Below are 57671 nucleotides of genomic sequence, written 5' to 3'. Positions count from 1 at the left end.
CATCAACTGCAAAACCTGGTCAGTGCGCTGCTGGTGCTGACTGTTGTCGTACAAACCCTCACCCTCCTGGCGCCCATGCCTGAAGTCGGGGGCCATCCGGCCATCCTGCTCAGCCTGGTGATCGCTGTGGTCGCCATCGTTCTTCACCTGGCCATCAGCTTCTACCGCTCGTCTCCAGCGGCCGCGTCGCAAAACTATGACATGACCAACCGGGATACCGGGACCGTCAAGTGGTTCAACACCTCCAAGGGCTTCGGCTTCATTTCCCGCGACTCGGGCGACGATATCTTCGTCCACTTCCGAGCCATTCGTGGCGAAGGCCATCGCGTCCTGGTCGAAGGCCAGCGCGTAGAGTTCTCGGTGATGAACCGTGACAAGGGCCTGCAAGCCGAAGATGTCATCGCTGCCCTGCCGCGTCGCTGATCCCAGCCCTCGCAGCAAAAAAAAACCGCGATCCAGCCTTGGCTGGGTCGCGGTTTTTTTATTGCTTGCGCACTCAATAGTGTGGCGGCGGCGCTTCCTCTTCGGATGACTCGAACTGCCCGCCCATTTCTTCCTGGCGCTTGAGCAATGCAGTCATTTGCAATTGCAGACGTTCGACGGCCCGCTGCTGGGTGACCAGGATGTCGTTGAGGGTCTCAATGGTGTCGTCCTGGAAGGCCAGGCGGCTTTCCAGGTCGGTGACGCGTTCTTGCAGGTCCATGGTTCAGTCCTGGGTAAAGATGAAGTCGGCAGGCAATAGCTCTCGCAATCGGCTGCGAGTCGCGGCCACCTGCTCTTCGGTGTAGGGCCGGGCCGGGTGCTTGCCCCACACCGGGGCTGGCCAGGCGGCGTCGTCGCGCTTGCGCACAATCACATGCACATGCAACTGGCTGACCACGTTACCCAGCGCGCCGATGTTCATCTTGTCGGCCGCCAGCCCGTCGTTAAGCAGCTGCGCCAGGGCCGTCGTTTCTTGCCACAAGGTTTGTTGATCTGCGACATCCAGTTGAAACACTTCGCTGATACCTTCGATGCGCGGCACCAGGATGAACCAGGGGTAATTGGCGTCATTGGACAGCAGCAGGCGACAGAGCGGGAAGTCCCCAATGGCCAAGGTATCTTGTTGCAGGCGTTGATCTAAGGCGAACACGTGGCACTCCGTTCGGCAGGTCGGTAACAGGTGCCCAGCATACCTTCGAATGCCCAAGGCTTCACGGGCAATGCTGGCGGCCTTGAGGCAACCAGGCAAAAAGATGCACCCTTTAGAGGCAACAGCCCAGGTGAGCAACGCTAGGCCGGGCCTCAACGGGATGCACCAAAATAACCCACCTGTGCCTCAAAGGGATCCGCCGATTACCCACTGATAAGGGTCAACCGGTAACGTTTTACCCAGGTACAGGATTCAGGTACCACCGAACCGGGGTAACACCCTGGCGTCAAGCCCAACCGAAATGGCGTAAAACCCCCGTGCTTATGCGGTTTTTACAGGTTCATCACACTTTTCACGAAAAAATGACATTCGGTAAGTGGTTTGAGCACGCTTGTTGCATTCACCCCCATATCGTCCGCAACGACACCCGTTTGGACGCAGGTGTTTCGCGATAAAAATAGTGGCGTTTCAATGTGTATCAGGGATGGGTTCAAACTTTGAAAGAAGTCTGAAAACAGCATTGAAGTTGTCAGCCTGGATACATTTCAGGCTGTGAATTTGCGACATGGATCTAGCGATTTACGACAGCCTCGTAAAGAAGCTGAAAGGATAATTGAGTAAGTATCGTCAATAGGGTCTGCGTGAGATAACTTTGCGCCGACACAAAAAGAAAGAGCCGCCCAGATAAAAATACAGGTGGGACGGCAGTACTCTTCCTAAAACCAAAGGAGCAAATCACGATGCGCGTGATGAAGTGGAGCATGATCGCCCTGGCTGTTTCAGCAGGCACCTCGCAGTTCGCAATGGCGTCCGCCCAGGACGATTCCAAGGGCTTTGTTGAAGACAGCACGTTCAGCATCAATACTCGCGCGCTGTACTTCAGCCGTGACTTCCGTAACAACCCGTCGGGCCCAGGCTCCAAGAGCCGTGCTGAAGAAACCGGCCTGGGCTTCAATGCCCTGTACGAATCGGGCTTCACCCAGGGCACCATTGGTGTCGGTGTCGACGTGATCGGCCTGATGGGCGTCAAGCTCGACAGCGGCAAGGGCCGCGCCGGCACCGGCCTGTTCCCAACCGGTTCCGACGGTCGCTCGCAAGATGACTATTCCAAAGGCGGCGGCGCGGTGAAGTTCCGCATCTCCAACACTGTGCTGAAAGTCGGTGACCAATACACCACAGCCCCAGTGTTTGCCTCCGACGACAGCCGCCTGCTGCCAGAGCTGCCGCAAGGTATCTCCATCACCAGCAACGAAATCAAGGGCCTGAAGCTTGAAGGCGGTCACTTCACTTCCAGCGTCGCGCAGAACCAGACCTACCACGACAGCCTGGGCCTGACCAAAACCGACTTCGTCGGCGGTGTGTATGCCTTCACTCCAGAAGTCACCGGCAGCCTGTACTACGCGAAAACCGAAGATTACTTCCGCAAGTACTACAGCAACCTGAACTGGACCCACGCCCTGAGCGATGATCAGTCGTTCGCCCTGGACTTCAACATCTACGACACCAAGAGCGACGGCGCCGGCCTGCAACGCGCAGAGAAAGATGGCGTGACCAAGCTCGACAACCGCGCCTTCAGCTTGCAGGGCGCGTACACCATCGGTGCTCACACCTTCACCCTGGCAGCCCAGAAAGTCACCGGTGACGGCGACTACGGTTACGGCGTAGACGGCGGCGGCACTGTGTTCCTGGCCAACTCCATCGCCCGTTCCGACTTCAACGCCGAAGGCGAAAAGTCCTACCAGGCGCGTTATGACATCAACATGGCAACCTTCGGCATTCCGGGCCTGAGCTTCATGACCCGTTATGTAACCGGTAGCGGCGCCAATACGGGCACCACCTCGAATGGCAAAGAGTGGGAACGCGACATCGAAGCCAAGTACGTGATCCAGAGCGGCCCGGCAAAAGACCTGAGCCTGCGCCTGCGTCAAGCGACTTACCGTTCCGGTGATGGCGTGTACTACGGTTCGCCGTCGATCGACGAGCTGCGTCTGATCGCCAACTACCCGCTGAACATCTTGTAATTGCCGGTTCAATTACAACGATGACTTGAGGCTTCGGCCTTAAACAAAAAGCCGCTCCTCTGTTTAAACAGGGAGCGGCTTTTTTATTGCAGTTTTATTTCAACCAACAAAACAACTAGCAAGCTAAGTAACTAGTTTTTCAAAGCTGACCTTTCGGCCAACTTCGATAGCATCACGCCAAGTTACTTCGGCGCACTTTCCTGCATCACCCGAATAACCCGTTGCGGAAACGGAATATCAATCCCGGCCGCTTTCAAACGGTCACGCGCCAGTTCATTGAACATAAACATCACGTCCCAATAATCCGGTGTGTTGGTCCAGCAACGCAGGGAGACGGTGATGGAACTGTCGCCCAAGGTCGACACCACCGCCACGGCGGCAGGGTCCTTCAGTACACGCGGGTCTTCAGCCAAAGCCAGCAGCACTTCACGGGCCTTCTGCAGGTCCGCCTCATAGTCCACACCCACGTCAAACACAACCTTGCGGGTCGGCTGGCGGTTGGTGTTGGTGATAAGGCCGTTGGACAGGCTGCCGTTGGGAATGATCACCGTCTTGTTGTCGCCGGTGCGCAGCACCGTGTGGAAGATCTGGATGCTGTCGACGGTACCCGAGGTACCCTGGGCTTCGATCCAGTCACCGATACGGAACGGGCGGAACAACAGAATCAACACGCCGCCGGCAAAGTTCGCCAGGCTGCCTTGCAAGGCCAGGCCGATTGCCAGGGTAGCGGCACCGATCGCCGCAACGAACGAGGTGGTGGCCACACCAATCATCGAGGCCACGTTGACCACCAGCATGACTTTGAGCGCGATGTTAGCAAGGCTGGTGATGAAGTGTTGCAGTGCCAAGTCAGCGTTACGCATGGCCAGCAGACGGCCCACGCGGTGAGTCAAGACGTTGATCAGCCACCAGCCGATGGCCAGGGTGACCAACGCCAGCAATACGCGGCTGCCATATTCCATGATCATGGGGAGCCAAGACTGGGAGGTCTTGATCAGGTGATCCATTTCAGCGTTCAAATCCATCTACTTTCTCCTGTTGTGCGGCGATAAGGCTGTATTGACTGCCTGAAAACGCAATTGAGCCCCGAAGGGCTCAATTGTAGGCACTGATGCTGGGGCGTGGGACGTCAAAAGTGCCCACAGGTTCCCCAAAGTGCCATCAGTCGCGGAAGTTATTGAACTGCAGCGGCATGTCGAAAGTCTTGGCGCGCAGAGCTGCGATAGCCTCTTGCAGGTCATCACGCTTCTTGCCGGTGACGCGAACCTGCTCGCCCTGGATGGCGGCCTGGACTTTGAGCTTGGCGTCCTTGATATGCGCCACGATCTTCTTGGCCAGCTCTTTGTCGATGCCTTCCTTGAGCACGGCTTCCTGCTTCATCAGTTTGCCTGAGGCGTAGGCGTCCTTGACTTCCAGGCACTGCACGTCGATCTTGCGCTTGACCAGGGCCAGCTTGAGGATCTCGATCATCGCTTCCAGCTGGAAATCGGCTTCAGCGGTCAGGTTGACGGTCAGTTCCTTTTCCTTGAATTCGAAGCTGCCCTTGCCTTTCAAGTCATAGCGACGGTCCAGTTCCTTGACGGCGTTCTCGACGGCGTTGGTGACTTCGTGTTTGTCCAGTTCAGATACCACGTCGAACGAAGGCATGTGATTTCTCCAATATAAGGGGCGGGCTCAGTAGAGATGGAGCGCGCCCGAGCTAAAATGCCGGGGCATTATAGCGGTTCTTTCGCGCCGTTCACCGCTGGCGACCTTATGGAGTACACACTGATGTCGACCCCGTGGCATATTCTTGGCGCCGGCAGCCTGGGCACCCTCTGGGCCACGCGGCTGGCACGTGCGGGGGTGCCCGTCAGGCTGATTCTGCGCAATGAGGCGCGCCTGGCCGACTATCGAGCCGGCCAAGGGCTGACCCTGGTCGAGCAGGGTGTGGAACAGACTTACCCGGTAGTCGGTGAAACGCCTGACAGCCCGGAGCCGATTCATCGCCTGCTGGTCGCGTGCAAAGCCTACGATGCTCAAAGCGCTATCGCCCAGTTGCACCCTAGACTTGCGCCCGACGCCGAACTGATCCTGCTGCAAAACGGCCTTGGCAGCCAGGACGCAGTGGCTGCACAAGTGCCGTTGGCCCGTTGCATCTATGCCTCAAGTACCGAAGGCGCGTTTCGCGAAGGCGACTGGCGGGTGGTATTTGCCGGCCATGGTTACACCTGGCTGGGGGATGCGAGCCACCCCACGCCACCGCTGTGGCTGAACGACCTGCAAGCGGCCGGCATTCCCCACGATTGGGCCAGTGATATCCTCACACGCCTGTGGCGCAAGCTGGCGCTCAATTGCGCCATCAACCCGCTGACCGTGCTTTACCAGTGCCGCAACGGCGGTTTGCAAGCCCACGCGTGTGAAGTGGCAACCTTGTGCGCTGAATTGGCCGAGCTGCTGGAATGCTGCGGCCAACCTGCTGCCGCACAGGACCTGCACAGCGAAGTGCAGCGGGTGATCCAGGCCACGGCGGCCAATTACTCGTCCATGCACCAGGACGTGGCCAACCACCGACGTACCGAGATCAGCTACCTGCTGGGCTATGCCTGCCAGGCGGCGGCCCGCCATCAATTGGTGTTGCCGCACCTGCAACAGTTGCAAGCGCGCCTGGTCGAATATCTGCGCACACGCGGATTGGCCAGCGACTGAGGCACGCGCTACCCTGCCTACCTGTCTATCACCTGGGAAACCCCTGATGCCATTGCGCCAGCGTCTTGAAAATCTACCGGTAGGGCAGAAACTGCTGGCGGCCCTGCTGGTGTTGTTGACCACCGTATTGCTGGTGGCCAACCTGACGTTTATCAGCGCCGCCTACTGGATCTCCCAGGAAAGCATGGCCCCCCAGGCCTTGCAGTCCATTGGTCGACTGGTGTCCAACCCCGCGCTTGCCGCCGAGGCCCTTGAGTCTCCGACCAAGGCCGAGGCGCTGCTCAATGAGCTGACCAGCTATTCACCGTTGCGCGCCGCCGCTTTGTACGATGGCGAAGGCAACCGCCTGGCGCAGATGCAGCACGGCGACCGCCTGCACCTGCCGGACCACTACCGGCATATCGAAGCGTGGCGCCTCACTGAATTTCGCAGCAACCAGGTCATCACCCTGCCCCGTGGCACTCAGCCTTCGGGGCATTTGTTGCTGGTGGCCAGCAGTGAGCTGCCGGTGGCGTTCTATACCGGCACGCTGACCGCCAGCCTGGGCATCCTGATTTTCAGTGTGTTGTTGTGGCTGGTCATCGCCCGGCAGATCAAACGCCTGATCACACGGCCGATTCATGAACTTGAAGAACTGTCCCGCCAGGTGACCCGCGAGGAGAACTACGCTTTACGCGCCGGGCGTGGCAACCGTGATGAAATCGGCAGCCTGGCCGAAGCGTTCAACACCATGTTGTCGCGCATCGAAGCCCGTGAGCAGCAGCTCAAACGCGCGCGCGACGACTCCCAGGCTGCGTATGACCAGGCTCAGGGCCTGGCCGAAGAAACCCGGCATACCAACCGCAAGCTGGAACTGGAAGTCCAGGTACGCAGCAAGATCGAGAAAAAGCTCACGGGCTTCCAGAACTACCTGAACAGCATTATCGACTCGATGCCCTCGGCGCTGATCGCCCTGGATGAACAACTCTACGTTACCCAGTGGAACCAAGAAGCCACCGCCCTATCCGGCACTCGCCTGGACGAAGCCCTGAACCAGCCGGTTTTCCTGGCCTTCCAGCCGCTCAAGCCGTACCTGCCACAGATCAAGGCCACCGTGGAGCAACACACGGTGGAGCGGATTGAGCGGGTCACCTGGATCAAGGACGACGAGCCCAAGCATTACGCGCTGACGTTCTACCCGTTGATGGGCGGCGCCGGGCGCGGAGTGGTAATCCGAATCGACGACATCACCCAGCGCCTGTCCCTGGAAGAAATGATGGTGCAATCGGAAAAAATGCTCTCCGTGGGCGGCCTGGCCGCAGGTATGGCCCATGAGATCAACAACCCGCTGGGCGCGATCCTGCATAACGTGCAGAACATTCGCCGGCGCCTGTCTCCCGAGCTGCCCAAGAACCTGGAACTTGCCGAACAGGTGGGTATCGAGCTGGAGACGGTCAACCGATACCTGCAAGGCCGCGAAGTCCCGCAATTGCTCGACGGCATTCAGCAGGCCGGGGCGCGTGCCGCGAAAATCGTTACCCATATGCTCAGTTTCAGCCGCCGCAGCAATCGCCAGATGGCGCCCTGCGATTTGCCGGCGCTGATCGACCAGGCCGTGGAAATCGCTGGCAACGACTTTGATCTGACCATTGGTTTCGACTTCAAGGGCCAGGCGATCATCCGACAGTTCGATCCGCAACTGGGCCCGGTACCCGGCACCGCCAACGAGCTGGAGCAAGTGCTGCTCAACCTGTTGAAGAACGCCGCCCAGGCCATTCATCTGCGTGAAGACGACAGCGAACCCGGGCGCATTATCCTGCGCACCCGTCTGAACCCGCCGTGGGCAGAAATCCAGGTAGAAGACAACGGCATCGGCATGAGCGAAAACGTGCGCAAGCGCACGTTCGAACCCTTCTTTACCACCAAGGAAATCGGCCAGGGCACCGGGCTAGGCCTGTCGGTGTCGTACTTCATCATCACCAACAACCACAAGGGCCAGATGGAGGTGCATTCCACCCTGGGCCAGGGCACCTGCTTTACCTTGCGCCTGCCTTTGGCCGGCAGCCAATTGCCCCCCACTGAACTTACCCAACTGGAGCACTGACCATGGGCTTTCGCCTGTCGAAGATTTACACCCGTACCGGCGACAAAGGCGAGACCGGCCTCGGCGACGGCCGCCGCGTGCCCAAGGACCATCCACGCGTGGAAGCGATTGGCGAGGTGGATACCCTGAACAGCCAACTGGGCCTGCTGCTGGCCAACCTTGAAGAACAAAGCGGCAAGCACCCGGCGTTGAAGGACGTGATTGAAGTGCTCACGCCTTGCCAGCACCGTCTGTTTGACTTGGGCGGTGAACTGGCGATGCCGGTATACAAGGCGCTGAATGCGGCGGAAGTGGATCGGCTGGAAGCAGCGATTGATCGCTGGAACGAGGAAGTCGGGCCGCTTGAGAATTTCATCCTGCCCGGCGGCTCAGCCCTGATTGCCCAGGCCCATGTGTGCCGCAGCCTGGCGCGCAGCGCCGAGCGCCGCTGTCAGCACTTGAATGCGGTGGAGCCACTGGAGGGTGTGGGGTTGGCGTACATCAATCGGTTGTCGGATTTGCTGTTTGTGGCGGCCAGGGTGATTGCCAAGCGCCAAGGCGTTGCGGAAGTGTTGTGGCAGGCGGCGGCCAAGCCACACTGACCTGATCGCTCCCACGCTCTGCGTGGGAATGTATCAAGGGACGCTCCGCGTCCAAAACATGACGCAGAGCGTCACAGGAGGCATTCCCACGCAGAGCGTGGGAATGATCATCACACCTGCGGCCAGAACGCTCGAATACCTGCCACACCTTGCGCACCAGCCTCCCAGGCCTGCTCCCGCTGCGCCGGCCCAACCCCGCCCAACAGAAACACCGGCTTGCTGAACCCGGCGATCAACTGCTGCGCCTGCTCCCACCCCAACGGCTGGGCATCCGGATGGGTCTGGGTCGGCTGCACCGGCGACAGGGTGACGAAATCCACGTCCATCATTTCTGCCAGGGCCAGCTCTTCCGCGTTGTGGCACGAAGCCGCCAGCCAACGGTCTTTGGGCAGTGGGCGGCCCTTACTGGCGTATTTGCGCAACTGCGCCGAGGTCATGTGCCAGCCGGCAGCTGGGAAATCCCCCAGCCACTCGAACGGCCCCTTGAGCATCAATTGCGCCTTGCCGGCACACAGGCCCACCGCATCTACCGCCAGGTCACGGTATTTGGGGTCATAGCCGTTGGGCGCACGCAGTTGAACCAGCTTGATGCCACCAGCAATAGCCTTTTGGATACCGCGCAACAGCGTCGGGGTCTCCAGCTCGCCAGGGGTGATCAGGTACTCGGCGGGCAAGCGTGCCGCGGCGACAATCGGCGCATTCGCCGCCGGAAATTCATAGTTGACCAGGTCCCGCGGTGCCACCCACGCCAACGGCTGCCCTTCAGCGCCATGGGGCTCGCCGGTAAAAGCCGAGACTTCCCAGACATCCAGCAATACCTGCTTGTCCGGATAGTCATGTTGCACCTTGATCAGCGGCCGCGCCGTAGTGACCTGGATGCCCAGCTCTTCCTGCAATTCACGGGACAAAGCCGTGGCAACCGACTCATCAGCCTCCACCTTGCCGCCGGGAAACTCCCAGAGCCCGCCTTGATGCTGAGTATCGGCACGGCGCGCCAGCAGGATCCTGCCATCGACACCGCGGATCACCGCTGCTGCTACATGTACTCGTTTCACCGCCAGTTTCCTCTTGGTATCAGGTACGGTATTCCGCGTTGATCTTCACGTACTCGTGGGACAGGTCGGTGGTCCAGATGGTTTCGCTGCAGTCACCACGACCCAGTTCGATACGGATGGTGATTTCTTCCTGCTGCATCACCGCCGAGCCCTGGGCTTCGGTGTAGGTTTCGGCGCGGGCGCCACGGCTGGCGATGCACACGTCACCCAGGAACACGTCGATCTTGCTCACGTCCAGGTCCGGCACGCCAGCACGGCCGACAGCCGCGAGGATACGGCCCCAGTTCGGGTCCGAAGCAAACAGCGCGGTCTTGATCAGCGGCGAGTGCGCCACGGTGTAGCCCACATCCAGGCATTCCTGATGGTTGCCGCCACCGTTGACTTCAACCGTGACGAACTTGGTCGCGCCCTCGCCGTCACGCACGATGGCCTGGGCCACGTCCATGCACACTTCAAACACTGCCTGTTTCAACGCCGCGAACAATGGACCTTCGGTGGAAGTGATTTCCGGCAGGTTGGCCTGGCCGGTGGCGATCAGCATGCAGCAGTCGTTGGTGGAGGTGTCACCGTCGATGGTGATGCGGTTGAACGACTTGTTGGCGCCGTCCAGCATCAGGCGTTGCAGCACATCACGGGAAACTTTGGCGTCGGTGGCGATATAGCCGAGCATGGTGGCCATGTTCGGACGGATCATGCCTGCGCCTTTGCTGATACCGGTGACGGTGATAGTCACGCCCTCATGCACGAACTGACGGCTCGCGCCTTTTGGCAAGGTATCGGTGGTCATGATGCCGGTAGCGGCAGCCGCCCAGTTATCCACAGACAGGTCATCGAGCGCGGCTTGCAGGGCACCTTCGATTTTTTCCACCGGCAGCGGCTCACCGATCACACCGGTGGAGTAAGGCAGCACCTGGCTGGCGTCCACGCCGGTCAGTTGCGCCAGCTTGGCGCAGGTGCGCGCCGCCGCGACAAGGCCCGGCTCGCCGGTGCCGGCGTTGGCATTGCCGGTATTGGTCAGCAGGTAGCGAATCGACCCGGCCACCCGTTGCTTGGCCAGAATCACCGGCGCAGCGCAGAAGGCATTGAGGGTGAACACGCCCGCCACGGTCGAGCCTTCCGCACAACGCATCACCACCACATCCTTGCGCCCCGGGCGCTTGATGCCCGCCGAAGCGATACCGAGTTCAAAACCGGCAACCGGGTGCAACGTGGGCAAAGGACCAAGACCAACAGCCATGAATGCGCTCCTTAAAAATAGGTGATGTCTGTGCCGTCGCTATCGACGGTGGGAATTAATGGCAAAACGCCGCGACGGCAAAGGCCGGTCGCGGCGCGGGGTGTTGCAGCGTCAGGCGAAAATCTTATTCGATCTGGCCGTGGCAGTGTTTGAATTTCTTGCCCGAACCGCAGTAGCACAGCTCGTTGCGGCCCAGCTTCTGGTCATTGCGAACCGGGGTCTGGGCCAGGGCCACATCGACCTCTTCACCCAGTGCTTCAGGCTCATCCAGGCCCGGCGCTTCGTCGTGCTGGAACTGCATGCGCGCCGCCAGTGCTTCGGCTTCCTGACGCAGGCGTGCTTCTTCCTCGATCGGGTCTTCGCGACGCACCTGAACGTGGGACAGCACGCGGATCGAATCGCGCTTGATCGAATCCAGTAATTCGGAGAACAGCGTGAACGACTCGCGCTTGTACTCCTGCTTCGGGTTCTTCTGGGCGTAGCCACGCAGGTGGATACCGTGGCGCAGGTGGTCCATGGTCGACAGGTGGTCTTTCCACAGGTCATCCAGCACGCGCAATACGATCTGTTTCTCGAAGGTGCGCAGAGCTTCGGCACTCGCCTGCTCTTCTTTCTCGTTGTACGCCGCCAGCAACTCGGCCATCAGTTTTTCGCGCAGGGTTTCTTCATACAGGTGGTCGTCTTCGTCCAGCCATTGCTGAACCGGCAAGTCCACACCGAAGTCGCTCTTCAATGCCGCTTCCAGGCCGGCAACATCCCACTGCTCAGGCAGCGACTGTGGCGGAATATGGGCGCTGACAGTGGCGTTGAGCACGTCCTGACGGAAATCAGCGATGGTCTCGCCAATGTTGTCGGCGGCCAGCAACGTGTTACGCATGTGATAGATCACTTTACGCTGTTCGTTGTTGACGTCGTCGAACTCGAGCAGTTGCTTGCGAATATCGAAGTTGCGGCCTTCTACTTTGCGCTGGGCCTTCTCGATGGCGTTGGTCACCATGCGGTGCTCGATCGCTTCACCGGACTGCATGCCCAGGGCTTTCATGAAGTTCTTCACCCGGTCCGATGCGAAGATACGCATCAGGCTGTCTTCCAACGACAGGTAGAAACGGCTGGAACCGGCATCACCCTGGCGGCCAGCACGGCCACGCAGCTGGTTGTCGATACGACGCGATTCGTGACGCTCGGACGCGATCACCTGCAAGCCACCGGATTCCAGCACAGCCTGGTGACGCTTCTGCCAGTCGGCCTTGATCTGGGCGATCTGCTCAGGCGTCGGGTTGTCGAGCGAGGCCACTTCCACTTCCCAGTTGCCGCCCAACAGGATGTCGGTACCACGACCGGCCATGTTGGTGGCGATGGTCAGTGCGCCTGGGCGACCGGCCTGGGCAATGATCTCGGCTTCTTTTTCGTGGAACTTGGCGTTCAGTACCTTGTGCTCGATGCCTTCCTTGTTGAGCAGGTTGGACACGTGCTCGGAGGTCTCGATGGTGGCGGTACCCACCAGGATCGGACGGCCCTTGGCCATACCGTCCTTGATGTCGTTGATGATCGCCGCGTATTTCTCTTCGGCGGTCAGGAACACCAGGTCGTTGTAGTCTTTACGCGCCAACGGTTTGTTCGGCGGAATGACCATCACGGCCAGGTTGTAGATCTGGTGGAATTCGAACGCTTCGGTGTCGGCCGTACCGGTCATGCCGGACAGCTTGTTGTACAGACGGAAGTAGTTCTGGAAAGTGGTGGACGCCAACGTCTGGCTTTCGGCCTGGATGTTGAGGTGTTCCTTGGCTTCGATGGCCTGGTGCAGGCCTTCGGACAGACGACGACCGGGCATGGTACGACCGGTGTGCTCGTCAACCAGTACCACCTGGCCGTCCTGCACGATGTATTCGACGTTGCGGTGGAACAGCTTGTGGGCGCGCAGGCCAGCGTACACGTGGGTCAACAGGCCCAGGTTGTGCGCCGAGTACAGGCTTTCGCCTTCGGCCAGTTCGCCGATCTGGGTCAGCATTTCTTCGACAAACTGGTGACCGGCTTCGTTGAGTTCGACCTGGCGGGTCTTCTCGTCGATGGTGAAGTGACCTTCTTTGGTCACCACGCCTTCCACTTCCTCGATGTGCTGCTCAAGACGCGGGATCAACTTGTTGATCTCGGTGTACAGGCGCGAGCTGTCTTCGGCCTGGCCGGAGATGATCAGCGGGGTACGGGCTTCGTCGATGAGGATGGAGTCGACTTCGTCGATCACGGCAAAGTTGAGTTCACGCTGGAATTTTTCATCCATGCTGAACGCCATGTTGTCGCGCAGGTAATCGAAACCGAATTCGTTGTTGGTACCGTAGGTGATGTCGCAGGCGTACGCGGCGCGCTTCTCTTCCGGCGGCTGGAACGGCGTTACCACGCCGACGGTCAGGCCGAGGAATTCATACAACGGGCGCATCCAGTTGGCGTCCCGGCGAGCCAGGTAGTCGTTCACCGTCACAACGTGCACGCCCTTGCCGGACAGTGCGTTGAGGTAAACGCCCAGGGTTGCCACCAGGGTCTTGCCTTCACCGGTGCGCATTTCGGCAATCATGCCTTCATGCAAGGTCATGCCGCCGATCAACTGGACGTCGAAGTGGCGCATGCCCATGACGCGCTTACCGGCTTCACGGGCAACCGCGAAGGCTTCGGGCAGCAGCTTGTCGAGGGTTTCACCTTTGGCTATGCGGGCCTTGAACTCTTGGGTCTTGGCGCGCAATTGCTCGTCCGACAGAGCAACCATCTGCTCTTCGAAAGCATTGACCAGCTGCACCGTCTTGAGCATGCGTTTGACTTCGCGCTCATTCTTGCTTCCAAAAAGTTTCTTTAACAAAGGCGCAAACATATCGGCAGGTTCTTCCACACATAGGGATGGAGGGCGCACCGTGAGTGGCCCGAGCAGCCCTCACGGCCGCATTGCGAACGCGCATTCTACCCGGAATCGTGGGTGAGGAAAGTGGCGTTGTTCCCTGAGACAGGCACGGCATAGTGAGAGGGCATGTTTAAAATAAGGGCTTTTGCTGGAACTTCAACCCACCAGGCGCAGAAGTTACTTATTGATTTGACGGAGAAAGCCCTGCCGACGCAGAGCCTCAGGGCATACAGGCGCTTTCTGCTAAGATAGCCGCTCTGTTACCTAAGGTGTCTAAACATGGCATTTCGCCCTCTCACAGCCCGCGCGCCCGGCGCGTTGCTCCGCGAAGCCAAACCGCTGAAAGCTATCTTCGGCCAGGCGCAACGCTTGGGCCATCTGCAACGCCTGCTGGAAAGCCAACTGCAGCCGGCCGCCCGGGAACATTGTCACGTCGCCTCCTGGCGTGAAGGCAACCTGCTATTAATTGTCACCGATGGGCATTGGGCGACCCGCTTGCGCTACCAACAGAAGCGCTTGCAGCGCCAGTTGATGGCGTTCGACGAATTTGCCAATTTGACGCGCATTCAGTTCAAGGTACAGCCACCCACCGTGCCGCAAGGCGCAGTGGGGCATACCATGGACCTGTCGGAAACGGCCGCCGAAACCCTTCAGGCCACCGCTGAAGGGATCAACGACCCGGGGTTGCGCGCTGCCCTGGAACGGCTGGCCGCCCATGCCCGGCCCAAAGTCTGAAGCGCTATTTGCGTTTGCTGCCGCCCAGCAACGAACCCAGCAACCCCCGCACCAACTGGCGCCCCATCTGATTGGCGGCCTGCTGCATGGCTGATTTCAACGCCTTGCCCGCCGTGGTCCCCAGGAATGCACCCGCCTTGTCGGTGAAGCTCGGCTCTTCGGCGGCCGGAGCAGCCTGCTCGGCAGGCCCAAGCTCCTTGCGGGCCATCAGCACCTCATAGGCAGACTCACGATCCACTGGTTTGTCATAGCGCCCCAACAGCGGCGAACTGGCAACCAACGCTTTACGTTCGGCTTCGGTGAGCGGCCCGATCCGCGATTGCGGGGGAGCAACCAGTACGCGCTGGACGACTTCCGGCGTGCCCTTTTCCTGCAAGGTTCCCACCAATGCCTCACCGGTGCCCAATTCTGTAAGCACCGACAAAGTATCGAACGTCGGGTTGGGCCGAAAACCGTCCGCCACCGCTCGCAGGGATTTCTGCTCTTTGGCGGTGAATGCGCGCAAACCGTGCTGGATGCGCAGGCCCAGTTGCGCCAGTACCGTATCCGGCAGGTCGCCCGGCGACTGGGTGACGAAGTACACGCCAACCCCTTTGGAACGGATCAGGCGCACCACTTGCTCCAGACGCTCCTGCAAGGCTTTTGGCGTATCGGCGAACAACAAGTGCGCTTCATCGAAAAACAACGCCAGCAACGGTTTGTCGGCATCGCCGCGTTCCGGCAATTGTTCGAACAACTCTGCCAGCAGCCATAACAGGAAGGTCGCGTAGACCTTCGGCGCTTCATGCACCAGGCGGCTGGCGTCCAGCAGGTGGATGCGACCACGCCCATCACTGGCGGGCTGCAAAATATCCTCCAGTTGCAGGGCCGGCTCGCCAAACAAGGCTTCGGCGCCCTGCTGCTCCAGCACCGCCAGGCGTCGCAACAAGGCCTGGCTGGAACCGGTGGTCATCAAGGCGGCGTCTTCGCCCAGCAGTTCCGGGTGATAGCGCAGGTGATTGAGCAGTGCCTTGAGGTCCTTGAGGTCCAGCAGCAACAGGCCTTCGCGGTCGGCCACTTTGAACGCCGCATAGAGCGCCGACTGCTGGCTGTCGGTGAGTTCCAACAGGCTGCCGAGCAAGAGCGGGCCCATTTCACTGATGGTGGTGCGCAACGGATGACCGGATTGGCCGTGGATATCCCACAGGGTGACCGGGTACGCCTGGGCCGTGTAATCAAGGAAGGGCATACCGGCGATGCGCTCGGCCACTTTGCCCTGGGGGTTGGCGGCGGCGCCCAGGCCGCAGAGGTCGCCTTTGATGTCGGCAGCGAACACCGCCACGCCCGCATCACTGAAGGCTTCCGCCAGGCGCTGCAAGGTGACGGTCTTGCCGGTGCCGGTGGCGCCGGCGATCAACCCATGACGGTTGGCCAGGCGCATGGACTGGGCGATGGGCTGGCCGTCAGGGCCTGCACCGATAAGCAGTTGTGTGGAGTCAGGCATTTCGTCACCTATGGTTAATCTTTAGTGCCGCGAGGTCGATATAGACGGATGTAAGCCCGACAAAGACTAAAAAACGGTCAGATAATTCCGATACGGACCAACGGAGCTATCACCAGAAATACCACACCTTTTTTAACGCTGCCATTTCGCGCCTCCCGCATTGGATGCGCCTCGGATATTAAGACCTTAGCGGACCCTTCAAGCCATGAACAAAAATCTGCGCTTCAGCCACAAGATCCTGCTTGCAGCCTCCCTTATCGTCATCGCCGCCTTTGCGTTGTTTACCCTCTACAACGACTATCTGCAGCGCAACGCGATTCGCGACGACCTCAACAACTATCTGCACGAGATGGGCGACGTTACCGCCAGCAACATCCAGACCTGGCTCACCGGACGTATCGCCCTGGTGGAAAACGCTGCACAGAACATCGCCATCAACCCTGAAAAAACCGTCGTCGCCAGCCTGCTGGAGCAGAAAGCGCTGACTTCGTCATTCATGGCGACCTACGTCGGTGACAGCCAGGGCACGTTCACCATCCGCCCTGACACCAAGATGCCCGACGGCTTCGACCCGCGTGTTCGCCCCTGGTACAAGGGCGCCCAGGCCAGTAATGGCTCGACCCTGACCGAACCCTATATCGACGCGGCGACCGGGCAACTGATCATCTCCGTTGCCACGCCCAGTACCAAGGGCGGCCAGAGCATCGGCGTAGTCGGCGGCGACCTGAGCCTGCAGACCCTGGTGGACAACATCGGCGCGCTGGATTTTGGCGGCATGGGCTATGCGTTCTTGGTCAGCGCCGACGGCAAAGTGCTGGTGCACCCCGATAAAGCCCTGGTGATGAAGTCTCTGTCGGACGTTTATCCAAAAGACACGCCGAAGATCAGCGGCGACTTCAGCGAAGTGCAAGCCAATGGCAAGACCAATATCGTGACGTTCACACCGATCAAGGGCCTGCCATCGGTGAACTGGTACCTGGGCGTTTCGGTGGACAAGGACAAGTCTTTCGCCATGCTCAGTGAGTTCCGCACCTCGGCGGTGATCGCCACGATCATCGCGGTGGTGATCATCATCGCCCTGCTCGGCATGCTGATCCGCGTCTTGCTGCAACCTTTGCACCTGATGACCCGCGCCATGCAAGACATTGCCGACGGTGAAGGCGACCTGACCCGCCGCCTGACCATCCAGAACAATGATGAATTCGGCACCCTGGGCAATGCTTTCAACCGCTTCGTCGAGCGCATTCATACCTCGATTCGCGAAGTGTCTTCAGCCACCGAGCACGTCAATGAAGTAGCCCTGCGGGTGGTCAGCGCCTCCAACTCGTCGATGGTCAACTCTGACGAACAGGCCAACCGCACCAACAGTGTCGCTGCCGCCATCAATCAACTGGGGGCCGCAGCCCAGGAGATCGCACGCAACGCCGCCCAAGCCTCCAGTCAGGCCAGCGACGCCAGGCACTTGGCCGAAGACGGCCAGCAGGTGGTTGAACGCAATATCAAGGCGATGACGCAGTTATCCAGCATGATCAGCACCTCAAGCACCAATATCGAAGCACTTAACAGCAAAACGGTGAATATCGGCCAGATTCTTGAGGTGATCACCAGCATTTCCCAGCAAACCAATCTGCTGGCGCTCAATGCGGCGATCGAAGCGGCGCGCGCCGGGGAAGCCGGGCGTGGCTTTGCGGTCGTGGCCGATGAAGTGCGCAACCTCGCTCATCGCACTCAGGAGTCGGCGCAACAGGTGCAGACGATGATCGAAGAGCTACAGGTGGGTGCCCGGGACTCGGTGACTACCATGAGCGAAAGCCAACGCCACAGCCTGGACAGCGTGGAAATCGCCAACCTGGCAGGCGAGCGCCTGAACAGCGTGACCCAGCGCATTGGCGAGATCGACGGCATGAACCAGTCGGTCGCCACCGCAACGGAAGAACAAACCTCGGTGGTGGAGTCGATCAATATGGACATCACCGAGATCAACACCCTCAACCAGGAAGGGGTGGAAAACCTGCAATCGACCCTGCGCGCCTGCTCGGACCTGGAACAACAGGCCTCGCGCTTGAAGCAATTGGTGGGCAGCTTCCGGATTTGAAATTCACCCGTAGGAGCGAGCTTGCTCGCGAAAAACGTCAACGATAACGCGGGCTGCCTGAAGAAACGCGACGTCTGCGAGTTTTTCGCGAGCAAGCTCGCTCCTACAGCGTGCGTTTGTCCGCTCCCGCCACCGTTATGCTGCGAATCTAAACCGAACATCTATCCTTACCTCAGGTCCATCTAGGGAGAGCAATGGATCGGAGGGATGTTCATCGTGCATATCGCTGACATAACCATGTTCTACGCCCCGGCCAGCGGTGGCGTACGCACTTACCTTGACGCCAAGCACCGGCGTCTGGCGCTCAAGCCGGGCATTCGCCATAGCCTGTTGATTCCTGGCGCACACTTGAGCGAGCAGGACGGCATCTTCAAAGTACCGGCGCCCGCCCTGCCCTTCGGCAAAGGCTATCGCTTCCCCCTTCGTTTGGCGCCTTGGCGAAATGTCCTGCACGATTTACAGCCCGACCTGATCGAAGTGGGCGACCCTTACCTGACCGCCTGGGCCGCGCTGGATGCCCGACGCCAATTGGATGTGCCGGTCATCGGCTTTTACCACTCCGACCTGCCACTGCTGGTGAGCAACCGCATGGGGCCTTGGTTTACCCCCAATGTTGAAGCCTATGTGCGCAAACTCTATGGGAATTTTGACCGAGTGCTCGCCCCCAGCCAGGTAATGGCCGACAAGCTCACCGGGCTTGGCGTCAGAAATGTCTTCGTGCAACCCCTGGGCGTAGACCTGCAAACCTTCACCCCTGAGGTACGTGACCCCGGCCTGCGCGCCGAACTGGGGATTGGCGAAGACACTCGGCTACTGATCTTCGCCGGGCGCGGCTCCAAGGAGAAAAACCTGCCGGTGCTGCTCAACTGCATGAAACGCCTGGGGGAAGGCTACCACTTGCTGCTGGTGGGCTCCGGCATGCCGGCCAGCGTGCCAGACAATGTCACCGTGATTGACGGATTCCGGCCCGCCCAACATGTCGCTCGGCTGATGGCCAGCGCCGACGCCTTACTGCATGGTGGCGACCAGGAGACCTTCGGCCTGGTGATCCTGGAAGCCATGGCCTGCGGTATTCCAGTGGTCGCCGTGGCGGCCGGGGCCTTTACCGAGATTGTCGACGAGCGTTGTGGCCTGCTGTGCGCGCCAAACAACCCCAAGGCCATGGCCGAGGCGGTGCGCGAGCTGTTCAGTACCGACAGCCGACGCCTGGGTGCTCAGGCTCGGCGCCATGTCGAGCAGCATTATGCGTGGGACACGGTAGTCGACAGCCTGCTGGGGCATTACTGCGCCGTGCTGGGCAGCCATGAACCGATGCTCGCCCATGGCTGAGCGCGCGCTGATGCTGGTACTGCACGACGTGGCTCCGCACACCTGGGCCGACTACCGGCCGTTCGTCGAGGCCGTCGATGCACTGGGCCGCGTGCCCATCACTTGGCTGGTGGTGCCAGACTTCCATCACCATGACGACTTGGCCGCCCACCGCGATTTTCGGCGCCTGCTCGACAGCCGTGTCGCCAAGGGCGATGAGCTCACCTTGCACGGTTACTACCATTGCGACGACCAACCTCGGCCGCGTACGCCAAAAGAATGGTTTATGCGACGCATCTATACCCACGAAGGCGAGTTTTACCAGCTGTCCGAAGCCGAGGCGCTGCGGCGGTTGACCGCCGGCATTGAGGTATTTGAGCGCAATGGCTGGCCGCTGCATGGCTTTGTTGCGCCCGCCTGGTTGATGAGCGACGGCACCCGGCAGGCATTGCGCCAGTTGCCGCTGAGCTACACCAGCGACCCACAACATCTTTATCGCCTGCCGGACTTCACGCCTATCAACGCCCCCGGCCTGGTGTGGAGCGCCCGCAGTGCCTGGCGCCGGGGATTGTCCAAAATCCTCAGTGATCGCCGTGAACAGCGGTGGCAGGAGGCCCCGCTGATCCGACTGGGTTTGCACCCGGTGGACATGCGCCACAGGTTTTCCCGCGATTATTGGCTAGACACCCTGCAACGCCTGCTCAACACGGGGCGCGTCCCCCAAACCAAGGCCGCCTGGCTGGCGACGCAGCCATGGGCCGACTGATCTGGTTAGTGTTGGCGCTCTTGGTGGCGCTGGTGATCCCATTGTGGCTGGGCGGCGGCGAAAGCATTGCGCGCCTGCGCCAGTTTCCGTTGCCCCAGTTACTGGGGATGTTCGCCATGATCATTGGCTGCTGGCTGATCAACAGCCTGCGTATCCGCCTACTGCTTGGCGAGCATCGCGGCGAGTTAGGCCCGCTTAAAAGCCTTGGCGTGGTGATATCCACCGAGTTCGCCATGTGTGCAACACCCGGCGGCAGCGGCGGGCCGTTGACCCTGATGGCCCTGCTGGCACGCAATGGCATCCGCCCCGCCCAAGGCAGCGCGGTGTTTGCCATGGACCAGTTGAGCGACCTAGTGTTTTTTCTCTGCGCACTGGTGGGGATCTTGCTATATGCGCTATTCCATAGCCTCAGCCCGCGTCTGGAGTGGTTGCTGGGGCTCAGCGCCGTGTCGATGGTGGGTGGGGTAATCAGTGGCTGGGCCGTGGTGCATTTTCACCGACGGCTGATTCGCCTGGCGGGTTTGGCACTCAAGGCCATGAAGGTCAGTGCTACCACCCGCCGACGCTGGGCACGCCGGTTGCTGCGTTTTCTTGCGGCGTTCAGCGCCACCCTGAAACTACCCCGGAGCACCTTGCTTGGGGTCTTTGCGCTGACCAGCCTGCATTGGCTGCTGCGTTACAGCGTGCTGTACCTGGCGCTGCGCGGGTTGGGGGGCGAGGTGCAGTGGGCCTGGAGCTTTCTGATCCAAATGTTATCCCTGACTGCCGGGCAGTTCAGCCTGGCGCCAGGCGGGGCCGGCGCTGCGGAGTTGACGTCAGCGGCACTGCTGGCGCCCATGGTGGGCACATCCACAGCGGCTGCGGCGATTCTGATCTGGCGCGCGGTGACCTACTACTTCTATTTGCTGGCCGGTGCGCCAGTGTTTCTATTGATGGTCGGCAAACCGCTGCTCAAGCGTCTTTTTCAGGGGCGGCAGGCGGCTCATCCTGCGCCTGTGTCTGTTCCCATAAACGCGCCGCGCCTGGAAAATCAGTACCATCCTCGGCATCCAGCGCGTCCGGGTCGTAACGACTCAAACAGCCCTCGCCCAAGGTAGCAGGTGCCCTTGAGGTGGCTTTATCCAGCGGGTCGCTCATGGGAATCTCCTGAAACAGAAATAAAAAAGGGCCTGGAGAGTTTTACCTCCAGGCCCCGGTGTCTTTCAATCAAAACCGCTGGGTCAGAAGACCACGGTCTTGTTGCCGTGCACCAACACGCGATCTTCCAGGTGGTAGCGCAAGCCACGGGCCAACACCATCTTTTCGACATCACGGCCGAACCGCACCATGTCTTCAATACTGTCGCTGTGGCTGACGCGCACCACGTCCTGCTCGATGATCGGGCCGGCGTCCAGCTCTTCGGTCACGTAGTGGCAGGTTGCACCAATCAGCTTCACGCCACGCAGGGAAGCCTGGTGATACGGCTTGGCACCGACAAAGGACGGCAAGAAGCTGTGGTGGATGTTGATCACCTTGCCAGCGTATTCGCGGCACAGCTCCGGTGGCAGGATTTGCATGTAGCGCGCCAGCACCACTACATCCGCGTCATGCTGCTTGACCAGGCGCGACACTTCGGCGAATGCCGGCTCCTTGTCCTGTGGGTTGACCGGCACATGGTAATAAGGGATGCCATGCCATTCGACCATGCTGCGCAGGTCGTCATGGTTGGAGATCACGCAGGCAATCTCGCAATCGAGTTCGTCGCTGTGCCAGCGGTGCAGCAGGTCTGCCAGGCAGTGGGATTCGCGGCTGGCCATCAGCACCACACGTTTCTTCTGCTCTGTATCGGTGATGTGCCAGGTCATCGAAAACTCTTCGGCAATCGGCGCAAACGCCTCGCGGAAGGCTTCCAGGCCAAAGGGCAACGTATCGGCACGGATTTCGTGACGCATGAAAAACCAACCACTGAGATCGTCCGAGTGATGGCTCGCCTCGGTGATCCAGCCATTATGGGAAGCCAGAAAGTTACTGACCTTGGCAACGATGCCAACCCGGTCCGGGCAAGCAATCACCAGCCGAAAAGTGCGCATTAGGGGGAAACTCCAGAACTTCACAAAGGCCGCTATTCTAGCGATTACGCAGAAAAACTGCAGTATTCCCTTGCACCTTATCTTGAGGCATGGCCGTGGTAACACCCCTTAATCGTGTAAGGTTTTACCAGCGCTATATGACGATACAACGGCATGCTCAGGCCAGTAGCAAAAAATTAAGGTGATTATCTTTTGCGCATAACGCTCACTAATTAACTCATCGGCCAGGTTTTCTCCCACACATTCAATGTCATTCGCCTAAATACCGTCTTAAATGTTTACTTGATGAAATTGCCTGACTATTATTAGGCCACTCACCCTGTCAATCAGCGTTCTACATAAGGTAGTCCACATGTCACTGATCAACGAATACCGCGCCACCGAAGAAGCTATCAAAGAGCTGCAAGCCCGTTTGAAGAACCTGTCCGAAGACGACAAGCTGAAAACCGAGCTGGAATTCGAAGGCAAATTGCGCACCCTGATGGGTGAATACTCCAAATCCCTGCGTGACATCATCGCGCTGCTGGATCCAGAGTCGAAAGTTAAAGCACCGCGTGGCGCTGTGAAAACTACCGGCACCAAGCGTGCTCGCAAGGTCAAGCAGTACAAAAACCCGCACAACGGCGAAGTGATTGAAACCAAAGGTGGCAACCACAAAACTCTGAAAGAGTGGAAAGCCAAGTGGGGCGGTGACGTAGTTGAAGGTTGGGCAACCCTGCTGGGCTAAGCCCGGTCGGACGTTCACCCGATACGTCACACATGAAAAACGCCAGCTTGCTGGCGTTTTTTATTGTCTGAATACTCTGTAGTTATGCGCCTACAGATTCAGGCGCGCCGCTAAGGAATCCACATAGTCCTGCCATTGCGCCAGTACCTGGCACTGAAACGATGTAGCACTAACCGCCAACTCCTCACGCGCCTGCTTAAATGCCAAGAGGGTATTCGGCGCCCCCCACTGTGCATCCGACAAACGTTGCTGACAGAAAAGTTTCCAGCGTTGTTGCTCCTCATTGTTCAAGGTTTCAGGAAAGTTACGCGCCCGGTAGCGAAATAATAATTCCGGCAAACGATGATCATCGAACGGCCACTGCTGACGGGCTAATTGCGCGGGCTCTGCCATGCGAACTTGCTCACATAAACGGCGGTCACGGTCACCAATAAAACCCTCGTAGAGCTGCTGCTCCGGGTCCGAGTTTGACGCAAAGTCTTCCTCGGCATAAATGGCCGCTAACTTGTCCCGCCAAACTTCCTGTGCGTCAGTTAGCCGCAGCGCCCGCGCGAGGCAAGCTTCCTTATCCAATTGAAGGCGCTCGAGGTCTTGAGGGCGCAGCACCTTCAACGGCGCAACCACCGGGCAGCGGTTGATATGCAGCAACTTGAGCGGAACCGGCAGTTCACCTTCGGCTAGCTCATCGCGGCGCGTGTAAAGACGCTGACGCAGCGTCGTCGCATCCAGGTCCAACAGCCCTTGTGGATCGAGCCCCAGGTCACAGACGATCAAGGCATTGCGATTGCGCGGGTGCCAGGCCAGGGGCAAGACCACGCCCAGATAATGGCGCTCGGCGGAAAAACGCCCCGAGATATGCACCATCGGTTGCAGCAACCGCACCTGATCCATGACCCGCTGCTTGCTGCGCAATTGAAACAACCATTCATACAACTTCGGTTGTTTCTCCCGGACCAACCGCGCCAGGGCGATGGTTGCACGCACATCCGACAACGCATCATGGGCCTGGCCATGGTCGATGCCGTTGGCCTCGGTCAAGCGTTCGAGCTTGAGGGTCACACGCCCGTCCTGCTCGGGCCAGTTGATCCCCTCCGGCCGCAGGGCGTAGGCAGTGCGCATCACATCGATCAAGTCCCACCGGCTGTTGCCGCCCTGCCACTCGCGCGCATACGGGTCGAAAAAATTGCGGTACAGACTGTAGCGCGTCATTTCATCGTCGAATCGCAGGGTGTTGTAGCCGGCGCCGCAGGTACCTGGCGCGGCCAGTTCGGCGTGCACCCGAGTCATGAAATCGGCTTCGGCAAGGCCCTTCTCGGCGAGGACACCCGGCGTGATGCCCGTGATCGCGCACGCTGCCGGGTGAGGCAGGATATCGTCGCTGGGCTGGCAATAAAGATTGATCGGCGCACCGATCTCATTGAGCTCAAGGTCGGTGCGGATCCCGGCTACCTGGAGCGGGCGATCGTTGCGCGGGTTGATGCCAGTGGTTTCATAGTCGTACCAGAAAATCGAGGTCACGGGCTATTCCTGTGCTGAAGATCGACAAAGTCTAGGCGCTGCAAGGCGTTGGGAGCCAGCGATACCTGACTGTATAAATATCCAGAAAACCCTCGAATGGTTGCTTCCACCGTCGACACTGCTAGCATCCGTGTCTCTCAAGTCGCCTCGCACTGCCAAGGATCGCAATGCCATCAACGCCTTTGGATACCCACTATCAGATAGAAACGCCGGAGGGCATCGACCTGCCCCTGCGTCCTGCTGGCCTGCCCTCTCGGGCATTGGCCTTTGCATTCGACCTGGGCGCGCGAGGGATCATCATGGGGATCCTGCTAGTGCCGCTGGCGCTGCTCGGCAATGTGGGGATCGGGCTGGGTTCGCTGCTGCTGTTCGTGGTGAGCTGGTGGTACATGGTGTTGTTCGAAGTGCTCAACCACGGCTGCTCGCCGGGCAAGCAGGTCATGGGCCTGCGCGTGGTACAGGATGACGGCACGCCCATTGGCTGGTCGGCATCATTGATCCGCAACCTGCTGCGTTTTGTCGACATGCTGCCCTTCGGTTATTTCCTCGGCGCGATCAGTTGCCTGCAGCATCCGCACTTCAAGCGGCTCGGCGACCTGGCCGCAGGCACACTGGTGGTCTACCGCGAGCTGCCGCTGGTGCGCCCGAGCATCCCTCAAGCACCCGCCCTGCGCCTGTCATTCGCACTGGAGCTGAGCGAACAGCGGGCCATCCTCGGTTTCGCCGAACGCCAGGCGGAACTCTCGGCCGAACGGGTGCATGAACTGGCCGCCATCCTCGCAGGGCCCCTGCAGGTGCCTGCACCGCGTGCCGTGGAGCAACTCAACGGTGTAGCCCGTGGTTTGTTGGGGCCGACATGAAGCAAAGCCTTTTTGAAAGCCGCCACCAGCATCAATGGCAAACCTTCGCCGAGCAGTTGAAGCAACTGGAGCAAGGTAAAGCCAAGGCCGCCGATGTCGCCGACTTCCCGCATCAATATCGACGCCTGTGCCAACATCTGGCCCTGGCTCAGCAGCGCGGCTACAGCAGTTACCTGGTCGATCCGTTGCAACAGCTGGCATTGCGCGGCCATCAACAACTGTATCGTCATCGCAGCCAACTGACGGCAAACATACTGGCGTTTCTTCTCGCCGACTTCCCACGCCTGGTACGCGAACAATGGCGCTTCGTGCTGATCGCCGGCCTGCTGTTCTTTGGCAGCCTGGTGGGGATCGCCCTGCTGGTGTACCTGTTCCCCGACCTGGTCTACAGCATCATCAGCCCCCAGCAGGTGGCCGAGATGCAGGGCATGTACAACCCCGATGCCAACCGCCTGGGCCGCGCTGCCGAGCGTGCCGCCAGCGAAGACTGGATGATGTTTGGCTATTACGTGATGCACAACATCGGCATCGCCTTCCAGACCTTTGCTGCCGGCCTGTTGTTTGGCCTGGGCAGTGTGTTCTTCCTGATTTTCAACGGTTTGGTCATAGGTGCGGTCTCCGGGCACCTTACCGACATTGGCTATGGCCAGACCTTCTGGTCGTTTGTCATTGGTCACGGCGCATTCGAGTTGAGCGCCATCACACTGGCCGGTGCCGCAGGCTTGCAACTGGGCTGGTCACTGGTCGCCCCCGGGCGCTTGGCGCGCAGCGAAGCCCTGCGCCTGGCCGCGCGCAAAAGCGTAAGGATGCTCTGTGGTGTCATGGTGTTCCTGTTGATCGCCGCCTTTATCGAAGCCTACTGGTCCTCAACCACTCGCATTGAGCCCTGGATCAAGTACGCGGTAGGCGCCGCCCTCTGGCTGCTGGTGGCCGCTTACCTGAGCCTGGCCGGGCGGAGTCGCCATGCGCCTGACTGACGCCAGCGTAGTCATTCGCCCGCGCACTTCCTGGGAAGCCATGGACTTGGGTGTGCTGATGGCCCGGGAACACCGTTTCTTGCTGATGAGCAGTTGGGCGCTGGTGAGCCTTCCGATATTCAGCCTGTTGACGGTGCTGCTCTGGAGTTACCCGTCTCTGGTCATGTTCCTGTTCTGGTGGCTCAAGCCGGCCTTCGACCGCTTGCCGCTGTACATTCTTTCCCAGGCCCTGTTTGCTGAGCCCCCTAGCCTCAAACAGGCCGTTCGCCATTGGCCGCAGTTGCTCAAAGGGCAACTGTTCGCCAGCCTGACCTGGCGGCGGCTGAGCATGAGTCGCAGCTTCACCCTGCCCGTCAGCCAACTGGAAGGCCTGGACGGTGACGCACGTCAACGACGCCTTGGGGTGTTGCTGCAACGTAACGCTGGCGCCGCACGCTGGCTGACGACGATCGGCGTACACCTGGAAATCGGTCTGTGGTTTGGCGGCATGGCCCTGTTCTATCTCTTCATCCCGCAACAGGTTGAACTGGACTGGGACTGGCAACGACTGGTATTGGCATCAGGCTCGGACGTGCTTTGGCTTGAGCACCTGAGCAATGCTTTCTATGCCCTGGTCCTGGTGTTCTGGGAACCCATCTACGTCGCCTGTGGCTTCAGCCTGTACCTCAACCGCCGCACGGTGCTGGAGGCCTGGGACCTGGAACTGGTATTCCGTCGCCTGCGCCAGCGCCTGAACAACGTTGCACCGCTGTTGTTGCTGGTCGTTGGCCTGGCACTGCTACAAATCAGCCCACCGACCATGGCAGATGAAACCACAGCCCATAAGCCACTTAGTACCCAGGCCGCCAGCCAATCCATCCAGGCATTGCTGGAAAAGCCGCCTTTCAAGAACCCGGAAACCGTCACACGCTATCGGTTTGGCGAAGAAAAAGCGTCGGTTGAAAACAAGGCCAAGGGCGACGGCAAATTACCCGGCTGGCTCCAGGCACTGCTCGACAACCTTAACAGCGACACCTTCAAATACGTCGCCAAAACCTTGGAAATACTGCTCTGGAGCCTTGTGATTGGCGGCCTGGCCCTGGTGTTCTGGCGTTACCGTGAATGGTTGCTCACGTTCGTCAGCCGCCTCGGACCCACTCGCACTACCGCCCCCTCGCCCGTTCCCGCTCAGTTGTTCGGCTTGGAGCTGGGCGCCGAGACATTGCCCGAAGACATCGCCAGTACCGCCGAACAACTATGGCCCACCCAGCCCCGGGAAGCCCTTGGCCTGCTGTATCGCGGGTTGCTCAGCCGGCTGTTGCACGAGTTCGACCTGCCACTGACAAGCGCCGATACCGAGGGGCAGGTGCTGGAGCGCGTTCATCGTTTGCAACAACCGCAATTACTGGCGTTCAGCGACGAACTGACGCGCCACTGGCAAAACCTGGCCTATGGTCACCGTCTGCCGCCCTCTTCAGCCCAACAAAAACTGTGCAGCGACTGGCGTGCTCTTTTCAGTGACGGAGCGAGCCAATGAATCGCGCGCTATTGTGGACAGCGCTGTTGTTGGCGTGCCTGCTGGGTGCGGGCGGCTTATATGCCTGGCACAAAGCAATTCCCTACGACGAAGTGGTTGACCGGGGCCCGTCGCCAGAGGCACGCGCCAACCCTTACCTGGCCGCCGAGCACTTTCTACGCCAGCAAGGCGTGGTTGTGGCGCACGCCAATGGCCTTGAACGACTCGCCGACCTGCCTGCCAAAGGCCATAGCCTGTTGCTGCTGGGGGAGCGCAGCAACATGACCCCGCGCCAGGTCGAACAACTACTGGGCTGGGCAAAAGCCGGTGGCCACCTGCTACTGGTCGCCGAGGCATTATGGGATGAAGACGCCGGCACAAGCGGTGACTTGCTGCTTGATCGCCTCACTGTCCGCCAAACCTTGAGCGACACCTTCGACGAACCCGCGCCACCGCGTAAAAAAACCAAGCCGGACCTGACCAAGCTGTATGTCGACAACGAAACGGCACCGGCCTATTTCAGTTTTGACACCGACTTCAACCTCACCGACCCCAAGCACCTGGCGCAGTTTTCCGCCAACAGCGCCAAGTCCAGCCACCTGATGCAACTTGACCTTGGGCAAGGCCACGTAACGGTGATCACCGACAGCGACCTGTGGAAAAACGCCAATATCGGCAAACATGATAACGCCTGGTTGCTGTGGTACCTGAACCAGGGCACTGACGTCACCCTGCTGTTCAACAGCGACACAGACGATCTGTTTACTCTATTGCTCCGTTATTTCCCCCAGGCCCTCGTCGCCCTGGTTGCGCTGCTTGCTCTGGGGCTGTGGCAGGCAGGCATGCGCCAAGGCCCGATCCAGGCACCGGCTCCCAAGGCGCGTCGCCAGTTGCAGGAACACTTGAAGGCCAGCGCGGACTTCCTATTGCGCCGCAGCGGCCAGGGCACGTTGTTGCAAGCCTTGCAACACGACATTCTGCGCGCAGCCCGACGACGTCATCCCGGGTTCGAACACCTCGATGCGCCAAGGCAACGGCAGGTGCTGGAACACCTTACGCGACAACCCCCTCACATCATCAGCCAGGCGCTTGAGCCCGTTGCGCTGAAGCGGCTCTCCAGCGCCGACTTCAGCCGACAGGTGGCGCACCTGCAAACCCTCAGGAATGCCTTATGAGCGACTCTCCACTGGCCACCACCCTGACCGCCGAAAACCTTCAGCACGCCAGCCAGCAGGCCCAGGCGCTGCGCGTGGAGTTGCGCAAGGCCGTGATTGGCCAGGACCTGGTGATTGACGACGTGCTCACCGCCCTGATCGCAGGCGGCCACGTATTGCTGGAAGGCGTGCCTGGCCTGGGCAAGACCCTGCTGGTACGCGCCCTGGCCCGCTGCTTTGGCGGTGATTTCGCCCGTATCCAGTTCACCCCGGACCTGATGCCCAGCGATGTCACCGGCCACGCCGTGTATGACCTGCAGACCGAACAGTTCAAACTGCGCAAGGGGCCGATATTCACCCACCTGTTGCTGGCCGATGAGATCAACCGTGCCCCCGCCAAGACCCAGGCAGCGCTGCTGGAAGCCATGCAGGAACGTCAAGTGACCCTGGAGGGCGAGGCGTTGCCCATCGGCCAGCCCTTCATGGTGCTGGCGACCCAGAACCCCATCGAACAGGAAGGCACCTACCCACTGCCCGAGGCCGAGCTGGACCGGTTCATGCTCAAGGTGCGAATGGACTACCCAGATGCTCTACAAGAGCTGGATATGGTCCGCGAAGTGACGCGCTCGTCCAAGGCCGACATGCTGGAGGTACAGCCGTTGCGTACGGTGCTGCAAGCCGCGGACGTAGTAACGATGCAGCAAATTGCCAGTGACCTGCCACTGGATGAGCAGGTGCTCGACTACGCCGTGCGCCTGGCCCGTGCCACGCGCAGTTGGCCGGGGCTGGCCATCGGTGCCGGCCCCAGGGCCTCCATCGCCCTGGTACGCGGGGCACGCGCCCGTGCGCTGTTGCGCGGTGGCGAATTCGTCACCCCCGATGACATCAAGGGCTGCGCCCTGGCGGTACTGCGTCACCGGGTACGCATCGCACCAGAACTGGACATCGACGGCCTGGAAGTCGACCAGGTGCTCCAGCATTTACTCGACCAGATTGCTGCACCAAGACAATGACGCCATCATGAAACCGACCCGTCTGCTGCTGACCTGGCTGAGCGTTCTGCTCGGCTTGAACACCCTGTTGGGCGCCTCGGCAGCGTTGCAGTTCAAAGTGCCCGCCACCTTGCATTCGGTAGCCTGGGGCCTGCTGCTGGCCCTGCTGCTGCTGGCGATGCTGGATGCTGCACGCTTGCGTCGCCGCCCTTCGGCCCGCGTGTACAGAACATTGCCTGGTAGCCTGGCGCTGGGGCGCTGGGAGGAAGTACGCCTGTGCCTGGAGCACGATTACCCACAACCTCTGACCGTGCAGGTGTTCGATCATGTGCCCGACGGCCTGAATGTGGAGAACCTGCCTCAATCCATTCAACTACGCCCCGGTGAACGCGCTGAGCTGGGCTATCGCGTACGCCCCTTGCGGCGCGGGCACTTCCATTTCAGTCGCTGCGAACTGCTGCTGCCCAGCCCATTGGGGCTGTGGTCGGCACGACGCTGGGTCGAGACTCACGATGCCACTCGTGTTTACCCGGATTTCGCACGTTTATACGGTGCGCAGTTGCGGGGTGTGGATAACTGGCTCAGCCAACTGGGCGTGCGCCAACATCAGCGGCGAGGATTAGGCCTGGAGTTTCATCAACTGCGCGAGTTTCGTGAAGGTGACAGCCTGCGCCAGATCGACTGGAAAGCCACCGCCCGCCAACGAACGCCCATTGCCCGGGAGTACCAGGACGAACGCGACCAGCAAATCGTGTTCATGCTCGATTGCGGCCAGCACATGCGCAGCCAGGATGATGAACTGTCCCATTTTGACCACGCGCTCAATGCCTGCCTGCTGCTGAGCTACGTTGCCTTGAGACAGGGCGATGCCGTAGGGCTGTGCACGTTTGCCAGCGACCAGCCGCGGTACCTGAAGCCGGTCAAGGGCAGTGGCCAATTGAACCTGTTGCTCAATGCGGTCTATGACCTGCAGACCACGCGAAAAACCGCCGACTACCAGGCGGCCGCCAGCCAGTTGTTGGCACGTCAAAAACGCCGGGCACTGGTGATCATCGTCACCAACCTGCGGGATGAGGAGGATGAAGCGCTGATGGCTGCCGTCCAGCGTATCGGCAGGCATCACCGGGTACTGGTGACTAGCCTGAGGGAAGAGGTCCTCGACCAACTACGCCAGGCGCCTGTGCAGACATTGCCCGAAGCGCTGGCTTACAGCGGCACGATCGATTACCTCAACACCCGCAACCAACGCCATGATCGCTTGAGTGCCCATGGGCTGTCGGTGCTCGATACCTTGCCATCGGCGCTGGGTGCCGGGCTGGTCACGCGCTATCTGGAGTGGAAAAAGGCCGGGGTATTCTGAGGATGACTGCGCAGGGGCATGGCCAGGAAACGGCCACGACCCCACGCATAATTCAGACAGAGGCCTGCAAAGGATAAAAGCTGAAGTACTGCAACAGCGCGTTGATCAGGTGCCGGTACTCTTCGGGCGCCTCAAGCACGCTGAACCCAGAGTCGTAATGCTGCGGGGTGACATCCTCGTGACTCCACAAGCAGGTTGCCGTGAGGTCAATTGCCTTGAACTCGCCTTGCGCCACCGGCACTTTCAAGCGTAGCTCGAAATCTACCTCGGTCATCATGGGTAACGAGCTGATCAGCATTAGACCGTTTTCAGACACATTTCCAAGATAGCCGATTGGCTTGTCAGTAATACGATTGAACACCTGCAGAAAATACGGCAGTTGATGCCGCTCGATCCTTCGTTCAGTAAACATGGTGAAGTCGCCATCCAATAGCCAAAAATCTGGCCGTGCCAGTGATTCGGAACAAGCAATCGCTCGCTCTCCCTGGATCTCGGTGTGACAACAGCTACCGCTTGTCACCAAACAGCTGCCGAATCCGGGCATTGCATCCGTTCGAATGGGTACTGCACAAACAGACATTCAAAGAATAGCGCAAGACTGGCGACAGGCCAGCCATGAAGCGACAAATACCCTTACAACGACGCAGGCCTTGGTTTTGCCAGGCCTGCAGCCGGCAGATGCCCCAGTTGCTGCAAGGTATCGAGCCGCGCACGGGCTCGATAGGCGTACTCGCTCGACGGGTAGTGGCCGATGATGAATTGATAGGTCTGTGCGGCATCGACAAACAGTTTCTGGCGTTCCAGGCACTGCCCGCGCAACATCGAAACCTCCGGTTGCACGTAGCGGCGGGTACGGCTCTCGCGATCGACCTGGGACAACTCCAGGGTGACACGCTGGCAATCACCGACCCCATAGGCACGGTAAGCGTTGTTCAAATGGTGGTCCATCGACCAGCGGGTACAGCCGACAACACTGACGGCCAGGGCAGCAACGAGCAAAATTCGCATGGGGTTCTCCTGTCTTGTGCAGTGTATCGACCCCTGGTCGAAAATCTTCAAGGCGTTTGCCCATTCAACCGCAGCCAAAACAAGCCAATCGTCGATAAGTAGTGCAAACGAACAATGACTACAACGAAAGAGCATAGTAGCCTTCCCCAGCGCTTGAACTCAGGAGTCCGTGCATGTCCGTCCGTCGTACCAAAATCGTCGCCACCCTTGGCCCGGCCAGTAACTCGCCGGAAGTCCTCGAACAGCTGATTCTGGCTGGTTTGGACGTCGCCCGTCTGAACTTCTCCCACGGCACCCCGGACGAGCACAAGGCTCGCGCCAAGCTGGTGCGTGACCTCGCCGCCAAGCATGGCCGCTTCGTTGCACTCTTGGGCGACCTGCAAGGCCCGAAAATCCGTATCGCCAAATTCACCAACAAGCGGATCGAGCTGAAGATCGGTGACAAGTTCACCTTCTCCACCAGCCACCCGCTGACCGAAGGCACCCAGGACGTGGTGGGCATCGACTACCCGGACCTGGTCAAGGACTGCGGCGTCGGTGACGAACTGCTGCTGGACGACGGCCGTGTGGTGATGCGCGTTGACACTGCCACGCCGACCGAACTGAACTGCACCGTGATCATCGGCGGCCCGCTGTCCGACCACAAAGGCATTAACCGTCGCGGTGGTGGCCTGACGGCGCCGGCCCTGACTGAAAAAGACAAGGCCGACATCAAGCTCGCCGCCGAAATGGAAGTGGACTACCTCGCCGTGTCCTTCCCGCGCGACGCCGCCGACATGGAATACGCCCGTAAGCTGCGCGACGAAGCCGGCGGTACCGCCTGGCTGGTAGCGAAGATCGAACGTGCTGAAGCCGTGGCCGATGATGAAACCCTCGACGGCCTGATCAAGGCCTCCGATGCCGTGATGGTTGCCCGTGGCGACCTGGGCGTTGAAATCGGTGACGCCGAGCTGATCGGTATCCAGAAGAAGATCATCCTGCACGCACGCCGTCACAACAAAGCGGTGATCGTTGCGACCCAGATGATGGAGTCGATGATCCAGAACCCGATGCCGACGCGTGCCGAAGTGTCCGACGTGGCCAACGCCGTACTCGACTACACCGACGCCGTGATGCTCTCGGCTGAAAGTGCCGCCGGCCCTTACCCGCTGGAGGCCGTACAGGCCATGGCGCGTATCTGCGTCGGTGCCGAAAAGCACCCGACCAGCAAGACCTCCAGCCATCGCATCGGCAAAGTCTTCGAAAGCTGCGACCAGAGCATCGCCCTGGCTGCCATGTACACCGCCAACCACTTCCCGGGTGTCAAGGCCATCATCGCCTTGACCGAAAGTGGCTACACGCCGTTGATCATGTCGCGCATCCGCTCCTCGGTGCCTATCTACGCGTTCACCCCACACCGCGAAGCCCAGGCCCGCGCGGCCATGTTCCGTGGCGTGTACACCATCCCGTTCGACCCGGCGTCGCTGGCACCGAACGAAGTCAGCCAGAAGGCGATCGACGAGCTGGTCAAACGCGGCGTCGTGGAGAAAGGCGACTGGGTCATCCTGACCAAGGGCGACAGCTACCACACCACCGGTGGCACCAATGGCATGAAGATCCTGCATGTGGGCGACCCGCAGGTCTGAGTGACAGGCTGAAAAACAAAAGCCCCGCCCTGTGAATGGCGGGGCTTTTTGCATTTCAGTGCAGGCAGGCCAGCTCCCACAATAGTTAGACAACTCGGTCTACTGTGGGAGCTGGCTTGCCTGCGATGGCGTCATCAGCACCCGGCGATAAACTCAGATACCGACTTGAGCAGACTTTTCATAAAGTGAAAGGGCGGGATAGAAACACATCCGCCAGCAATTGATTACGCGGCAGTCCCGCCAGGAACAAGCGCTTGGAAAAGGCCTCGACGCTGGCAGGGTGCCCGCAAAGCAAGGCCAGGGTATGCCGGGAAACCAGCCGCAGTTGCGCCAATGCCGGCTGCAACTGCGCCGCGGTCCATAGCTCCACGGTCAGGTTCCCATGCCGGGCGGCAAGGGCTGCCAGGGGTTCAGCCAGATAATGACCTTCGGCCTCATGGGCCAGGTGAATCACGCGAATGTCGCCCTGGTGATCCTGGCGCAGCGCCTCGCGCAACACCCCCCACAAGGGCCCCAGGCCAGTACCGGAAGCCAGCAGCCACAACGGCCGCGATTGCCAGTCAGGGTCATAGTGCAGTGCTCCACCCCGCAGTTCACCCAGGCGCAAAGGATCACCGACCTTCAACTGTCGCGCCGCATCGCTGAATGCACCGGGTTGGCGACACTCGATATGAAACTCCAGGTACGGCTCTTCCTGGGGCAAGCCCGCCAGAGAATAGGGGCGCGCCACCTGCCCCGCCCACAGCACCAGATGCTGCCCGGCGTTGTACCGCAGGGCACGTTCCGGTTGCAGGCGCAGGCGCAGTACCGTCGAACTCAGCCAATCGGCGCCCACCACCTGGGCGGGCAGGCCATCGCGCTGAGGGTCAAACGCTTCGACCTTCAGGTCCGCACTGACCCGGCACTGGCACGCCAGGCGCCAACCTTGCTGGCGCTGCGTCGGGCTCAAGGCTTCGGGCTGCTGGTCGTCAACCTCACCCTCGCAACGCACCAGGCACGCATGGCAACTGCCGGCCCTGCAACTGAAGGGCACGGCCACGCCGGCCTGATTCAAGGCATCCAGCAGGTTGCTGCCGAGGGATACAGACCAGTGGCGTTCGCCGACGTACAGTTCAGGCATATAAAGACTCAATCATAAGGAGCGCGCACAGGGAATCATGCCTGCGACAGTTTGACCATAGTCGGGTGTATCGGCCACCGTGCCGGGTTATACTGCCGCGCCTTTTTAGCGTCGCGCCTGCACCATTCTGGCGTGCCTTGGAAAGATGGCTTCAGCCGACCGATGCAACACTGGCGCCATCTTTATTGAATGTTCCCTTATAGAGGAGCGCGACTCATGACCGTGATCAAGCAAGACGACCTGATTCAGAGCGTTGCCGACGCCCTGCAATTCATTTCCTATTACCACCCCGTTGACTTCATCCAGGCCATGCACGAAGCCTACCTGCGCGAAGAATCGCCGGCAGCCCGTGACTCCATCGCCCAGATCCTGATCAACTCGCGCATGTGCGCCACCGGCCATCGCCCAATCTGCCAGGACACCGGTATCGTCACCGTGTTCGTGCGCGTGGGTATGGACGTGCGTTGGGACGGCGCCACCATGGGCCTGGACGACATGATCAACGAAGGCGTGCGTCGCGCCTACAACCTGCCAGAAAACGTCCTGCGCGCCTCGATCCTCGCCGACCCGGCAGGCGCCCGCAAGAACACCAAGGACAACACCCCCGCGGTCATCCACTACTCCATCGTCCCGGGCAACACCGTGGAAGTGGACGTGGCGGCCAAGGGTGGCGGCTCCGAGAACAAGTCGAAGATGGCCATGCTCAACCCGTCCGACTCAATCGTCGACTGGGTGCTCAAGACTGTCCCGACCATGGGCGCCGGCTGGTGCCCACCGGGCATGCTCGGCATCGGCATCGGCGGTACCGCCGAGAAAGCCGCGGTAATGGCCAAGGAAGTGTTGATGGAGTCCATCGACATCCACGAGCTGAAAAAGCGCGGCCCGCAGAACCGTATCGAAGAAATGCGCCTGGAGCTGTTCGAGAAGGTCAACCAACTGGGCATCGGCGCCCAGGGCCTGGGTGGCCTGACCACCGTGCTCGACGTGAAGATCATGGACTACCCGACGCACGCAGCCTCACTGCCGGTGTGCATGATCCCCAACTGCGCCGCCACCCGTCACGCGCACTTCGTGCTGGACGGCTCGGGCCCGGCGTCGCTGGAAGCGCCACCATTGGACGCCTACCCGGAAATCGTCTGGGAAGCCGGCCCATCGGCCCGTCGCGTCAACCTCGACACCCTGACCCCGGAAGAAGTGCAGAGCTGGAAGCCGGGCGAAACCGTACTGCTCAACGGCAAGATGCTTACCGGTCGCGACGCGGCGCACAAGCGCATGGTCGAGATGCTGAACAAGGGCGAAACCTTGCCGGTGGACCTCAAGGGCCGCTTTATCTACTACGTCGGCCCGGTTGATCCGGTGCGCGAAGAAGTGGTTGGCCCGGCGGGCCCGACCACCGCGACGCGGATGGACAAGTTCACCCGTCAGATCCTCGAGCAAACCGGCCTGTTGGGCATGATCGGCAAGTCCGAGCGCGGCCCGACCGCCATCGAAGCGATCAAGGACCACAAGGCCGTGTACCTGATGGCCGTGGGCGGCGCCGCTTACCTGGTGGCCCAGGCCATCAAGAAGTCGCGCGTGGTTGCCTTCGCCGAACTGGGTATGGAAGCCATCTACGAGTTCGACGTGAAAGACATGCCGGTCACCGTTGCAGTGGACAGCAAAGGTGAGTCCGTCCACATCACCGGTCCTGCCATCTGGCAGAAAAAGATCAGTGACAGCCTGGCGGTAGAAGTGCAGTAAGCACCTCATCCAAAAGAATAAAGGCGACTGCGGCCCCACGGCCCAGTCGCCTTTTTTATGCCTGAAGCAAGGGAACTGCTCTTGCTCTTGCTCTTGCTCTTGCCCTGCTTTTGATCTTGATCCCAGGCGCCCCGTTAAACCACGCTGGCCGAACGCAGGCTTGAATTCGTGGGTAACCCGGCAGGACGCCGGGTTAGCCGCCCCGCGCCATGGATGGCGCGTGGCGGCGGCCCAAGGATTCAAGCCTGCGTTCGGGCACACCGAGCCTAGGCGAGGTGCCGAGTGGTGGGGCAAGAGCCCTTTGGTTACTTTGGGGCTTTTCCAAAGTGACCCGCCGTCAGGGCGGAACCCTAAGTGGCCGTTACCGCAGCAATGGATATGCACACAATCCAACTGTGTCGCCTGCCAGGCCCCCTTCGCGAGCAAGCCCGCACATTGGGATCGTGGGGCGTCAGGTAGATAGCCGTCGGCTGGCAGGCCGTCATCGCAGGCAAGCCAGCTCCCCCACAAGCTCCTTGGTCACAAGATATGAGCTGCCCATGCTATGGTGCTCGCCCCTTACCGTGCCTGTTCATCATCGTATGATCGTGATCCCTCGCCCCCTGCGCCTGACCTTCTATTCTCTGTTGATCATCGCCGGTGCGGTGCTGGCTGCCGCCTTGGCCACGCGCCATGCCGAACGCCAGGCCCTGGTGGACGACGCCGCCCGTGCCAATCAGCAGCTCGCGCTGTATGCCAACTCGCTGCACACCCTGATCGAACGCTACCGTGCCCTGCCCGCCGTACTGGCGCTGGATTCGGAGATGATCAGCGCCTTGAAGGGCCCGCTGGACGCCGCCACGCAAGACCGGCTCAACCGCAAGCTGGAGCGCATCAACGGCGCTGCGCAGTCTTCGACCCTGGAACTGATGGACCGCACCGGCCTGGCCGTGGCCGCCAGCAACTGGAACCTGCCCAGCAGTTATGTCGGCCACAATTACGCGTTCAGGCCGTATTTCAGCCAGACCTTGAGCCAGGGCACCGGGCGCTTTTATGCAGTGGGCGTGACCACGGGTATTCCGGGTTATTTTCTTTCCAGCGCGGTCGTGGATGAGCACGAGCAGTTCCTCGGTGCCATGGTGGTCAAGCTGGAGTTCCCGGAACTGGAGCGCGAATGGGCCCAGGGCAATGACCTGCTGTTGGTCAGCGATGCGCGGGGCATCGTGTTTATCGCCAACCAGCCGGGCTGGCGTTATCGCAACCTGCGGCCGTTGTCCGAAAATGACCTGGCTGAACTCAAGGCCACCCGCCAATACGACAAGAAGCAACTGCAGCCGCTGGACACCCAGCCCCTGCAACGCTTTGACGAAAACAGCCACTTGATCCGCGTCAACGGCCCCGACGGCAACGCCAATTACATCTGGGAGTCGCTGCCGCTCAAGCGCGAAGGCTGGACCCTGCACCTGTTGCGCAAACCCCAGTTTGCCTTTGAAGACCAACGTAACGCGGGCCTTGCCGCTGCGGGTTCGTGGCTGGCATTGGTGTTCCTGGGGCTGTTCCTCAGCCAGCGTTGGCGCCTGGCCCGCTTGCGCCAGCGCAGCCGTGAAGAACTGGAGCAATTGGTCGAAGAACGCACCCAGGCGCTGCGCACCGCCCAGGATGGCCTGGTGCAGTCGGCCAAGCTGGCGGCATTGGGGCAGATGTCGGCCGCCCTCGCCCATGAAATCAACCAGCCGCTGACCGCCCAGCGCATGCAACTGGCGACGCTGCGGCTGCTGCTCGACCATGGTCGCGTGGACGATGCCTACAAGGCTCTCACGCCATTGGATGACATGCTCACGCGCATGGCCGCGCTCACCGGCCACCTCAAGACATTCGCGCGCAAGAGCCCCAGCGGCCTGCGCGAAAAGCTGGACCTGGCGACGGTGGTCGACCAATCCTTGCACCTGCTGGACGCGCGCCTGCGTGACGAAGCCATCGGTGTGGTGCTGGACCTCACCCGCCCGGCCTGGGTACGTGGCGACGCGATCCGCCTGGAACAGGTGCTGATCAACCTGTTGCGCAACGCCCTCGACGCCATGGCCGACAAACCGCGCAAGCGCCTGGAAATCCGCCTGCACGCCGATCAGCAGCTGTGGCAGTTGAGCGTCTGCGACAGCGGCGGCGGGATTGCCGAAGAACATTTGAGCAGCGTGTTCGACCCGTTTTTCACCACCAAACCAGTGGGCGACGGGCTCGGTTTGGGACTCGCGGTGTCCTACGCTATCGTGCATGAACTGGGCGGACGCCTGGGTGCCGCTAACCGTGGCGATGGCGCGACTTTCACCTTGACCCTGCCTATCGCCCTGGAGACGCCAGACCTATGTTGAACGCGGTGATTGTGGTCGATGACGAAGCCAGTATTCGCACGGCCGTCGAGCAATGGCTGAGCCTGTCGGGGTTTGACGTGCAGTTGTTCAGCCGCGCCGAAGAGTGCCTGGCGCAACTGCCCAAGGACTTTGCCGGGGTGATTCTGAGCGACGTGCGCATGCCGGGGCTCAGCGGCCTTGAACTGTTGGCCGAGGTGCAGCGCCGCGATGCCGATTTGCCGGTGATTTTGCTCACCGGCCATGGCGACGTGCCAATGGCCGTCGAAGCCATGCGCGACGGCGCCTACGACTTCCTGGAAAAACCCTTCAGCCCCGACGCCTTGCTCAACAGCCTGCGCCGGGCGTTGGACAAGCGTGGCCTGATCCTGGAAAACCGCCGCCTGCATCAACAGGCCGATCATCGCGCGCAGTTGGAGTCCAGCCTGCTGGGTGTGTCCAAGGGCCTTCAAAGCTTGCGCCGCCAAGTGCTGGACCTGGCGAGTTTGCCGGTCAATGTGCTGATTCGCGGTGAGACCGGCAGCGGCAAGGAGTTGGTCGCCCGCTGCCTGCACGACTTCGGCCCACGCGCCAAGAAGCCGTTTGTGGCCCTCAATTGCGCGGCAATCCCCGAGCAGTTGTTCGAAGCCGAACTGTTCGGACATGAAAGCGGCGCCTTCACCGGCGCCCACGGCAAACGCATCGGCAAACTGGAATATGCCCACGGCGGCACCTTGTTCCTGGATGAAATCGAAAGCATGCCCCTGGCCCAGCAAGTGAAATTGCTGCGCGTATTGCAAGAGCAGAAGCTGGAGCGGCTGGGCTCCAACCAGAGTATCCAAGTGGACCTGCGCATCATCGCTGCCACCAAGCCCGACCTGCTGGAAGAAGCCCGTGCCGGGCGCTTTCGCGAAGACCTGGCCTATCGGCTCAACGTCGCGCAACTGCGCCTGCCGCCATTGCGTGAACGTCGCGAAGATATTCCCCTGCTGTACGAGCATTTTGCGCAAAGCGCCGCCGAGCGTCTGGGCCGCCAGGTCGAGCCCTTGAGTGGGCCACAGTTGGGGCGCCTGCTCAGCCATGACTGGCCGGGCAATGTGCGCGAACTGGCCAACGTCGCTGAGCGCCAGGTGTTGGGGCTAGACGAGCCGGAACCGCAAGGGGTCGAAGCCGGGCAGTCGTTAGCGGCGCAGCAGGAGGCGTTCGAGGCACACTGCCTGAAGGCCGCGTTGACGCGTCACAAGGGCGATATCAAGGCGGTGCTGGCCGAGTTGCAACTGCCGCGCCGTACCTTCAATGAGAAGATGCAGCGGCATGGGTTGGTAAGGGAGATGTTTGTGTAGCGATCTTTGGATCGCCATCGCGGGCAAGCCCGCTCCCACACTGATCGTTCCCACGCTCCGCGTGGGAACGCAGCCTAGGCCGCTCTGCGTCGCTTTTTAAAGGCGCGACGCGGAGCGTCACAACAGGCGTTACCACGCAGAGCGTGGGAACGATTACTGCAGCCATAAGCGGATTTCCGCTCACCACCCCAAAACCATCAGCGAATTTCCGCTCAATAAAATCCCGCAACCCTTCTATTGCGGGCCTTCCTCTACCTGGCACAGCTCCTGCTATAGCCCCAACAGGCTGCGCACGCGCCGCTCCATAAAAACAACTAGATGAAGGATCCTTCAATGGATAACTCCAACACCGTGCCTCTGGGATCGACGGCCGTCAAAGCGCAGGAGCGCACCACCTCCAGCCGCATCAAGTCGATCTTCAGCGGATCGGTCGGCAACATGGTCGAATGGTACGACTGGTACGTCTACGCCGCCTTCTCGCTGTACTTCGCCAAAGCCTTCTTCCCCAAAGGCGACACCACTGCCCAACTGCTCAACACCGCCGCGATCTTCGCCGTGGGCTTCCTGATGCGCCCGATCGGTGGCTGGCTGATGGGCCTCTACGCCGACAAAGTCGGGCGTAAAAAAGCCTTGATGGCCTCGGTGTACCTGATGTGCTTCGGCTCGCTGCTGATTGCCCTGAGCCCAGGCTATGAAATCATTGGTATCGGTGCGCCGATCCTGCTGGTGTTTGCCCGCCTGCTGCAGGGCCTGTCGGTCGGCGGCGAATACGGCACCTCTGCCACTTACCTGAGTGAGATGGCCACCAAGGAACGTCGCGGGTTCTACTCAAGCTTCCAGTACGTGACCCTGATCTCCGGCCAGCTCATCGCGCTGGCGGTGCTGATCGTGCTGCAACAGGTGCTGACTACCGAACAACTGTACGCCTGGGGCTGGCGTATCCCGTTCGCCATCGGTGCCTTGTGTGCAGTGGTCGCGCTGTACCTGCGTCGCGGCATGGAAGAAACCGAGTCGTTCACCAAGAAAGAAAAAGCCAAGGAAAGCGCAATGCGCACCTTGATGCGCCATCCCAAGGAACTGATGACCGTGGTCGGCCTGACCATGGGCGGCACCCTGGCGTTCTACACCTACACCACCTACATGCAGAAATACCTGGTGAACACGGTCGGCATGAGCATCTCCGACTCCACCACCATCTCGGCGGCGACGCTGTTCCTGTTCATGTGCCTGCAACCGATCATCGGCGGGTTGTCGGATAAAATCGGCCGCCGCCCGATCCTGATCGCCTTCGGCGTGCTTGGCACCCTGTTCACCGTGCCGATCCTTACTACCCTGCACACCATCCAGAGCTGGTGGGGCGCGTTCTTCCTGATCATGGCGGCGCTGATCATCGTCAGCGGCTACACCTCTATCAACGCCGTGGTGAAGGCCGAGCTGTTCCCGACCGAAATCCGCGCACTGGGCGTGGGCCTGCCGTATGCCCTGACCGTGTCGATCTTCGGCGGTACCGCTGAATACATCGCGCTGTGGTTCAAGAGCATCGGTATGGAAACTGGCTACTACTGGTACGTGACCGCGTGTATCGCCGTGTCGTTGATGGTGTACGTGACCATGAAAGACACGCGTAAACACTCACGCATCACCACCGACTAAAAAATGTGGGAGCGGGCTTGCTGTGGCGAGCAAGCTTGCTTGCGCTGGGGTGCGAAGCGCCCCCAAAAAGCTGGCTCCAGCTACGCTGTCGAACGGGAGCAAGCTCCCTCGCCACAGCAAGCCCGCTCCCTCATTTAGCCTTAGGACAACTCTGCGGCCTCATTGCGCCCATAGCGCCGCTGCGCATACGACGCGCCAGCAATCATCACCACCAGCACCGCAGCCAATACCGCGGATGAACCGATGGTGCCGAAATCCAAGCCGCCTTTTTCATGGGGTTTGGTCAGGAAATCTCCCAAGGTCGCGCCAAACGGCCGTGTCAGTACAAACGCCACCCAGAACAACAATACCGACGAGATGCGGGTGAAGTACTTGAGTACCACCACCGCGGCGATGGTTGAGCCGATCAACAATGCGCCACCGGCGAAGCCCAGCCCCGAATCGTCCGCGAGGAAATCGCCCAATGCGGTGCCCAAGGTGTTGGAGAACAGGATCGCCATCCAGTAAAACAGCTCCCCTCGGAAGGTCTGCACCTTGTTCACGTTCAGCGAGTCACCACTGAGGTGCCACAATGCAAAGATGATCATCAGGATCACGACCAGGATCATCGACCCGGTGGCGTAGCCCAGCCCCAGCGTGCGGTCCATGAAGTCGGACATCGTGGTACCCGCAGTACTGGTAGACAAAATCACGATCCAGTACAGCACCGGGTTGTAGGTTTTCGACCAGAGTTGCGTCACCAGGGTCACCAGGAACACGCTAATGAGGATCATGGAGCTGATGGCGTAGCCAACGTTCAAGGTCATCGACAGCAAGTCCCCGGCGGTTTCGCCCAAGGTAGTTGCGCAGATTTTCATGACCCAGAACGCCAGGGTGATCTGAGGAAGTTTGTTCATGCAGTAGATAGCTCCAAGGCTCAGTCTTATAGGGGGTATTGACCTTGGGCGCAGACTGAAGGGGAAACTGTGAAAAATAGGTGGCAGATGTATGAAAAATCCATGGGCACGATGGAAATTCACCGCCATGAATTGCACTATGACCGCCTCCCAAACCGCGTAGCAGGAACCCCGGCCATGCCTGACGACATCCACTTTTACGAACCCGCCAACGGCCACGGCCTGCCCCATGACCCGTTTAATGCCATCGTCGGCCCACGCCCGATTGGCTGGATCTCCTCGCACGATCGCGAAGGCCGCCTGAACCTGGCGCCCTACAGCTTCTTCAATGCGTTCAACTACATTCCGCCGATCATTGGGTTTTCCAGTGTCGGGCGTAAAGACAGCCTGAACAATATCGAACAGACCGGCGAATTCGTCTGGAACCTGGCCACCCGACCACTGGCCGAGCAGATGAACCAGAGCTGCGCGGCCGTATCGCCCGAGGTGAATGAATTCGAACTCTCCGGCTTGACGCCGGTGGCTTCGAAAATCGTCGGCGTACCACGGGTGGGCGAGAGCCCGGTGTCGTTCGAGTGCAAGGTGACGCAGATCATCCAACTGCAACGTGCCGACCAGCAATTGGTGCCGAGCTGGCTGGTGCTGGGCGAGGTCGTGGCGGTGCACATCGCCAAATGGTTGCTCAAGGATGGGATCTACGACACTGCTGCCGCCGAGCCGATTTTGCGCGGGGGTGGCCCGGCGGACTATTTCCAGCTGGGGCCTGAGGCCCTGTTCAAAATGCACAGACCAGGCGCCATTAAACCCTGACTGAAATGCAATCAAAACTGTGGGAGCTGGCTTGCCTGCGATAGCGGTGGGTCAGTTAACCCAAGAGTGACTGATACACCGCTATCGCAGGCAAACCAGCTACCACATTGGTTAGGTGTGCTGCCTCAGCGTTCAGCAGTCGCCCAGGTCAGTTGGCCTTCTGCATCCACATCGACCAGATGCTCGAGTTGCAACGTCGCCGCATCATCGGCATCGGACGCTGTCTTGAACGTCTGCCCATCAAGGATCTTGTGAAACCTGGGTGCGCCCATGCCATCCAGTGCCTTGACGGCGACGGCGGCGCTGTAGCCACCTTCGCCCGGTACTACGGCGGAAACGGCTTCGTGGTGGGCAAATTGTTTACGTGCCATGTTGCAGGTCCTGGCCAATGGAAAGTCGACCATTCTAACCGTTAACCGGCCAGTTGCAGGTACTCGCCGTAGGCCTGTGCCGCCGATGCGTCGGTGAAGGTCTGGAAGTCCATGCTGCGTACGACCATGTCGTTCAGAAGCTCAGTGAAGATCATCAGGGCCGGAGAGTTGAAGTAGGCGCTCATGGCCTGCTCGCTGCTCCAGAACCCGGACACCAGCCAGACATCGGGATCGACCTGGGAGTGCTGCAACGAGAATTGCAGGCAACCCTGGGCCTGGCGACCTGGTTCGATCAAACTGCTCAAGCGTGCACCGAGTTCAGTGCTGCACCCGCTACGGGCGCGGATAAAGGCCATATGGCTCGCGGGAATGGGGGTGGACATGTTCGACTCTCCCGTTGAGAAGTGATGCTCGGCAAGCACAATGAGGGCGTGTTGCCACAGGATCAAAGATAACGGCGCGGGGGTGGGCGCGGTTAGTCAATTCCTGCAGGCTTATTGCACAATCCTGCGAGAAGCGTAGGGAGGACGTTCGGCCCCAGGATTTATTCCAGGCCCAGGCCTAATGTTTCAGGCTGATGACAGGCTGCGCACTTGCCTGATTCAAGCTATCTCGCAGGATCAGGCAAGGATGCTGCAGAATCGACGTAACACTTTTTGAAAAGCTGCCGCTAAGCTGAGCCCATCAAAGCAGCGCGTAGAGGACGCCCCATGCCGTCGCCCGAATCCAAGTCCATTCCCCTCGATGCCGAGATGGAGAAACAACGCGCCGAGCTGGCCAGTATCGTGCACCGCCATACCTGGGAGGACGGCTCCTACGGCACGGCGATCACCTCGCTGTACCTGAACCGCCACAACGCGCCCCGGGATTTCATGCCGGTGCTGGTGGAACCCGCGCTGTGCATCCTAGCCAGTGGCAGTAAGGAGGTGCGCCTGGCCGACGAAATCTTTGCCTACGACCCGCTCAACTACCTGGTGTTCTCGGTGGCGATGCCGGTAGCCGGCCGCATTATTGACGCCACCGCCGAGGACCCGAACCTCTCGGTGCGTATCAATATCGACCCGGCGCAGCTCACAGCGCTGATCGCAGAGGCCGGGCCGATGGGCGTGCCCTCGCGCCCGACCTCACGAGGCATGTACGTCGACCGCATCGATCACGCACTGCTCGACGCGGTGCTGCGCCTGACCCGCTTGCTGGACACGCCTAAAGACATCGCGATGCTCGCGCCCTTGATCAACCGTGAAATTCTCTACCGCTTGCTGCGTGGCCCGCAGGGTTATCGCCTGTATGAAATCGCTGTGGCTAACAGCCAGAGCCATCGGGTGAGCCAGGCGATCACCTGGTTGAACGGTAACTACGAACAGCCGCTGCGTATCGACGACCTGGCCAAAGAAGTGAACCTGAGCGTCTCGACCCTGCACCATCGCTTCAAAGCGATCACGGCCATGAGCCCGCTGCAATACCAGAAGCAACTGCGCTTGCAGGAAGCCCGGCGGCTGATGATTGCCGAAGGGCTGGAGGCCTCGGCGGCGGGCTATCGGGTGGGGTATGAAAGCCCGTCCCAGTTCAGCCGGGAGTACAGCCGGTTGTTCGGTGCGCCGCCGCTGCGCGACCTGGCCCGGTTGCGCCAGAGCATCTGATGTACGCAGAGCAACATGTGGGAGCTGGCTTGCCTGCGATGGCGGTGTGTCAGTCACTAATGAGTCCACTGAACCACCGCTATCGCAGGCAAGCCAGCTCCCACATTTGATCTCAGGTGTTTGTTAGTCCAAGGTTCTTGGTAGTTGCAGGGTAACGCGCAGGCCGCCTTCACGCAGGTTCTGCAAACTCACTTCGCCCCCATGGCTGTGGGCAATATTGCGCGCAATCCCCAACCCCAATCCGTAACCCTGCTGCTGGCCGGCCAGGCGGAAGTGCGGTTCAAACACCTGCTCCAGTCGCTGCTGCGGCACGCCGGGCCCCTCGTCATCCACATGCAGGATGAACTGCACGCCATCGTCCTCGATATGCAAATGCGCGTTCTGCCCGTACTTGAGCGCGTTGTCGATCAGGTTGCCGATGCAGCGCTTCAGCGCCAGCGGCTTGCCTGGGTAGGCTGACAGGGCCGCGCCATCAAGGGTCACTCGGCCATTGCCATGGGGTGCCAGGTACGGCTCCACCAGGCATTCGAGGACGTGGTTGAGGTCCACCGGCTGGATGTTTTCGTGGATGTCGGTGTCTTTCACGCATTGCAGCGCGCCCTTGACCAGCAATTCCAGCTCATCCAGGTCACGGCCGAATTTGTTTTGCAGGTTCTCGTCTTCCAGCAATTCCACACGCAGGCGCAGGCGGGTGATGGGCGTGCGCAGGTCATGGGAAATCGCGCTGAACAACTGGCTGCGCTCGGTCAGGTAACGGCTGATGCGTTCACGCATGGCATTGAATGCACGGCCCACTTCCACCACTTCACTGCCGCCGCCTTCAGCCACCGGCTCCACATCGGCGCCCAGGGACATGTCCCGCGCCGCTCGCGCCAGGCGCTTGAGCGGTCGGCTTTGCCAGTGCACCAGCAGGCCGATGAACAGCAGCAGAAAACCGCTGGTGAGCACGATGAACCACACCTGCTGGGACGGCAGGCCTTGCTCTTCCAGGCTGGTGTAGGGCTCGGGCAATAGCGAGGCGATGTACAGCCATTCACCGGGTGCCAGTTGGATCTGGGTGACCAGCACCGGCGGGTTCACCGGCTCCAGGGTCAACGCGTAATGGGCCCAGGAGCGTGGCAGTTCGTCGAGCTTCAGGCCGGCATTGAAGATGCGCAGGTCTTCGGCGCTGACGAACTCCACCGAGATATGCACGTCGGCACCCAGGGTCTGGCGCAGCACTTCATCCACTGCCACCAGCACCGCCTGCTTGCGCGGGGTTTCAGGCAGTATCTGCATGTCTAGCGGGCGATCGTTGAGGGTCACCACAAAACGCGTGCCGCCCATGCTGCGCAATTGGTCCAGCACTAACGGGCGATAGGCCACCGGCAGCGACCGGAAGTAACTCACGCTGGCGGTCATTGAGTGCGCCAGACTACGGGCGCTGGTCACCAGGCCCTCAAGCTGGGTGGCGCGCAGTTGCGACACCCAGATCACGCTGGACAGCGCTTGGGCAAACAGCACCGCCAGCAAGGTCAGCAGTAACATGCGCCCCAGCAGCGAGCGGGGTACCGGGAAGCGGCGACGGCGTTCGTTCAGCGGTTCAATGGGCATTGCCGGCAACCACGCTGGCTGCCAGTTGATAGCCGCTGCCACGCACGGTGCGGATCAGCCGCGGAGGTTTCTCGGTGTCGCGCAGGCGCTGGCGCAAGCGGCTGACGGCCATGTCGACGATACGGTCCAGGGGCATCAGGTCGCGGCCACGGGTGGCGTTGCCGATGGTGTCACGGTCGAGGATCTGTTGCGGGTGGTCGAGAAACAACTTGAGCAAGGCGAAGTCGGCACCGGAGAGGATCACCTCTTCACCATCCACATGAAACAAGCGGTGGCTGATCATATCCAGGCGCCATTCATCGAACACCCACACATCACCGCCGCTGCTGCGCTCCTGGCCGAATTGGCAGCGGCGCAGCAGTGCCTTGATACGCGCCTGCAACTCGCGGGGGCTGAACGGCTTGCCGATATAGTCATCGGCACCCAGCTCCAGGCCGATCACGCGGTCGGCTTCGTCGGAACTGGCGGTGAGCATGATGATCGGCACCTGCGCCTGGCGCGGGTGCTGGCGAATCCAGCGGCACAGGCTGAAGCCGTCTTCGTCTGGCAACATGACATCGAGGATAACCAGGTCGCACGGCGCCTCGTTCATTGCCTGGCGGAACCCCGCACCGTCGGACACGCCACGGACCTGGAAGCCGGCGCGACTGAGGTAGGTTTGCAGCAATTCGCGGATTTCCTGGTCGTCGTCGACGAGGAGAATGGATTTACTGATTACGCTCACGGGGGCCTCCTTGTTGTTATGGCCTGGCTTAAATCATCGGGTGCGCTTTAGGCCGTCATCGCAGGCAAGCCAGCTCCCACACTTGGAATGCATTCCAGACTGTGGGAGCTGGCTTGCCTGCGATGGCGCCATTATGACCTATGCAAAAGCTTGCTCAAGCGCCACACCCGCCCCAGTCAGCCCGGAATACGGCGCCGTCACCAACCACACTGGAATACCTTTGAAGTAGTCGCTCATGCAGCCTTTATCCGCGAAGCTTTTAGCGAAACCACTGGCGATAAAGAAGTCGGCAAACCTCGGTATCACCCCACCCACGATGTACACGCCACCGCGTCCACCGGTGGTCAAGACGTTATTGCCCGCCACCCGGCCCAGCCAGATGCTGAACTGGTCCAATACTTCCATCGCCACCGGATCGCCGGCCAGGCCCGCCGCCGTGATGGCTTCGGGGGTGTCGAGCACCGGCTCATGCCCATCCACCGCACAAATCGCCCGGTACAGCCGTGGCAGGCCACCACCGCTTAACGCGGTTTCGGCGCTGACATGCCCGATCTCGCTGTAGATGTGTTGCCACAGCTGGGTTTCCCGTGGGCTGCTCAGGGGCAGGTCGACATGCCCACCCTCCCCCGGCAATGCTGCCCAACGGCCTGCGCCGAGGTCCAGCAAGGTGCCGACACCAAGACCCGTACCCGGGCCGATCACCACGGCCGGGCGCAAGGGCTCCGGCGTGCCTTCGCAGACCACGCGGAATTCGTCGGGCTTGAGCCGGGTCATGCCCAGGGCCATGGCCGAGAAGTCGTTGACCAGCAACAGTTCATCCACCTGCAGGGCCTGGCAAAACGCGGTTTTGCTCAGGCGCCAGTGGTTGTTGGTGAACTTGAATTCATCGCCGCTCACCGGCCCGGCCACCGACAGGCACACCGCACCGATGTCCCCGATTTCCAGGCCTTCCTCTTTGAGATAGACCTTGATCGCCTCTTCAGGGCTGCCGTGATCCGCCGTGGCATGCACGCGGATCGAATGCAGTTCCTGATCCCGCCATAACGCAAAACGGGCGTTAGTCCCCCCGATGTCACCGACCAGCGCAAGCTTCACTTAAGCGTCTCCAAGGCAGAGGTAAAGGCGCTGGCGCCCTGCTCTGCGGAGCTTGCGGCCAAGCGCATGAATGCAAACAGCTCGCGGCCGGCCCCCACGTTATTGCCCAACAGGCCCGTGGCAGGCGTGCGCGCTGCAAATACTTCGGCGTCCACCTTAAGCTCCAGGGTGCCGGTAACGCCATCGACGCGGATGATATCGCCATCCTGGACCCGCGCCAGCGGCCCGCCGCTCTGGGCTTCGGGGTTGACGTGGATCGCGGCAGGGATCTTACCCGACGCGCCGGACATGCGCCCGTCTGTTACCAACGCCACTTTGAAACCACGGTCCTGCAACACGCCCAGGAACGGGGTCATCTTGTGCAGTTCCGGCATGCCGTTGGAGCGCGGCCCCTGGAAGCGCATCACCGCGACAAAGTCTTTTTCCAACAGGCCAGCCTTGAAGGCATCGGCCAAGTCCTGCTGGTCCTGGAACACCACCGCGGGCGCTTCGACAACCTGATGCTCCGGCGCTACCGCCGAAACCTTCATCACGCCACGGCCTAGGTTGCCTTCCATCACGCGCAAGCCGCCTTCCGGCGAGAACGCACGGGCCACCGGGCGCAGGATGGTTTCGTCGAGGCTTTCGATCGGGCCGTCGCGCCAGACCAGTTCGCCATCCACCAGGAAAGGTTCCTGGATATAGCGGCTCAGGCCCTTGCCGGCCACGGTGTTGACGTCTTCGTGAAGCAGGCCGGCTTCCAGCAGTTCGCGGATCAGGAACGACATACCGCCCGCCGCCTGGAAGTGGTTGATGTCAGCCTTGCCATTTGGATACACGTGGGACAGGGTCGGCACCACCTCGGAGAGGTCGGCCATGTCCTGCCAGGTCAGGATGATGCCTGCCGACATGGCAATGGCCGGCATGTGCAGGGTGTGGTTGGTGGAGCCGCCAGTGGCGTTGAGCGCAACGATGGAGTTGACGATGGACTTCTCGTCGACAATCTCGCCAATCGGCGTGAAATTGCCATTGGCCTTGGTCAAACGCGTGACCTGATGCGCAGCTTCACGGGTCAACGCATCCCGCAGGGGCGTGTACGGGTTGACGAACGAAGCGCCGGGCAAGTGCAGGCCCATGACTTCCATCAGCAACTGGTTGGTGTTGGCGGTGCCGTAGAAAGTGCAGGTGCCGGGGCTGTGGTAGGACTTCATCTCCGATTCCAGCAGTTCTTCGCGGCTGGCCTTGCCTTCGGCATAGCGCTGGCGCACATCGGCCTTCTGCTTGTTGGAGATACCCGAGGGCATCGGCCCGCCTGGCACGAAAATCATCGGCAGGTGGCCGTAGCGCAGCGCGCCCATCATCAGGCCAGGAACAATCTTGTCGCAGATGCCCAGCATCAGCGCGGCGTCGAACATGTTGTGGGACAGCGCTACCGCCGTGGACATGGCAATGACTTCGCGGCTGAGCAGGCTCAGCTCCATGCCCGGCTCGCCCTGGGTCACGCCGTCGCACATGGCGGGGGTGCCGCCAGCGAACTGGCCGACCGAGCCAACTTCGCGCAGCGCCTTTTTGATTTGTTCGGGGAAATGCTCGTAGGGCTGATGCGCCGAGAGCATGTCGTTATAAGAAGAAACAATTGCCACGTTGGCGGCATTCATCATGCGCAGGCTGTTTTTGTCTTCGGTGCCGCAACCGGCCACGCCGTGGGCGAAGTTGGCGCATTGCAGCTTGCCGCGCATCGGACCGTCGCTGGCTGCGCCGCGAATGAGCGCAAGGTAAGCCTCGCGGGTGGCGCGGCTGCGGGCGATAAGCCGTTCGGTGACCTCAAGAACGCGGGGATGCATGTATAGAACTCCAGGCTAACGGATGTGGCGACCTGAGTGTCTATGCTGATCAAACGCCCACGGCTCATGGGATGGCAGGGGGTCGTTTGGATCATCGGACCAGTTGATTCAGGTCACTCGTTGTAGATTGAACAAAATATTGCCACTAAAAAGGCTTGTTTTCTATTTTTATGCGAATAATCTTGTAATTCTTACAACAAATCGACGACAGGCACTTTCCGATGACTCTTCGAATCGCAATCAATGGTTTTGGCCGTATCGGCCGTAATGTCCTGCGCGCACTGTATACCCAAGGCTATCGCCAGGATCTGCAGATCGTCGCCATCAACGATTTGGGCGACAGTTCGATCAATGCCCACCTGCTCAAGTACGACACCGTACACGGCACTTTCGACGCAGAGGTTGCCCACGATCAGGAAAGCCTGACCGTCAATGGTGACCGGATTGCCGTGAGTGCCATTCGCAACCCCGCCGACCTGCCGTGGGCTGCGCACAAGATTGACGTGGTGTTCGAATGCACCGGCCTGTTCACCGACCGTGACAAGGCTGCCGCGCATATTAGCGCTGGCGCGCGCAAGGTGATCATCTCCGCCCCGGCCAAAGGCGCGGACGCGACTGTGGTCTACGGGGTAAACCATGACATTTTGCGTCAATCCCACCAGATCATCTCCAACGCATCGTGCACCACCAACTGCCTGGCGCCGGTCGCCCAGGTGCTGCATCGCGAGCTGGGCATCGAAAGCGGGCTGATGACCACTATTCACGCCTACACCAACGACCAGAACCTCACCGACGTGTACCACACCGACCCGTACCGCGCGCGTTCGGCCACCCAGAACATGATCCCGAGCAAGACCGGCGCCGCTGAAGCGGTGGGCCTGGTGCTGCCAGAACTGGCAGGCAAGCTGACCGGCATGGCGGTGCGTGTACCGGTGATCAACGTGTCGCTGGTGGACCTCACCGTGCAGTTGAAGAAAGAAGCCACGGCCGATGAAGTCAACGCCCTGCTCAAACACGCCAGCCAGCATTCGAAGATCCTCGGCTACAACACCCTGCCGCTGGTTTCCAGTGACTTCAACCATAACCCGCTGTCGTCGATCTTCGATGCCAATCACACCAAGGTCAGTGGCAAATTGCTCAAAGTATTGGCGTGGTATGACAACGAGTGGGGCTTCTCCAACCGCATGCTGGATAACTGCCTGGCGTTGTGCAACGCCGAGTAACTCCACAAGATCGACCAGATCGTTCCCACGCTCTGCGTGGGAATGCCACCCTGGACGCTCCGCGTCCTGCTCTTAAAGTTGTGACGCGGAGCGTCACAGGATGTGTTCCCACGCAGAGCATGGGAACGAGCGGCACAATCTCCAAGGCATCTCAAAGTGCCACTTGCCATTTCAGTTGATGATAAGCATTATCATTAACTGCAAATCGGTCTGGTATCACTGTGAGCCAATCTCGCTTCAACCACGTCTTCCTCACCCAACGGGTGATCCTGCTACGAACTCTGCAACGCATGGTGCATAACCACAGCACCGCCGAGGACCTGTTGCAGGAAACCTACCTGCGCGTGACTCGGGCCCTCAGCGAGCGGCCAATCGACCACCTTGAACCCTTTGTCTACCAGACGGCGCGCAACCTGGCGCTGGATCACTTGCGTTCGCGCAGGATTCAGGCGCGTACCCTGCAGGAGGATGTCCCGCTGGATGTCCTGCAAAGCGTCGCCGCGCCGGCCAGCACGCCTGAGGAAGCTACCCAGGCCGAGCAGCTACTGGAGCACCTGAGTGTCAGCCTCGGCCAGTTGAGCGCCCGCCAGCAGCGGATTTTCATCCTCAGCCGTCTGCACGGTTGCAGCTATCAGGAAATTGCCGATCAGTTGGGTGTGTCCTTGAGCACGGTGCAAAAGGAACTCAAATTGATCATGGCTATCTGTGTGGGTGTGGCCGAACGGCTGGATCAGCCTTAAGCTTCACCCGACAGAGGTGTCGATCCAAGCTGTAGGAAAAATGAATAGAACGTGGCGAAGACCCGAGGAACACCGTGACGGACCCGAATAAACTGCGCCCCCATGCGTTGGCTCATGAGGTGTTGCAAGACGCGGCCATGGACCAAGCCCTCGATTGGCTGATCGCCTTGCAGTGCCCGCAACCTGGGCAGCAGGCCGCGTTCGACGCCTGGCTGGCCCAGGACCCGGCGAATGTCCACGCCTTCAGCAAGGCCCAGGCCGCCTGGGGTGACGCGCCGGTACACAGCGCCGCCGTGGCCCTCGCCGCACCGCGCAAGCCCAGCGGCTGGCGCCGGATCAGACCGCACTGGAAACCCCTGGCCACCGCCGCCGTGTTACTGGTCGGCCTGTTCAGTTTCAGCAACCTGCCGGTGCGTTTGCAGGCCGACCATCTGACGGTGGTCGGCGAGCGCCAGCGCCTGCAACTGGACGATGGCTCCAAGGTACTGTTGAACACCAACTCGGCATTTTCCAGCACCATCAACCACCACCAGCGCATTGCCCGCCTGTACCAGGGCGAAGCGTTCTTTGAAATAGCGCCCACCCGTGGCCTGCCCCTGGAAATAGACGCCGGCCCGGTGCGCGCCAGCGTGCGTGACACCGCCTTTGCCGTGCGCTACCTCAATGGCGAAGCCCAGGTTCAAGTGCAGCGCGGCGATGTCGACCTGAGCAACACTTTCGACGATGCCCGCGTGCGCCTGAGCGCCGGTGAAAGCATCCGCATCGGCCCCAAGGGTTTCGGCCAACCGGCCAAGCTCGATCCCAGCAAGGACCTGGCCTGGGTGCAGGGCCGGCTAGTGTTCGAAAACTGCCCGATGAGCGAAGTGCTGGCTGAGCTGCGCCGCTATTACCCAGGCTGGATCGTCAACAACAACGAGCAGTTGGCCAGCGTCGCCGTCACCGGCAACTACCGCCTCGACCAGCCCCTGGACGTGGTGCGCTCCCTGGCCCACATCACCTCGGCCAAGCTGTCGGAGTACCCGGCGCTGGTGATCCTGAACTAAATGAGAATTATTTTTACTCGATGTTAACCGGCGATACGTCTCGTTATAGCCAATGCAACTGATTCCTATTTGGTTCGGTTCGCAACTATAAGATTCGTATCCCGGAGCGCTCTCGATGTCCTCTCGTTTCAACCGCCGGTCTGCTTCGCCCGTTTTGTCCTTGCTGACCGCCGCGATCCTGCTGGCTGGTGCGCCCGTCATGAGCGCCACCGCCGCGGAACCTGCCGCTCGCAGCCACGCCAATTACACGTTCAGCATCGAACAGCAGCCATTGGTGTCGGCACTCAACGCTTTCACCGCAGTGACCGGCTGGCAAGTAGGCCTGCCGGCCGAACTGGGCCAGGGCGTATCGTCCCCTGGCGTGCGCGGCCCGCTGCCAGCGGAAAAAGCCCTGGACCGGCTGTTGGTGGGGACCAACCTGAGCTATCGCAAACTGGGCACCAACAACATCGTGCTGGAAAAACGTAGCGCCGGCAGCGCCCTCGCCCTGCAACAGGTGACCATCAGCGCCACTCGCAATGAACAGGATGTGAACAGCGTACCGAGCACCGTCAGCGTGCACGACCGCGCAGAACTGGACCGCCAGAACGTCAACAACATCCGTGAACTGGTGCGCTACGAACCCGGCGTCTCCGTCGGCGGCGCCGGTACGCGCTCGGGTAACGCGGGCTACAACATTCGTGGCATCGACGGCGACCGCGTCCTCACCCAGGTGGATGGCGTCGAAGTGCCGGACAATTTCTTCAACGGCCCTTACGCCAAGACCCGCCGCAATTACGTCGACCCGGAAATCGTCAAGCGCGTGGAGATCTTGCGCGGCCCGGCCTCGGCCCTGTACGGCAGCAGCGCCATCGGCGGCGCGGTGAGTTATTTCACCCTCGACCCGGATGACATCATCAAGCCAGGCCAGGACGTCGGTGCCCGCCTGAAGACCGGCTACAGCTCCGCCGACGAGAGCTGGCTGACCTCCGGCACCTTCGCCGGGCGTGTGCAAGACTTCGACGGTTTGCTGCACCTGAGCCAGCGCAATGGCCACGAAACCGAATCCTACGATGGCAACAACGCCACTGGCCTGGCCCGTACCGGCGCCAACCCGGAAGATGCGCGCACCACCAACGTGCTGGCCAAGCTGGGCTGGAACTATGGCGATGACAACCGCCTGGGCCTGACCTACGAGAAGTTCAAGGATGACCGCGACGTCAATCTGAAAAACGCAGTGGGCGGCCCGTTCATCGGTGGCCGGGGCATGAACCTGTACCGCGACCGTCGGGGTAACGACACCATTACCCGCGAGCGCTTCGGACTGGAAAACACCTTTGCCCTGGAGTCGCCGATTGCCGACCGCATCAAGACCAGCCTCAACTACCAGATCGCCAAGACCGACCAGACCACCGCCGAAATCTACCAGGCGGGCCGTCGCGTCCTGCGTACCCGCGACACCCTTTACGAAGAGAAACAGTGGGTCTTCGACGCGCAACTGGACAAAGCATTCAGCCTCGGTGAAACCGAGCACCAGGTGACCTACGGCACCACCCTCAAGCAGCAGAAAGTCACCGGTTCACGCGAAGGCTCGGCCTCGTGCCTGGCCATTGGCGCCGGCTGCACCGCCATCGGCGCGCCGAGCCCGCAAGCGAGCGACAGCGTGAAGAAGGCCAGCGACTTCCCCGACCCAACCATCAACACCTACTCGCTGTTCGCCCAGGACCAGATCACCTGGGACAAATGGACTTTCCTGCCTGCCGTGCGTTATGACTACACCCGGCTCAAGCCCAAGCTGACCCAGGAATTCCTCAACACCGTCAACCCGACCGGCGCCTATACCGTCGATGGCAAAGACAAGACCTGGAACCGCGTAACACCCAAGTTCGGCCTCACCTATGCCCTGACCGACAACTACACCTGGTTCGGTCAATACGCCGAGGGCTTCCGTACGCCGTCTGCCAAAGCGCTGTACGGTCGCTTCGAAAACCTCAACCTGGGCTACACCGTCGAACCCAACCCCGACCTCAAGCCAGAAACCAGCAAAGGCATCGAAACCGGGATTCGCGGCAAATTCGACGAAGGCTCCTTCGATATTGCGGTGTACTACAACAAGTACCGTGACTTTATCGACGAAGACAACGCCGTGGTCGGCGGCACCGTGGAGCAATTCAAGGCGGTCAACATCAAGCGCGCCACCGTCAAGGGCGTGGAAGCCAAGGGCCGCCTGAACCTGGATACCTTCGGCGCGCCGAAGGCGCCTGTATACCCAAGGCTCGGTTGCCTACACCTACGGTCGCAACGACGACAATGGCGAGCCGTTGAACAGCGTCAACCCGCTCAAGGGCGTGTTTGGCCTGGGCTACGACCAGGACAACTACGGTGGCCTGGTGAGCTGGACCTTGGTGAAAAAACAGGACCGCGTCGACAGCACCACCTTCCACGCGCCCGACGGCGGCACCGACGGCCCGTTCAAGACCCCGGGCTTCGGCATCCTCGACCTGACCGCTTATTACAAGGTGAGCAAAGACGTGACCGTCAACGGTGGCCTCTACAACCTCACCGACAAGAAGTACTGGAACTGGGATGACGTGCGCAGCTACGACAGCGTCGGCGAAGCCGGTGTGACCGGCCCGGCCAACCTCGACCGCCTGACCCAGCCCGGTCGCAACTTTGCGATCAACGTGATCTGGGACATCTGACCCTTCCGCCTCACCTCGCCGCCATTGCATCCGCGGCGAGGTGAGGATTTTTTACTGTGCCGCGTCTTCTTGTTCGTCTAGTTGATAACAGCTCTCTTCAGGGCGCCCAGGCGCTTCTCTTCTCAAGGATTTTTTTCATGACCACTTCTTCCACCGCAGAACGTCCAAGCCTGCGCTCCCAACGCCTGAACCAGATCACCAACGAGCCGCACACCAAGCTCGACGCATTGGTGAAGGCTCACGCGCCGTTCGAAACCCAAGCCAACTTCGCCCGCTTCGTAGTGGCCCAGTACCTGTTCCAATCGGAACTGGTGGCCTTGTACAACGATGCCGAACTGAACCAGATCATCCCTGACCTGGCCGCCCGCTGCCGCGCCGAAGCCGCCAAGCTCGACCTGGAAGACCTGGACACCGAAATCCCCGCCCCGGTTGCCGGCGCGGTGAACAACCCCAGCAAAGCCGAAGCTTTGGGCTGGCTGTTCGTCTCCGAAGGCTCCAAGCTGGGCGCTGCGTTCCTGATCAAGCGCGCCGTGGGCCTGGGCCTGAGCGAGACCTTCGGTGCCCGCCACCTGGGCGAGCCGGCCGGTGGTCGCGCCGAGGGCTGGAAAAGCTTCACCCGCACCCTCGACGGCCTGGCATTCAGTGCCGAAGAAGAAGCTGCCGTGGAAAAAGGCGCGATTGATGCGTTTGTGCGCTTCACCGTGTTGCTGGAACAGGCGTACGCTAGCGCCCCAGAACTGGCGTAAGTGTTCTGGTAGACAGCGGTTCAATGTGGGAGCTGGCTTGCCTGCGATGGCGGTGGGTCAGCGCCAGATGTTTAACCTGATACACCGCAATCACAGGCAAGCCAGCTCCCACACTTGGGTGCATTTCATGGCTGATAATGTGTAAACCTTCCCACCAGAAAACTGCAGCATGACCGGCAAACCCCAATCCTCCTCCAAAATCGCCCAAGTCCTCTTTGGCCTGCTGGCCTACGTCAGCCTGGGGATCGGC

The 57671-nt window shown here is 60.6% G+C and carries 48 protein-coding genes and 3 pseudogenes (1 of these 51 running past the window's edge); 31 read left to right on the top strand and 20 right to left on the bottom strand.

The genetic code is table 11. The features are described 5' to 3' along the window. Positions 1-423: the 3' portion of a cold-shock protein gene (locus APH41_RS29570; protein ID WP_003193875.1), read on the top strand. It extends 180 nt beyond the left edge of the window; only the last 423 of its 603 coding nucleotides appear in the window; its start codon lies beyond the left edge, outside the window; the stop codon is at positions 421-423. 73 nt (positions 424-496) lie between these two features. Here the strand turns inward: APH41_RS29570 and APH41_RS08430 are convergent, their stop codons facing one another. Next, positions 497-703, bottom strand: coding sequence for a SlyX family protein (locus APH41_RS08430; RefSeq protein ID WP_005790924.1), 207 nt, complete (start codon positions 701-703; stop codon positions 497-499). Positions 704-706: 3 nt separating this feature from the next. Beyond that, positions 707-1132: an HIT domain-containing protein gene (locus tag APH41_RS08425; protein WP_054898003.1), complete on the bottom strand. Its 426-nt coding sequence runs from the start codon at positions 1130-1132 to the stop codon at positions 707-709. 740 nt (positions 1133-1872) lie between these two features. Between APH41_RS08425 and APH41_RS08420 the strand changes: the two genes are divergently transcribed. Next, positions 1873-3153 (top strand): OprD family porin, encoded by a 1281-nt coding sequence (locus tag APH41_RS08420; protein ID WP_034128586.1) that lies wholly within the window; start codon positions 1873-1875, stop codon positions 3151-3153. Between the two features lie 182 nt (positions 3154-3335). On the opposite strand, the gene APH41_RS08415 is transcribed toward APH41_RS08420, so the two are convergent. Then, positions 3336-4178: a mechanosensitive ion channel family protein gene (locus APH41_RS08415; RefSeq protein WP_054898004.1), complete on the bottom strand. Its 843-nt coding sequence runs from the start codon at positions 4176-4178 to the stop codon at positions 3336-3338. A 136-nt stretch (positions 4179-4314) separates the two neighbouring features. Next, entirely contained in the window at positions 4315-4800 is a 486-nt protein-coding gene (locus APH41_RS08410) for a YajQ family cyclic di-GMP-binding protein (RefSeq protein WP_003193880.1), read from the bottom strand. A gap of 123 nt (positions 4801-4923) precedes the next feature. On the opposite strand from APH41_RS08410, the gene APH41_RS08405 reads away from it, so the two are divergent. Genes APH41_RS08405 through APH41_RS08395 form a run of 3 tightly spaced genes read left to right on the top strand, consistent with a single transcriptional unit; the run spans position 4924 to position 8505 of the window. Next, positions 4924-5841 carry a putative 2-dehydropantoate 2-reductase gene (locus APH41_RS08405; protein ID WP_054898016.1) on the top strand — a complete coding sequence of 306 codons (918 nt, stop codon included), beginning with the start codon at positions 4924-4926 and terminating at the stop codon, positions 5839-5841. Positions 5842-5887: 46 nt separating this feature from the next. Continuing rightward, positions 5888-7924: an ATP-binding protein gene (locus APH41_RS08400; protein ID WP_054918432.1), complete on the top strand. Its 2037-nt coding sequence runs from the start codon at positions 5888-5890 to the stop codon at positions 7922-7924. A gap of 2 nt (positions 7925-7926) precedes the next feature. After that, positions 7927-8505, top strand: coding sequence for a cob(I)yrinic acid a,c-diamide adenosyltransferase (locus tag APH41_RS08395; protein WP_032895497.1), 579 nt, complete (start codon positions 7927-7929; stop codon positions 8503-8505). Positions 8506-8615: 110 nt separating this feature from the next. Here the strand turns inward: APH41_RS08395 and APH41_RS08390 are convergent, their stop codons facing one another. The 3 genes from APH41_RS08390 to secA all read right to left on the bottom strand — a co-directional run bounded on the left by APH41_RS08390 (position 8616) and on the right by secA (position 13657). Continuing rightward, positions 8616-9560 (bottom strand): Nudix family hydrolase, encoded by a 945-nt coding sequence (locus tag APH41_RS08390; RefSeq protein WP_047711674.1) that lies wholly within the window; start codon positions 9558-9560, stop codon positions 8616-8618. Between the two features lie 19 nt (positions 9561-9579). Further along, positions 9580-10797: a bifunctional glutamate N-acetyltransferase/amino-acid acetyltransferase ArgJ gene (gene argJ, locus APH41_RS08385; RefSeq protein WP_054918425.1), complete on the bottom strand. Its 1218-nt coding sequence runs from the start codon at positions 10795-10797 to the stop codon at positions 9580-9582. Between the two features lie 124 nt (positions 10798-10921). Then, positions 10922-13657, bottom strand: coding sequence for a preprotein translocase subunit SecA (secA, locus tag APH41_RS08380; protein ID WP_014719726.1), 2736 nt, complete (start codon positions 13655-13657; stop codon positions 10922-10924). A gap of 306 nt (positions 13658-13963) precedes the next feature. Here secA and APH41_RS08375 point away from each other — a divergent pair, with 306 nt between their 5' ends. Continuing rightward, positions 13964-14419 (top strand): DUF721 domain-containing protein, encoded by a 456-nt coding sequence (locus APH41_RS08375; RefSeq protein ID WP_054918422.1) that lies wholly within the window; start codon positions 13964-13966, stop codon positions 14417-14419. A 4-nt stretch (positions 14420-14423) separates the two neighbouring features. Here APH41_RS08375 and APH41_RS08370 read toward each other — a convergent pair whose 3' ends face one another. Next, positions 14424-15902 (bottom strand): helicase HerA-like domain-containing protein, encoded by a 1479-nt coding sequence (locus tag APH41_RS08370; protein ID WP_054918416.1) that lies wholly within the window; start codon positions 15900-15902, stop codon positions 14424-14426. A 205-nt stretch (positions 15903-16107) separates the two neighbouring features. Between APH41_RS08370 and APH41_RS29630 the strand changes: the two are divergent. The 5 genes and pseudogenes from APH41_RS29630 to APH41_RS08350 all read left to right on the top strand — a co-directional run. Further along, positions 16108-17139: pseudogene (locus APH41_RS29630) on the top strand (cache domain-containing protein); the annotation flags it as partial. Between the two features lie 93 nt (positions 17140-17232). Next, positions 17233-17997, top strand: coding sequence for a methyl-accepting chemotaxis protein (locus tag APH41_RS29625; RefSeq protein ID WP_370694806.1), 765 nt, complete (start codon positions 17233-17235; stop codon positions 17995-17997). A 207-nt stretch (positions 17998-18204) separates the two neighbouring features. Continuing rightward, positions 18205-19326, top strand: a complete 1122-nt coding sequence (locus APH41_RS08360) for a glycosyltransferase family 1 protein (protein ID WP_054918412.1) — start codon at positions 18205-18207, stop codon at positions 19324-19326. Next, positions 19319-20071, top strand: coding sequence for a DUF2334 domain-containing protein (locus APH41_RS08355; protein ID WP_054918409.1), 753 nt, complete (start codon positions 19319-19321; stop codon positions 20069-20071). The genes APH41_RS08360 and APH41_RS08355 overlap by 8 nt, the downstream gene beginning before the upstream one ends. Next, entirely contained in the window at positions 20059-21168 is a 1110-nt protein-coding gene (locus APH41_RS08350; RefSeq protein ID WP_054918407.1) for a lysylphosphatidylglycerol synthase transmembrane domain-containing protein, read from the top strand. The genes APH41_RS08355 and APH41_RS08350 overlap by 13 nt, the downstream gene beginning before the upstream one ends. A gap of 123 nt (positions 21169-21291) precedes the next feature. Here the strand turns inward: APH41_RS08350 and purU are convergent, their stop codons facing one another. Beyond that, a complete protein-coding gene (purU, locus tag APH41_RS08345) occupies positions 21292-22140 on the bottom strand; it encodes a formyltetrahydrofolate deformylase (protein ID WP_019821236.1) in 849 nt (282 codons plus the stop codon). A 352-nt stretch (positions 22141-22492) separates the two neighbouring features. Between purU and mvaT the strand changes: the two genes are divergently transcribed. Beyond that, a complete protein-coding gene (gene mvaT, locus APH41_RS08340; RefSeq protein ID WP_019821235.1) occupies positions 22493-22867 on the top strand; it encodes a histone-like nucleoid-structuring protein MvaT in 375 nt (124 codons plus the stop codon). 90 nt (positions 22868-22957) lie between these two features. Here mvaT and sbcB read toward each other — a convergent pair whose 3' ends face one another. Beyond that, a complete protein-coding gene (sbcB, locus tag APH41_RS08335) occupies positions 22958-24385 on the bottom strand; it encodes an exodeoxyribonuclease I (RefSeq protein WP_054918405.1) in 1428 nt (475 codons plus the stop codon). 167 nt (positions 24386-24552) lie between these two features. Here sbcB and APH41_RS08330 point away from each other — a divergent pair, with 167 nt between their 5' ends. From APH41_RS08330 to APH41_RS08305, 6 genes are read left to right on the top strand one after another with little or no spacing between them, the layout of a single operon-like run. Continuing rightward, complete coding sequence (locus APH41_RS08330; protein ID WP_054918403.1) at positions 24553-25245, top strand: RDD family protein; 693 nt, start codon at positions 24553-24555, stop codon at positions 25243-25245. Beyond that, positions 25242-26222, top strand: a complete 981-nt coding sequence (locus tag APH41_RS08325) for a stage II sporulation protein M (RefSeq protein ID WP_054918401.1) — start codon at positions 25242-25244, stop codon at positions 26220-26222. Before APH41_RS08330 ends, APH41_RS08325 begins: the two co-directional genes overlap by 4 nt. Next, positions 26209-27738 carry a DUF4129 domain-containing protein gene (locus APH41_RS08320; RefSeq protein ID WP_054918399.1) on the top strand — a complete coding sequence of 510 codons (1530 nt, stop codon included), beginning with the start codon at positions 26209-26211 and terminating at the stop codon, positions 27736-27738. Before APH41_RS08325 ends, APH41_RS08320 begins: the two co-directional genes overlap by 14 nt. After that, positions 27735-28892, top strand: coding sequence for a DUF4350 domain-containing protein (locus APH41_RS08315; RefSeq protein ID WP_054918395.1), 1158 nt, complete (start codon positions 27735-27737; stop codon positions 28890-28892). Before APH41_RS08320 ends, APH41_RS08315 begins: the two co-directional genes overlap by 4 nt. Next, positions 28889-29884, top strand: a complete 996-nt coding sequence (locus tag APH41_RS08310; RefSeq protein WP_054918392.1) for a MoxR family ATPase — start codon at positions 28889-28891, stop codon at positions 29882-29884. The genes APH41_RS08315 and APH41_RS08310 overlap by 4 nt, the downstream gene beginning before the upstream one ends. 7 nt (positions 29885-29891) lie before the next feature. Beyond that, on the top strand, positions 29892-31223 hold the full coding sequence (locus APH41_RS08305) for a DUF58 domain-containing protein (protein ID WP_054918439.1): 1332 nt from the start codon (positions 29892-29894) through the stop codon (positions 31221-31223). 52 nt (positions 31224-31275) lie between these two features. Here APH41_RS08305 and APH41_RS08300 read toward each other — a convergent pair whose 3' ends face one another. Together APH41_RS08300 and APH41_RS08295 are read right to left on the bottom strand one after the other, a co-directional pair. Further along, a complete protein-coding gene (locus APH41_RS08300) occupies positions 31276-31635 on the bottom strand; it encodes a PilZ domain-containing protein (RefSeq protein WP_019821226.1) in 360 nt (119 codons plus the stop codon). A gap of 221 nt (positions 31636-31856) precedes the next feature. Further along, positions 31857-32231: a tol-pal system YbgF family protein gene (locus APH41_RS08295; RefSeq protein ID WP_003193903.1), complete on the bottom strand. Its 375-nt coding sequence runs from the start codon at positions 32229-32231 to the stop codon at positions 31857-31859. A gap of 173 nt (positions 32232-32404) precedes the next feature. Here APH41_RS08295 and pyk point away from each other — a divergent pair, with 173 nt between their 5' ends. Then, the gene (gene pyk, locus APH41_RS08290; RefSeq protein WP_003193904.1) at positions 32405-33856 is read left to right on the top strand and encodes a pyruvate kinase; all 1452 of its coding nucleotides are present in this window, start codon (positions 32405-32407) and stop codon (positions 33854-33856) included. Between the two features lie 178 nt (positions 33857-34034). Here the strand turns inward: pyk and APH41_RS08285 are convergent, their stop codons facing one another. Further along, a complete protein-coding gene (locus APH41_RS08285) occupies positions 34035-34976 on the bottom strand; it encodes an iron-sulfur-binding ferredoxin reductase (RefSeq protein WP_054918389.1) in 942 nt (313 codons plus the stop codon). A gap of 216 nt (positions 34977-35192) precedes the next feature. On the opposite strand from APH41_RS08285, the gene APH41_RS08280 reads away from it, so the two are divergent. From APH41_RS08280 to APH41_RS08265, 4 genes are all read left to right on the top strand, one after another. Next, positions 35193-36716: a fumarate hydratase gene (locus tag APH41_RS08280; RefSeq protein ID WP_003193907.1), complete on the top strand. Its 1524-nt coding sequence runs from the start codon at positions 35193-35195 to the stop codon at positions 36714-36716. A gap of 581 nt (positions 36717-37297) precedes the next feature. Continuing rightward, a complete protein-coding gene (locus APH41_RS08275; protein ID WP_054918384.1) occupies positions 37298-39064 on the top strand; it encodes an ATP-binding protein in 1767 nt (588 codons plus the stop codon). Then, positions 39058-40383 carry a sigma-54 dependent transcriptional regulator gene (locus tag APH41_RS08270; RefSeq protein WP_020301344.1) on the top strand — a complete coding sequence of 442 codons (1326 nt, stop codon included), beginning with the start codon at positions 39058-39060 and terminating at the stop codon, positions 40381-40383. Before APH41_RS08275 ends, APH41_RS08270 begins: the two co-directional genes overlap by 7 nt. A 333-nt stretch (positions 40384-40716) precedes the next feature. After that, positions 40717-42036, top strand: coding sequence for an MFS transporter (locus APH41_RS08265; protein ID WP_034128609.1), 1320 nt, complete (start codon positions 40717-40719; stop codon positions 42034-42036). A gap of 140 nt (positions 42037-42176) precedes the next feature. Here APH41_RS08265 and APH41_RS08260 read toward each other — a convergent pair whose 3' ends face one another. Continuing rightward, positions 42177-42932 (bottom strand): hypothetical protein, encoded by a 756-nt coding sequence (locus APH41_RS08260; RefSeq protein WP_054918379.1) that lies wholly within the window; start codon positions 42930-42932, stop codon positions 42177-42179. Positions 42933-43109: 177 nt separating this feature from the next. On the opposite strand from APH41_RS08260, the gene APH41_RS08255 reads away from it, so the two are divergent. Then, on the top strand, positions 43110-43742 hold the full coding sequence (locus APH41_RS08255) for a flavin reductase family protein (protein ID WP_054918436.1): 633 nt from the start codon (positions 43110-43112) through the stop codon (positions 43740-43742). Positions 43743-43867: 125 nt separating this feature from the next. On the opposite strand, the gene APH41_RS08250 is transcribed toward APH41_RS08255, so the two are convergent. Together APH41_RS08250 and APH41_RS08245 are read right to left on the bottom strand one after the other, a co-directional pair. Further along, positions 43868-44113, bottom strand: a complete 246-nt coding sequence (locus APH41_RS08250; protein WP_019817340.1) for a hypothetical protein — start codon at positions 44111-44113, stop codon at positions 43868-43870. Positions 44114-44154: 41 nt separating this feature from the next. Further along, positions 44155-44496, bottom strand: a complete 342-nt coding sequence (locus tag APH41_RS08245) for an antibiotic biosynthesis monooxygenase family protein (protein WP_003193915.1) — start codon at positions 44494-44496, stop codon at positions 44155-44157. 327 nt (positions 44497-44823) lie between these two features. Between APH41_RS08245 and APH41_RS08240 the strand changes: the two genes are divergently transcribed. Beyond that, positions 44824-45753: an AraC family transcriptional regulator gene (locus APH41_RS08240; RefSeq protein ID WP_034128611.1), complete on the top strand. Its 930-nt coding sequence runs from the start codon at positions 44824-44826 to the stop codon at positions 45751-45753. 123 nt (positions 45754-45876) lie between these two features. Here the strand turns inward: APH41_RS08240 and APH41_RS08235 are convergent, their stop codons facing one another. The 4 genes from APH41_RS08235 to edd all read right to left on the bottom strand — a co-directional run bounded on the left by APH41_RS08235 (position 45877) and on the right by edd (position 50988). After that, a complete protein-coding gene (locus tag APH41_RS08235; RefSeq protein WP_054918370.1) occupies positions 45877-47346 on the bottom strand; it encodes an ATP-binding protein in 1470 nt (489 codons plus the stop codon). Continuing rightward, complete coding sequence (locus APH41_RS08230; protein ID WP_003193918.1) at positions 47336-48070, bottom strand: response regulator; 735 nt, start codon at positions 48068-48070, stop codon at positions 47336-47338. The genes APH41_RS08235 and APH41_RS08230 overlap by 11 nt, the downstream gene beginning before the upstream one ends. 138 nt (positions 48071-48208) lie before the next feature. Further along, a complete protein-coding gene (locus tag APH41_RS08225; RefSeq protein WP_014719751.1) occupies positions 48209-49165 on the bottom strand; it encodes a glucokinase in 957 nt (318 codons plus the stop codon). Beyond that, complete coding sequence (gene edd / locus APH41_RS08220; RefSeq protein WP_014719752.1) at positions 49162-50988, bottom strand: phosphogluconate dehydratase; 1827 nt, start codon at positions 50986-50988, stop codon at positions 49162-49164. Before edd ends, APH41_RS08225 begins: the two co-directional genes overlap by 4 nt. Positions 50989-51209: 221 nt before the next feature. Here edd and gap point away from each other — a divergent pair, with 221 nt between their 5' ends. From gap to APH41_RS28745, 6 genes and pseudogenes are all read left to right on the top strand, one after another. Then, entirely contained in the window at positions 51210-52211 is a 1002-nt protein-coding gene (gap, locus tag APH41_RS08215; protein ID WP_003193921.1) for a type I glyceraldehyde-3-phosphate dehydrogenase, read from the top strand. Positions 52212-52432: 221 nt separating this feature from the next. After that, positions 52433-52951 (top strand): RNA polymerase sigma factor, encoded by a 519-nt coding sequence (locus tag APH41_RS08210; protein ID WP_003193922.1) that lies wholly within the window; start codon positions 52433-52435, stop codon positions 52949-52951. A gap of 74 nt (positions 52952-53025) precedes the next feature. Then, on the top strand, positions 53026-53994 hold the full coding sequence (locus APH41_RS08205) for a FecR domain-containing protein (RefSeq protein ID WP_054918364.1): 969 nt from the start codon (positions 53026-53028) through the stop codon (positions 53992-53994). A 115-nt stretch (positions 53995-54109) separates the two neighbouring features. Next, a pseudogene (locus tag APH41_RS08200) lies at positions 54110-56675 on the top strand (TonB-dependent receptor). A 137-nt stretch (positions 56676-56812) separates the two neighbouring features. Further along, positions 56813-57421, top strand: a complete 609-nt coding sequence (locus APH41_RS08195) for a biliverdin-producing heme oxygenase (protein WP_054918358.1) — start codon at positions 56813-56815, stop codon at positions 57419-57421. A 169-nt stretch (positions 57422-57590) separates the two neighbouring features. Then, positions 57591-57671, top strand: a pseudogene (locus APH41_RS28745) (DUF454 domain-containing protein); the annotation flags it as partial.

Source organism: Pseudomonas sp. NBRC 111138, assembly GCF_001320835.1.
Lineage (GTDB): Bacteria > Pseudomonadota > Gammaproteobacteria > Pseudomonadales > Pseudomonadaceae > Aquipseudomonas > Aquipseudomonas paracarnis.
The sequence above is the reverse complement of the archived record's forward strand: the minus strand, read 5'-3'. Positions and strand labels throughout refer to the sequence as shown.

Coding starts and splice junctions, on each gene's coding strand:
- APH41_RS08430 (WP_005790924.1), bottom strand. CDS start 703: ATGGACCTGCAAGAACGCGTCACCGACCTGGAAAGCCGCCTGGCCTTC.
- APH41_RS08420 (WP_034128586.1), top strand. CDS start 1,873: ATGCGCGTGATGAAGTGGAGCATGATCGCCCTGGCTGTTTCAGCAGGC.
- APH41_RS08415 (WP_054898004.1), bottom strand. CDS start 4,178: ATGGATTTGAACGCTGAAATGGATCACCTGATCAAGACCTCCCAGTCT.
- APH41_RS08410 (WP_003193880.1), bottom strand. CDS start 4,800: ATGCCTTCGTTCGACGTGGTATCTGAACTGGACAAACACGAAGTCACC.
- APH41_RS08405 (WP_054898016.1), top strand. CDS start 4,924: ATGTCGACCCCGTGGCATATTCTTGGCGCCGGCAGCCTGGGCACCCTC.
- APH41_RS08400 (WP_054918432.1), top strand. CDS start 5,888: ATGCCATTGCGCCAGCGTCTTGAAAATCTACCGGTAGGGCAGAAACTG.
- APH41_RS08395 (WP_032895497.1), top strand. CDS start 7,927: ATGGGCTTTCGCCTGTCGAAGATTTACACCCGTACCGGCGACAAAGGC.
- argJ (WP_054918425.1), bottom strand. CDS start 10,797: ATGGCTGTTGGTCTTGGTCCTTTGCCCACGTTGCACCCGGTTGCCGGT.
- secA (WP_014719726.1), bottom strand. CDS start 13,657: ATGTTTGCGCCTTTGTTAAAGAAACTTTTTGGAAGCAAGAATGAGCGC.
- APH41_RS08375 (WP_054918422.1), top strand. CDS start 13,964: ATGGCATTTCGCCCTCTCACAGCCCGCGCGCCCGGCGCGTTGCTCCGC.
- APH41_RS08370 (WP_054918416.1), bottom strand. CDS start 15,902: ATGCCTGACTCCACACAACTGCTTATCGGTGCAGGCCCTGACGGCCAG.
- APH41_RS29625 (WP_370694806.1), top strand. CDS start 17,233: ATGGTCAACTCTGACGAACAGGCCAACCGCACCAACAGTGTCGCTGCC.
- APH41_RS08360 (WP_054918412.1), top strand. CDS start 18,205: ATGTTCATCGTGCATATCGCTGACATAACCATGTTCTACGCCCCGGCC.
- APH41_RS08355 (WP_054918409.1), top strand. CDS start 19,319: ATGGCTGAGCGCGCGCTGATGCTGGTACTGCACGACGTGGCTCCGCAC.
- APH41_RS08350 (WP_054918407.1), top strand. CDS start 20,059: ATGGGCCGACTGATCTGGTTAGTGTTGGCGCTCTTGGTGGCGCTGGTG.
- purU (WP_019821236.1), bottom strand. CDS start 22,140: ATGCGCACTTTTCGGCTGGTGATTGCTTGCCCGGACCGGGTTGGCATC.
- mvaT (WP_019821235.1), top strand. CDS start 22,493: ATGTCACTGATCAACGAATACCGCGCCACCGAAGAAGCTATCAAAGAG.
- APH41_RS08330 (WP_054918403.1), top strand. CDS start 24,553: ATGCCATCAACGCCTTTGGATACCCACTATCAGATAGAAACGCCGGAG.
- APH41_RS08325 (WP_054918401.1), top strand. CDS start 25,242: ATGAAGCAAAGCCTTTTTGAAAGCCGCCACCAGCATCAATGGCAAACC.
- APH41_RS08320 (WP_054918399.1), top strand. CDS start 26,209: ATGCGCCTGACTGACGCCAGCGTAGTCATTCGCCCGCGCACTTCCTGG.
- APH41_RS08315 (WP_054918395.1), top strand. CDS start 27,735: ATGAATCGCGCGCTATTGTGGACAGCGCTGTTGTTGGCGTGCCTGCTG.
- APH41_RS08310 (WP_054918392.1), top strand. CDS start 28,889: ATGAGCGACTCTCCACTGGCCACCACCCTGACCGCCGAAAACCTTCAG.
- APH41_RS08305 (WP_054918439.1), top strand. CDS start 29,892: ATGAAACCGACCCGTCTGCTGCTGACCTGGCTGAGCGTTCTGCTCGGC.
- APH41_RS08300 (WP_019821226.1), bottom strand. CDS start 31,635: ATGTTTACTGAACGAAGGATCGAGCGGCATCAACTGCCGTATTTTCTG.
- APH41_RS08295 (WP_003193903.1), bottom strand. CDS start 32,231: ATGCGAATTTTGCTCGTTGCTGCCCTGGCCGTCAGTGTTGTCGGCTGT.
- pyk (WP_003193904.1), top strand. CDS start 32,405: ATGTCCGTCCGTCGTACCAAAATCGTCGCCACCCTTGGCCCGGCCAGT.
- APH41_RS08285 (WP_054918389.1), bottom strand. CDS start 34,976: ATGCCTGAACTGTACGTCGGCGAACGCCACTGGTCTGTATCCCTCGGC.
- APH41_RS08280 (WP_003193907.1), top strand. CDS start 35,193: ATGACCGTGATCAAGCAAGACGACCTGATTCAGAGCGTTGCCGACGCC.
- APH41_RS08275 (WP_054918384.1), top strand. CDS start 37,298: ATGATCGTGATCCCTCGCCCCCTGCGCCTGACCTTCTATTCTCTGTTG.
- APH41_RS08270 (WP_020301344.1), top strand. CDS start 39,058: ATGTTGAACGCGGTGATTGTGGTCGATGACGAAGCCAGTATTCGCACG.
- APH41_RS08265 (WP_034128609.1), top strand. CDS start 40,717: ATGGATAACTCCAACACCGTGCCTCTGGGATCGACGGCCGTCAAAGCG.
- APH41_RS08260 (WP_054918379.1), bottom strand. CDS start 42,932: ATGAACAAACTTCCTCAGATCACCCTGGCGTTCTGGGTCATGAAAATC.
- APH41_RS08255 (WP_054918436.1), top strand. CDS start 43,110: ATGCCTGACGACATCCACTTTTACGAACCCGCCAACGGCCACGGCCTG.
- APH41_RS08250 (WP_019817340.1), bottom strand. CDS start 44,113: ATGGCACGTAAACAATTTGCCCACCACGAAGCCGTTTCCGCCGTAGTA.
- APH41_RS08245 (WP_003193915.1), bottom strand. CDS start 44,496: ATGTCCACCCCCATTCCCGCGAGCCATATGGCCTTTATCCGCGCCCGT.
- APH41_RS08240 (WP_034128611.1), top strand. CDS start 44,824: ATGCCGTCGCCCGAATCCAAGTCCATTCCCCTCGATGCCGAGATGGAG.
- APH41_RS08235 (WP_054918370.1), bottom strand. CDS start 47,346: ATGCCCATTGAACCGCTGAACGAACGCCGTCGCCGCTTCCCGGTACCC.
- edd (WP_014719752.1), bottom strand. CDS start 50,988: ATGCATCCCCGCGTTCTTGAGGTCACCGAACGGCTTATCGCCCGCAGC.
- gap (WP_003193921.1), top strand. CDS start 51,210: ATGACTCTTCGAATCGCAATCAATGGTTTTGGCCGTATCGGCCGTAAT.
- APH41_RS08195 (WP_054918358.1), top strand. CDS start 56,813: ATGACCACTTCTTCCACCGCAGAACGTCCAAGCCTGCGCTCCCAACGC.